The following is a 57,671-nucleotide window of genomic DNA, read 5'->3' as shown; positions in this document are numbered from 1 at the left end:
AATGTATGCAACTCATCGATGAAGAGAATGATGTTCCCCGCTTGACGAATCTCATCCATGACCTTTTTCAAACGATCTTCGAATTCACCACGGTATTTCGTACCAGCGACGAGTGTTCCCATGTCGAGTACCATGACACGTTTATTGCGTAACGTCTCCGGCACTTCGTTGTTGATGATTTGTTGAGCGAGACCTTCGACGACAGCCGTTTTACCGACCCCTGGTTCCCCGATCAAGACCGGGTTATTCTTCGTCCGGCGGCTTAAGACTTCGATGACGCGTTGAATTTCTTTCGCTCGACCGATAACTGGGTCAAGACGTGTTTCGCGCGCTTGTTGTGTCAAATCACGAGCAAGACCATCAAGTGTAGGTGTTGCGACACCTGAACCTGCTTGCGACGCGTTTGCTGTCGTTTCGCTGTTCCCGAGCAACTGGAGTACTTGCTGACGGGCTTTTGAAAGACTGATGCCTAAGTTATTCAAGACACGAGCAGCAACGCCCTCTCCTTCTCGAATCAATCCGAGCAAGAGGTGTTCTGTCCCAACGTAAGAGTGACCAAGTTTACGTGCCTCATCCATTGATAACTCGATGACCTTTTTCGCACGTGGTGTATAGTGAATCGTCGTTGCACCATCTTGTCCGCGACCGATCAATGCTTCGACTTCCATTTGAATTTTATCTGAACTGAGACCGAGTGCTGTTAAGGCTTTCGCAGCGATTCCGTCTCCTTCACGTACAAGTCCGAGTAAAATGTGTTCTGTTCCGATATTGTGGTGCCCCAACCGTACTGCCTCTTCTTGAGCAAGTGCCAATACACGTTGTGCACGTTCTGTGAATCGTCCAAACATCATTATGCAAAACCTCCTTGTGTGTGATCCCTGTTTGTCTGTTCGGTTAACATCGTCCGGATTCGTTTCGCCCGTTCGATGTCCCGTTCTCTAGATGTTAATTGTTTCCCGAAATGCTTTTGTAGAAAACCTGTTTGTAGTGATACGAGCAGTTGATGAAAAAGATTTGGAGGAAGATTGACCTCTAGTCCCAGACTATCTGCTAAGCGGACATCCGATAGTCGTTCCGTTGCTTCCCGCGCTGTAATCAGTCGAGCTGATGTCAGGATGCCATAGGAACGATATAGTCTGTCCTCTAGTTCTTCTTGATACATCTCCAATAATCCTTTTCGTGCTGCCTGTTCTGCTTCAATTAATGCTTCAACGGCAAATTGATAGTCCGTGATTAGCATATCCTCGCTTGCCCCAAGCGTCCGTTGGTTCGACAGTTGAAACATACGACCAGATGCATCGCTTCCCTCGCCGTAACGCCCACGAATCGCGAATCCAAGCTGTCGTAAGTGTTTGATATAGCCTTGAATCTGATTCGTCAGGACCAGTCCCGGTAAATGCAACATCACGGAAGCACGAAGACCTGTTCCGACGTTACTCGGACATGTCGTTAAATAACCAAGCGTGTCATCAAAAGCAATTTTAAATCGTTCACTGATCAAGCGATCGACTTGTTTTGCGATCCGAAACGCTTCTTCAAGTTGAAGTCCCGGTAATAACGTCTGAATCCGGAAATGATCCTCTTCATTGACCATGACACTGATCTGCTCATCTTCACTGATGAAGAGTCCTGTCCGTGGATGACTCGCTAACGCCGGACTGATTAGATGCTTTTCTACTAAAGCGGTTCGAGTCAGGACATCCGCCTGATCGACGCGACCAAACCGAAACCCTTTCATCCCGTTTAGTTGGCGTTCCGTCTCGTCAATGAGCGCATTGGCTTGTGCTTCTGACAACATCGTTGAGAACGGATAACGTGTCGTATTGCGCGCCAATCGGATCCGTGTCGAAACGACGATGTCGTCAAAGGGAGAAGATTGATTCATCGATTCGCTTAAAGGGTGTTGGAGCAACTCTTCAAACATGACGCAAATCCTCCTCGACACTTTCAATCTGTTGTTTTATGATTTCTGCTTCTTCATAGTCTTCTGCTAAGATTTTGCGATTGAGTTGTTCTTTCAGTCGACTGAGCTGCTGGTTCAATCGTTTTTCCACGGATTCCTCATCAGGTCGTGAGCCATAGTGTTGCGTATGACCGTGTTGGAACTGACGAACCATGCCGTCGACTTCGTCTTTAAAAAATGAATAACAAGTCGGGCAACCGACTTTACGAAGATGAAGCAATTGTTGACGGGTCATACCGCAAGACGGACACGCCGTCCCTTGATATTCACGTGCTAACTCCCGCACACAAACCGAGCATAAGAACTTCTCATCGGTTTCCGATTCTTGTGGAAGTTTGACACGGACGATTGCTTCTCGTTCGCCACATCGTTGACAACGCATCATGCATTCCTCCAATGTCCGACGACTAGAGTCGCTTCATGGTTTGAAGAAGCGTCCGCATCAAGTGGGCACGCATCCGGTGTTGATCTTCGACCGCCATTGGCAAACTCTCTTTTTGCAACAGCGATTGAATCAAAATAGCTTCCCGCCGCGTCAGTAATTGTTCGTTCATCAAACGAATCAAATAATCTTCTGCAGCTTGTTCCGTCAAATGATCATCGATCCATGAACTGACTTCATCTAATAGATCGTGACTATCGAGCACAACGATTTTTTGAATCCGAATGTATCCACCGCCACCCCGTTTACTTTCAACGAAATAACCCTTTTCGACCGTAAAACGAGTATTGATGACGTAGTTGATTTGTGATGGAACACAGTCAAAACGCTGTGCAATTTCTTGACGTTTGATTTCAATCGTCTTTTCGTCGTGTAAAATTTGCTTTAAATAGGCTTCGATGATATCTGTGATGTTTTGCATTGGCACCACCTCTCTGACCATCTTTGACTATTGTTTGATTTAATAGTAATCATCTAAAAAAAGAAATGCAACTGATAAGGCTTTTTATAAAACACAAAAAGACCGACCTGCAATCTGCAGATCGGTCAAGTGCCTGGCAACGTCCTATCCTCACAGGGGGAAGCCCTCAACTACTTTCGGCGTTCAAGTGCTTAACTTCCGTGTTCGGCATGGGAACGGGTGTGACCACTTGGCTATCGTCACCAGACGATCGGGCTCGCGCCCTCAAAACTGAAGTCATCAACAAGCATCTGCTAGAACAAGGCCTCGACCGATTAGTATCACTCAGCTCCACATGTCGCCATGCTTCCACCCGTGACCTATCTACCTCATCGTCTCTGAGGGGTCTTTCTTGATTACTCAAAGGGAAATCTCATCTTGGAGGGGGCTTCATGCTTAGATGCTTTCAGCATTTATCCCGTCCGCACGTAGCTACCCAGCGATGCTCCTGGCGGAACAACTGGTACACCAGCGGTGCGTCCATCCCGGTCCTCTCGTACTAAGGACAGCTCTCCTCAAATTTCCTGCGCCCACGACGGATAGGGACCGAACTGTCTCACGACGTTCTGAACCCAGCTCGCGTACCGCTTTAATGGGCGAACAGCCCAACCCTTGGGACCTACTCCAGCCCCAGGATGCGATGAGCCGACATCGAGGTGCCAAACCTCCCCGTCGATGTGGACTCTTGGGGGAGATCAGCCTGTTATCCCCAGGGTAGCTTTTATCCGTTGAGCGATGGCCCTTCCATGCGGAACCACCGGATCACTAAGCCCGACTTTCGTCCCTGCTCGACTTGTAGGTCTCGCAGTCAAGCTCCCTTCTGCCTTTGCGCTCTACGAATGATTTCCAACCATTCTGAGGGAACCTTTGGGCGCCTCCGTTACTGTTTAGGAGGCGACCGCCCCAGTCAAACTACCCGCCTGACACGGTCCTCCAGCCGGATGACGGCTGCGAGTTAGAGACTCTATGCATGAAGGGCGGTATCCCAAGGGTGACTCCTCCGAAGCTGGCGCTCCGGGCTCGACGTCTCCCGCCTATCCTGTACATCATGCACAAAGCCTCAATATCAGGCTGTAGTAAAGCTCCATGGGGTCTTTCCGTCCTGTCGCGGGTAACCTGCATCTTCACAGGTACTATGATTTCACCGGGTCTCTCGTTGAGACAGTGCCCAAATCGTTACGCCTTTCGTGCGGGTCGGAACTTACCCGACAAGGAATTTCGCTACCTTAGGACCGTTATAGTTACGGCCGCCGTTTACTGGGGCTTCGGTTCAAAGCTTCGCTTGCGCTAACCCATCCCCTTAACCTTCCAGCACCGGGCAGGCGTCAGCCCCTATACGTCATCTTGCGATTTAGCAGAGACCTGTGTTTTTGCTAAACAGTCGTTTGGGCCTATTCACTGCGGCTCTACTCATGTAGAGCGTCCCTTCTCCCGAAGTTACGGGACCATTTTGCCGAGTTCCTTAACGAGAGTTATCCCGCGCGTCTTAGAATTCTCATCTCGCCTACCTGTGTCGGTTTACGGTACTGGCGCCTTCCCCCTCACTAGAGGCTTTTCTTGGCAGTGTGAAATCGTGACCTACGTCCCTACGGGACTCCGCATCGTTCCTTGACTTTGGTGCCTGACGGATTTGCCAATCAGACGGTCTTGAAACTTGCACATGCACTTCCATCCGCATGCGTCACTATCCTCCTGCGTCCCCCCATTGTTCAAACGGTGGATCGGCGGTACAGGAATATCAACCTGTTATCCATCGCCTACGCCTTTCGGCCTCGGCTTAGGTCCAGACTAACCCTGAGCGGACGAGCCTTCCTCAGGAAACCTTGGGCTTTCGACGGAGGGGATTCTCACCCCTCTTTTCGCTACTCACACCGGCATTCTCACTTCCAAACGCTCCACTGCTCCTTCCGGTACAGCTTCACAGCGGTTTGGAACGCTCCCCTACCATTCCTTACGGAATCCGCAGCTTCGGTGGTATGTTTAGCCCCGTTACATTTTCGGCGCGGCGCCACTCGACTAGTGAGCTATTACGCACTCTTTGAATGGTGGCTGCTTCTAAGCCAACATCCTAGCTGTCTAGGCAGCGCCACATCCTTTTCCACTTAACATACACTTTGGGACCTTAGCTGGCGGTCTGGGCTGTTTCCCTCTTGACTACGGATCTTATCACTCGCAGTCTGACTCCCGAGTATAAGTTGCTGGCATTCGGAGTTTAACTGAATTCGGTAACCCTGTGGGGGCCCCTAGTCCAATCAGTGCTCTACCTCCAGAACTCTCAACCTCGAGGCTAGCCCTAAAGCTATTTCGGGGAGAACCAGCTATCTCCAGGTTCGATTGGCATTTCACCGCTACCCACACCTCATCCCCGCACTTTTCAACGTGCGTGGGTTCGGACCTCCAGTCAGTGTTACCTGACCTTCATCCTGGACATGGGTAGATCACCTGGTTTCGGGTCTACGACAACGCACTGAACGCCCTGTTCAGACTCGCTTTCGCTACGGCTCCGCCTCATCGGCTTAACCTCGCGCGTTATCGTAACTCGCCGGTTCATTCTACAAAAGGCACGCCATCACCCGTTAACGGGCTCTGACTACTTGTAGGCATACGGTTTCAGGATCTATTTCACTCCCCTTCCGGGGTGCTTTTCACCTTTCCCTCACGGTACTGGTTCACTATCGGTCACTAGGGAGTATTTAGCCTTGGGAGATGGTCCTCCCGGATTCCGACGGGGTTTCACGTGTCCCGCCGTACTCAGGATCCACTCTGGAGGGAAAACAGTTTCAGCTACAGGGCTGTCACCTTCTTCGGCCGACCTTTCCAGGTCCTTCACCTACTGTCTTCCTTTTTGACTCCGTATAGAGTGTCCTACAACCCCGAAGAGCATGCTCTTCGGTTTGGGCTGTTCCCGTTTCGCTCGCCGCTACTCAGGGAATCGCATTTGCTTTCTCTTCCTCCGGGTACTTAGATGTTTCAGTTCCCCGGGTCTGCCTCACGCTACACTATGTATTCATGTAACATGTCCCATCCCATTACAGATGGTGGGTTCCCCCATTCGGAAATCTTCGGATCAAAGCATACTTACTGCTCCCCGAAGCATATCGCTGTTCGTCGCGTCCTTCATCGGCTCCTAGTGCCAAGGCATCCACCGTACGCCCTTCATACCTTGATCTAGCGTTGGTATTCTAAGAACACACGTCTTAAATGACATGGTTAATTAAAAGTTTGATGTCTTGTTGATGTCTTCAGTTTTCAAGGTGCGAGTGTCTCTATCGAGACTGAGAGACGAGCTCTCAAAACTGAACGATGGGCATGTCCCGTAAGGGACGTTTTCCTTAGAAAGGAGGTGATCCAGCCGCACCTTCCGATACGGCTACCTTGTTACGACTTCACCCCAATCATCTACCCCACCTTCGACGGCTGGCTCCTTGCGGTTACCTCACCGGCTTCGGGTGTTGCAAACTCTCGTGGTGTGACGGGCGGTGTGTACAAGACCCGGGAACGTATTCACCGCAGTATGCTGACCTGCGATTACTAGCGATTCCGACTTCATGCAGGCGAGTTGCAGCCTGCAATCCGAACTGGGAACGGCTTTATGGGATTGGCTCCACCTCGCGGTCTCGCTGCCCTTTGTACCGTCCATTGTAGCACGTGTGTAGCCCAACTCATAAGGGGCATGATGATTTGACGTCATCCCCACCTTCCTCCGGTTTGTCACCGGCAGTCTCCCTAGAGTGCCCAACTAAATGCTGGCAACTAAGGATAGGGGTTGCGCTCGTTGCGGGACTTAACCCAACATCTCACGACACGAGCTGACGACAACCATGCACCACCTGTCACCATTGTCCCCGAAGGGAAAACTTGATCTCTCAAGCGGTCAATGGGATGTCAAGAGTTGGTAAGGTTCTTCGCGTTGCTTCGAATTAAACCACATGCTCCACCGCTTGTGCGGGTCCCCGTCAATTCCTTTGAGTTTCAGCCTTGCGGCCGTACTCCCCAGGCGGAGTGCTTAATGCGTTAGCTTCAGCACTGAGGGGCGGAAACCCCCCAACACCTAGCACTCATCGTTTACGGCGTGGACTACCAGGGTATCTAATCCTGTTTGCTCCCCACGCTTTCGCGCCTCAGCGTCAGTTACAGACCAAAGAGTCGCCTTCGCCACTGGTGTTCCTCCACATCTCTACGCATTTCACCGCTACACGTGGAATTCCACTCTTCTCTTCTGTACTCAAGCCTTCCAGTTTCCAATGGCCCTCCCCGGTTGAGCCGGGGGCTTTCACATCAGACTTAAAAGGCCGCCTGCGCGCGCTTTACGCCCAATAATTCCGGACAACGCTTGCCACCTACGTATTACCGCGGCTGCTGGCACGTAGTTAGCCGTGGCTTTCTCGTAAGGTACCGTCAAGGTACGAGCATTACCTCTCGTACGTGTTCTTCCCTTACAACAGAGTTTTACGATCCGAAAACCTTCATCACTCACGCGGCGTTGCTCCATCAGACTTTCGTCCATTGTGGAAGATTCCCTACTGCTGCCTCCCGTAGGAGTCTGGGCCGTGTCTCAGTCCCAGTGTGGCCGATCACCCTCTCAGGTCGGCTATGCATCGTCGCCTTGGTGGGCCGTTACCCCACCAACTAGCTAATGCACCGCAAGGCCATCTCAAGGTGACGCCGAAGCGCCTTTCATCAGCGGACCATGCGGTCCGTTGAACTATCCGGTATTAGCTCCGATTTCTCGGAGTTATCCCAATCCTTGAGGCAGGTTCCTTACGTGTTACTCACCCGTCCGCCGCTCATTCCACTGCCTTCCCTCCGAAGAGTTCCGTCAGTTTCCTGCGCTCGACTTGCATGTATTAGGCACGCCGCCAGCGTTCGTCCTGAGCCAGGATCAAACTCTCCATGAAGTGTTTGACTTGCTCGTTTTTGTGACCGAAGTCACGATTGACGAAGCTTGCGCTTCATTCATGTTTGTATTCCGTAGAATACGATTTTTGCCTCATCGTTCAGTTTTCAAAGTTCGTCATAAAAATGGTGGAGCCTAGCGGGATCGAACCGCTGACCTCCTGCGTGCAAGGCAGGCGCTCTCCCAGCTGAGCTAAGGCCCCATTAAAGGGATGAAATTGAAGATGGTCGGGAAGACAGGATTCGAACCTGCGACCCCTTGGTCCCAAACCAAGTGCTCTACCAAGCTGAGCTACTTCCCGAAAATGCACCCTGAGAGATTCGAACTCCCGACCCCTTGATTCGTAGTCAAGTACTCTATCCAGCTGAGCTAAGGGTGCGGAATATAAGGATCAAACAGCAAACATCAAAATGAAAATGGTACCGAGGGCCGGAATCGAACCGGCACGGGGAAACCCCCGCAGGATTTTAAGTCCTGTGCGTCTACCAGTTCCGCCACCCCGGCAGGGATATAAAAGGTAGAACCTTCATTCATAATTGAATTCTGGTGATCATTGAAGATAAAGATGGTGCCGGCAACAGGAGTCGAACCCGCGACCTACTGATTACAAGTCAGTTGCTCTACCAGCTGAGCTACACCGGCAAGTGTAATAAAAAATGGTGGAGGATGACGGGATCGAACCGCCGACCCCCTGCTTGTAAGGCAGGTGCTCTCCCAGCTGAGCTAATCCTCCATATGTATCGCCTGGCAGCGTCCTATCCTCACAGGGGGAAGCCCCCAACTACTTTCGGCGTTCAAGTGCTTAACTTCCGTGTTCGGCATGGGAACGGGTGTGACCACTTGGCTATCGCCACCAGACATTTATTATCTTAACATTATGTTCACATAACGTCAAGACTTTTTTTTCGTTTTTTTGAAAGGCTCGCGCCCTCAAAACTGAAGTCATCAACAAGCATCTGCTAGAACAAGGCCTCGACCGATTAGTATCACTCAGCTCCACATGTCGCCATGCTTCCACCCGTGACCTATCTACCTCATCGTCTCTGAGGGGTCTTTCTTGATTACTCAAAGGGAAATCTCATCTTGGAGGGGGCTTCATGCTTAGATGCTTTCAGCATTTATCCCGTCCGCACGTAGCTACCCAGCGATGCTCCTGGCGGAACAACTGGTACACCAGCGGTGCGTCCATCCCGGTCCTCTCGTACTAAGGACAGCTCTCCTCAAATTTCCTGCGCCCACGACGGATAGGGACCGAACTGTCTCACGACGTTCTGAACCCAGCTCGCGTACCGCTTTAATGGGCGAACAGCCCAACCCTTGGGACCTACTCCAGCCCCAGGATGCGATGAGCCGACATCGAGGTGCCAAACCTCCCCGTCGATGTGGACTCTTGGGGGAGATCAGCCTGTTATCCCCAGGGTAGCTTTTATCCGTTGAGCGATGGCCCTTCCATGCGGAACCACCGGATCACTAAGCCCGACTTTCGTCCCTGCTCGACTTGTAGGTCTCGCAGTCAAGCTCCCTTCTGCCTTTGCGCTCTACGAATGATTTCCAACCATTCTGAGGGAACCTTTGGGCGCCTCCGTTACTGTTTAGGAGGCGACCGCCCCAGTCAAACTACCCGCCTGACACGGTCCTCCAGCCGGATGACGGCTGCGAGTTAGAGACTCTATGCATGAAGGGCGGTATCCCAAGGGTGACTCCTCCGAAGCTGGCGCTCCGGGCTCGACGTCTCCCGCCTATCCTGTACATCATGCACAAAGCCTCAATATCAGGCTGTAGTAAAGCTCCATGGGGTCTTTCCGTCCTGTCGCGGGTAACCTGCATCTTCACAGGTACTATGATTTCACCGGGTCTCTCGTTGAGACAGTGCCCAAATCGTTACGCCTTTCGTGCGGGTCGGAACTTACCCGACAAGGAATTTCGCTACCTTAGGACCGTTATAGTTACGGCCGCCGTTTACTGGGGCTTCGGTTCAAAGCTTCGCTTGCGCTAACCCATCCCCTTAACCTTCCAGCACCGGGCAGGCGTCAGCCCCTATACGTCATCTTGCGATTTAGCAGAGACCTGTGTTTTTGCTAAACAGTCGTTTGGGCCTATTCACTGCGGCTCTACTCATGTAGAGCGTCCCTTCTCCCGAAGTTACGGGACCATTTTGCCGAGTTCCTTAACGAGAGTTATCCCGCGCGTCTTAGAATTCTCATCTCGCCTACCTGTGTCGGTTTACGGTACTGGCGCCTTCCCCCTCACTAGAGGCTTTTCTTGGCAGTGTGAAATCGTGACCTACGTCCCTACGGGACTCCGCATCGTTCCTTGACTTTGGTGCCTGACGGATTTGCCAATCAGACGGTCTTGAAACTTGCACATGCACTTCCATCCGCATGCGTCACTATCCTCCTGCGTCCCCCCATTGTTCAAACGGTGGATCGGCGGTACAGGAATATCAACCTGTTATCCATCGCCTACGCCTTTCGGCCTCGGCTTAGGTCCAGACTAACCCTGAGCGGACGAGCCTTCCTCAGGAAACCTTGGGCTTTCGACGGAGGGGATTCTCACCCCTCTTTTCGCTACTCACACCGGCATTCTCACTTCCAAACGCTCCACTGCTCCTTCCGGTACAGCTTCACAGCGGTTTGGAACGCTCCCCTACCATTCCTTACGGAATCCGCAGCTTCGGTGGTATGTTTAGCCCCGTTACATTTTCGGCGCGGCGCCACTCGACTAGTGAGCTATTACGCACTCTTTGAATGGTGGCTGCTTCTAAGCCAACATCCTAGCTGTCTAGGCAGCGCCACATCCTTTTCCACTTAACATACACTTTGGGACCTTAGCTGGCGGTCTGGGCTGTTTCCCTCTTGACTACGGATCTTATCACTCGCAGTCTGACTCCCGAGTATAAGTTGCTGGCATTCGGAGTTTAACTGAATTCGGTAACCCTGTGGGGGCCCCTAGTCCAATCAGTGCTCTACCTCCAGAACTCTCAACCTCGAGGCTAGCCCTAAAGCTATTTCGGGGAGAACCAGCTATCTCCAGGTTCGATTGGCATTTCACCGCTACCCACACCTCATCCCCGCACTTTTCAACGTGCGTGGGTTCGGACCTCCAGTCAGTGTTACCTGACCTTCATCCTGGACATGGGTAGATCACCTGGTTTCGGGTCTACGACAACGCACTGAACGCCCTGTTCAGACTCGCTTTCGCTACGGCTCCGCCTCATCGGCTTAACCTCGCGCGTTATCGTAACTCGCCGGTTCATTCTACAAAAGGCACGCCATCACCCGTTAACGGGCTCTGACTACTTGTAGGCATACGGTTTCAGGATCTATTTCACTCCCCTTCCGGGGTGCTTTTCACCTTTCCCTCACGGTACTGGTTCACTATCGGTCACTAGGGAGTATTTAGCCTTGGGAGATGGTCCTCCCGGATTCCGACGGGGTTTCACGTGTCCCGCCGTACTCAGGATCCACTCTGGAGGGAAAACAGTTTCAGCTACAGGGCTGTCACCTTCTTCGGCCGACCTTTCCAGGTCCTTCACCTACTGTCTTCCTTTTTGACTCCGTATAGAGTGTCCTACAACCCCGAAGAGCATGCTCTTCGGTTTGGGCTGTTCCCGTTTCGCTCGCCGCTACTCAGGGAATCGCATTTGCTTTCTCTTCCTCCGGGTACTTAGATGTTTCAGTTCCCCGGGTCTGCCTCACGCTACACTATGTATTCATGTAACATGTCCCATCCCATTACAGATGGTGGGTTCCCCCATTCGGAAATCTTCGGATCAAAGCATACTTACTGCTCCCCGAAGCATATCGCTGTTCGTCGCGTCCTTCATCGGCTCCTAGTGCCAAGGCATCCACCGTACGCCCTTCATACCTTGATCTAGCGTTGGTATTCTAAGAACACACGTCTTAAATGACATGGTTAATTAAAAGTTTGATGTCTTGTTGATGTCTTCAGTTTTCAAGGTGCGAGTGTCTCTATCGAGACTGAGAGACGAGCTCTCAAAACTGAACGATGGGCATGTCCCGTAAGGGACGTTTTCCTTAGAAAGGAGGTGATCCAGCCGCACCTTCCGATACGGCTACCTTGTTACGACTTCACCCCAATCATCTACCCCACCTTCGACGGCTGGCTCCTTGCGGTTACCTCACCGGCTTCGGGTGTTGCAAACTCTCGTGGTGTGACGGGCGGTGTGTACAAGACCCGGGAACGTATTCACCGCAGTATGCTGACCTGCGATTACTAGCGATTCCGACTTCATGCAGGCGAGTTGCAGCCTGCAATCCGAACTGGGAACGGCTTTATGGGATTGGCTCCACCTCGCGGTCTCGCTGCCCTTTGTACCGTCCATTGTAGCACGTGTGTAGCCCAACTCATAAGGGGCATGATGATTTGACGTCATCCCCACCTTCCTCCGGTTTGTCACCGGCAGTCTCCCTAGAGTGCCCAACTAAATGCTGGCAACTAAGGATAGGGGTTGCGCTCGTTGCGGGACTTAACCCAACATCTCACGACACGAGCTGACGACAACCATGCACCACCTGTCACCATTGTCCCCGAAGGGAAAACTTGATCTCTCAAGCGGTCAATGGGATGTCAAGAGTTGGTAAGGTTCTTCGCGTTGCTTCGAATTAAACCACATGCTCCACCGCTTGTGCGGGTCCCCGTCAATTCCTTTGAGTTTCAGCCTTGCGGCCGTACTCCCCAGGCGGAGTGCTTAATGCGTTAGCTTCAGCACTGAGGGGCGGAAACCCCCCAACACCTAGCACTCATCGTTTACGGCGTGGACTACCAGGGTATCTAATCCTGTTTGCTCCCCACGCTTTCGCGCCTCAGCGTCAGTTACAGACCAAAGAGTCGCCTTCGCCACTGGTGTTCCTCCACATCTCTACGCATTTCACCGCTACACGTGGAATTCCACTCTTCTCTTCTGTACTCAAGCCTTCCAGTTTCCAATGGCCCTCCCCGGTTGAGCCGGGGGCTTTCACATCAGACTTAAAAGGCCGCCTGCGCGCGCTTTACGCCCAATAATTCCGGACAACGCTTGCCACCTACGTATTACCGCGGCTGCTGGCACGTAGTTAGCCGTGGCTTTCTCGTAAGGTACCGTCAAGGTACGAGCATTACCTCTCGTACGTGTTCTTCCCTTACAACAGAGTTTTACGATCCGAAAACCTTCATCACTCACGCGGCGTTGCTCCATCAGACTTTCGTCCATTGTGGAAGATTCCCTACTGCTGCCTCCCGTAGGAGTCTGGGCCGTGTCTCAGTCCCAGTGTGGCCGATCACCCTCTCAGGTCGGCTATGCATCGTCGCCTTGGTGGGCCGTTACCCCACCAACTAGCTAATGCACCGCAAGGCCATCTCAAGGTGACGCCGAAGCGCCTTTCATCAGCGGACCATGCGGTCCGTTGAACTATCCGGTATTAGCTCCGATTTCTCGGAGTTATCCCAATCCTTGAGGCAGGTTCCTTACGTGTTACTCACCCGTCCGCCGCTCATTCCACTGCCTTCCCTCCGAAGAGTTCCGTCAGTTTCCTGCGCTCGACTTGCATGTATTAGGCACGCCGCCAGCGTTCGTCCTGAGCCAGGATCAAACTCTCCATGAAGTGTTTGACTTGCTCGTTTTTGTGACCGAAGTCACGATTGACGAAGCTTGCGCTTCATTCATGTTTGTATTCCGTAGAATACGATTTTTGCCTCATCGTTCAGTTTTCAAAGTTCGTCGTGTCGTTTTCAGCAACTTTAATATCTTAACAAGTTATCAACTCGATTGTCAACAACTTTTTTGATATTTATTTTTGTGTGTCACGACCATTCGCGGCACAAGAAGTAATATACCATGGCTTTTTGAATCGTACAAGCATTTTATTAGAAAAACATTTAAAAACTTTCATTTACCCGTTTTTTGACTCGTTTATCCCTACATTGACTTCAAAAAGAACGCTCCGTTCCTTCTATAAGGTATAGAAGGAACGGAGCTCTACTCATTAATTTTGTTGATGACGCATCGTCGGGAAGAGTAACACATCACGAATCGATGGCGCATTCGTCAACAGCATGACGAGACGATCGATCCCGATTCCAAGACCACCCGTTGGCGGCATACCGTACTCGAGTGCTTCAATGAAGTCTGTATCCATTTCATGTGCTTCGTCGTTTCCTGCTTCTTTTTCGACGAGTTGTGCTTCGAAACGTTCACGTTGATCGATTGGATCGTTCAATTCCGTGAAGGCATTCGCATGCTCACGACGGACGATGAACAATTCAAAGCGATCCGTAAAACGTGGATCCTCTGGATTTTTCTTCGCCAGCGGTGATACTTCAACAGGGTGACCATAGACGAATGTTGGTTGGACTAGTGTTTCTTCTACTTTTTGTTCGAAGAACTCATTCAAGATATGTCCCGTCGTCATGTGCGACTGGACTTCAACACCGTGTTCATGTGCCAGTTCAAGAGCACGTTCGTTTGAAATCTGTTCGAAGAAGTCGACACCTGTCGCTTCTTTAACGAGATCTACCATGTGTGCTCGTTTCCAACCGACAGATAGATCGATGACGTCTTCTCCGTAAGTGACTTGTGTCGTACCGAGTACTTCTTGTGCGACGTGAGCGATCAGATTCTCTGTTAAGTTCATGATGTCTTTATAATCCGCATACGCTTCATAGAGTTCGATCATCGTGAATTCTGGGTTATGGCGTGTTGAGATTCCTTCATTACGGAACACACGACCGATTTCGTAGACTTTCTCAAGTCCACCGACGATCAAACGTTTCAAATGGAGCTCGATCGCAATCCGCATGTAAAGCGTCATGTCGAGTGCATTATGATGCGTGATGAACGGACGAGCCGATGCTCCACCCGCAATCGTGTGCAACATTGGTGTTTCGACTTCCAAGTATCCGAGGTTATCGAGATATTGACGGATTCCACGAATGACTTTACTCCGTGCGATGAATGTCTCACGTGATTCTTGGTTCGTAATAAGGTCGAGGTAACGCTGACGGTAACGTTGTTCGATATCTTTTAATCCGTGATATTTATCCGGAAGTGGACGTAACGCTTTCGTTAATAACGTAAATGCTGTGACGTGAACAGAGAGTTCACCAACATTCGTCTTGAACACGTAACCTTGGATCCCGACGATGTCACCTAAGTCACATGTCTTATAGATCTCATAGGCATCTTCACCGACATCATCTTTACGGACATACAACTGAATTTGACCTTGTACATCCTGGACGTTCGTAAAGCTAACCTTTCCTTTACGACGTGTCGTCATGACACGACCCGCGATGGCAACTTCCGGTTTCAGTTCAGCCAACTCTTCTTTTGTATGTTCACCAAATGATGCACGAATGCTCGCAGTATCCGTCGAACGTTCAAAACGTGCGCCGAATGGATCGAGACCTTGTTCACGCATGGCGTTCATCTTACCGAGACGCACCTGCATTTGATCGTTCATTTCCATATCCTGACTCACTGTCTTCACTCCTTTTAATAATGGTTCACGACGATTCTCTCGAATAAAAAGCTGCCGGAATGACCGACAGCCCTTTAGAAAACCGATACGCTCATCTTCAATGCAACTAGCGTACCACAAAACGACTCTGTCCGACCATACTTTACCTGTTAGGCATATGCTACGTCTTCTTCGAGTGTCCGCAAGTACTGCTGTAAGAGTTCAACGAGTCCCGCGTGCGTATCGATATTAAACAACGCATTGCGAACGCGACCGTTCCCCTTCATTCCTTTCAAGTACCAAGCGACGTGTGTCCGCATTTCGCGTACGGCGAGTTCTTCTCCCTTTAGCGCGACCAGTCGCGTTGCGTGCAAAAGACAAATATCAATCTTCTCGCGCGCTGTCGGTTCTGCCGGAAGCGTTCCTGATTCGAGATACTGGATCGTCTGATACAACATCCATGGGTTCCCGAGAGCTGCCCGTCCGATCATGACACCGTCGACGCCGATCTCGTCAATCATCCGTTTTGCATCTTGCGGAGTCTGAACATCTCCATTTCCGATGATTGGAATGTTGACCGCTTTTTTGGCTTCCCCAATGATGTTCCAGTCTGCGACACCTTCGTACTTTTGAGAACGTGTTCGCCCGTGGACGGCAACGGCTTTCGCACCACCCGCTTCTGCCGCTTTGACATTATCGACACAATAGATGTGATGACTGTCCCAGCCGGTCCGCATCTTGACCGTCACCGGTTTATCGATCGCTTGCGTTACCGCATGGACCATCTCATACACCTTATCGGGATCAAGCAACCATTTCGCTCCAGCATCACTTTTCGTGACTTTCGGAACCGGACAGCCCATATTGATATCAATGATGTCGGCATTCGTGTTCGCTTCGACATATCGTGCTGCTTGAACGAGCGTCTCTTTTGAACCACCATAGATTTGAAGACTCAGCGGTTTTTCCCGCTCATCCACATAGAGCATCTGTAGCGTCCGTTCGTTCTCATACAAGATGCCTTTATCGCTGACCATCTCCGCACAGACGAGTCCTGCACCGAATTCTTTTGCGATTAATCGAAACGCCGGATTACAGACGCCTGCCATCGGCGCCAAGATGACTTGATTCTTCAGTTTGACATCGCCAATGTTAAATTCCATTATTGTTCCTCCGCTTCTAAAAGACCACCTAAGCGTCGCACACCGTTTCGTTCTGTCTCCGGTAACTGCTGATACAACCGCTCGACACTTTGCCCAAGACCAGGTACGACGAATGTTGCTGCGAGCTCACGTAATGGTGCGAGAACGAATGCCCGCTCTTGCATCCGCGGATGCGGAACGGTTAATCCTTCGAGGTCAATGCGTTCTTCCTCATACAGCAAAATATCTAAGTCAAGCGTCCGTGGTCCATTTTTGAACAGACGCTCGTGTCCTTCTAGCTGTTCAATTTCCTGCAGTCGTCCAAGTAAGACATCTGCCTCATCCGTCGTTCGAACTGCGACGACCATATTATAGAATAAATCCTGATCTAGATACCCGACAGGTACAGTCTCATAAATGGAAGAGGTCTTTACGTCATGAACGGACGGTAACGCTCTTAGGCGAGCAATCGCTGCTCTTAAGTGAGCCGCTTTATCACCGATGTTCGAACCGAGTGCAATATAAGCTTCCTTCATGCATAGTCCTCCCGAAGGCGATTGATCTCGACCGCCACATGTTCATAATGACCGGCAATCGGCGGATCCGGTTTGATGACCTTGATCGACGCTTCTTGAATTCGCTCATCTAACGCAAAGACTTCTTTTGCGATACGATCCGCCAAGGCTTCGACGAGTTGGAGCGGTTCTCCTTCGACGACACGTTTCGTCGCTTCATACAATTCGGCGTAATTGACACTTTTCGTCAAATCATCCGTCCGACCGGCTTCTGCCAATGCAAGTCCGATCGATAAGTCGACATTAAAGCGTTGACCGAGTTTCGTCTCTTCTGCGAATACACCGTGATACCCATAAAAACGCATTCCTGTTACGTGAATTCGATCCACCGTTATTCCCCCTTCGTCGCAGCCAACATGATGTCCATCATCCGCGCTGCCCGTTTGACTTCTTTGACATCATGCACACGCATCCAGTCGCATCCTTGTTGAATCCCGTAGCAAACCGTCGCAATCGTTCCTTCGATTCGTTCTTCCGTCGGTAATCCAAGCGCGAGACCGATCATCGATTTACGAGACGTTCCGAGTAAAACTGGATATCCGAAGTCCGTTACGATCGATAGATGACGCATTAGGTACAAGTTCTCTTCATGCGTCTTCATGAACCCAATCCCCGGGTCGAGCCAAATGTGCTCTTCCGCTACACCTGCCTGTTTCGCTAATCGGATTGATTCCTCAAGGTCAGCCCGAACTTCTGCAAGCATATCTTCCCCATGCGCCGTCTCCCGGTTATGCATCAAAATGATGGGGACACTGTATCGTGCTGCGACGTTGACCATCGAACGATCGCCCCACTTCGAGCCCCAAACATCGTTGATGATGTCCGCTCCTGCTTGAATAGCAGCTTCTGCGACGACCGGTTTGTACGTATCGATCGACACGAGGACGTTCAGTTCTCGTTTGATGCGCTTGATGATCGGTAAAACACGAGCGAGTTCTTCTTCGACTGATACGAACGCTGCACCCGGTCGTGTCGACTCTCCACCGACATCGATCGCATCCGCTCCGTCCGCGATGAGCTGACGCGCTTGCCGCATCGCTTGTTCGACATCGACATATTGTCCACCGTCCGAAAAGGAGTCCGGTGTCACATTCAAGATACCCATGATGTAGGTCATCGTTGTTCCCTCCTTGTCGTCACATGTTCGACGGATTGATCGAACAGCGTCATGATTTGTGCATATCCTGATCCGTTGATTCCGGGGAAAGGACGTCCGTCAAGTGACGAAATCGCGACCGCTTCCTGAACGGAATTCGTATAGATGATCTCGTCTGCTTCTTCGAGCTGTGGTAAATACGCCAGGCGTTCTTCGACCGGTACATGTTGCATGAGGAACTGACGAGTAATTCCGTTCAGTGCACCGGTCTCAAGCGGTGACGTATACCATGTACTTCCGTAACGCCAAAAAATATTTGACGTAATCCCTTCACAGACATGACCTTCCTTCGTCAAAAACAGCCCTTCTGCTTCCGGATTGAACAATTGGCGTTTCGCCACTAGATTGTTCATGTAATGATGCGACTTCAAGCGGTATGTCGTCTCCGGTGTACTACGCGGTAAACGAATCGTCTCGAGTGCCCGTTCCGCTCGTTTTCGCGGAGCGATCGGTTTCGCATAGATCAACACGGTCGGCGTATCGTAAGGATCGATCGATAACCCGATCTCGCGTGGACCGGCCGAGACATTCAACCGAATGTATAAATCGTTCGCCTCATATGCGTCATATAAATCTTGGATCGCTTGCCGTAAGGCTTCCCGGTCATATCCTAGCTGGATCCCGAGTGCGACACAACTCATCCGCAAGCGTTCGATATGATCATCGAACAAAAACGGATGTCCGTTATAGGTCCGAAACGTCTCGAATACTCCCATCCCGTAGACGAATCCGTGATCGAGTGGGGAAATTCTTATCTCTTCTTCTCGTTTAATGGTTCCGTCATGCCAGAGATACATAATGCGTCAACTCCAAGAAATTTTTTAACATCTGTTTCCCGTCTCGTGTCAAAATCGCTTCCGGATGGAACTGGACACCGAGAATCGGCAACGTCCGGTGACGGAGTGCCATGATTTCTCCGCCAGCTTCCGCTGTTACTTCAAGTACTTCCGGGAATGTCTCGCGTTCAACGACGAGCGAGTGGTAACGTGTCACCGGCGTCGCTTGTGGGATCCGTTCAAAGATGCCTTGTCCGTCATGCGTCAGTGGCGAGACTTTTCCGTGCATCAATTCCTTCGCGCGGACGACTTTACCCCCGAATACTTGACCGATCGCTTGATGACCCAAACAGACACCTAAAATCGGTACCTTTCCAGCAAAATAAGCAATCGCTTCTAGACTGATTCCCGCTTCATTCGGCGTACAGGGGCCCGGTGAGATGACAAGATGATCCGGTTGCAACGCTTCGATTTCCGCAAGCGTGATCGCGTCGTTGCGAAATACCCGGATGTCTTGCCCAAGTTCGCCGAAATACTGGACTAAGTTGTACGTAAAGGAATCATAGTTATCAATCAATACAATCATTGCGTTCCCTCCGCTGTTTCTTTTGTCACCCATAACGCTTTGGCTTTACTAAGTGACTCTTCGTATTCACGTGCTGCGTCCGAATCTGTGACGACTCCAGCACCTGCTTGAACATATGCCATCCCGTCTTTTGCGACGAGTGTCCGGATCAAGATATTGAAAATGACATCATCCGCCCAACTGATGAAGCCAAGTGATCCGGTATAGATACCACGCCGGACCGGTTCCAGTTCTTCAATGATTTCCATCGTCCGAATTTTTGGTGCGCCAGTGATCGTACCACCTGGGAACATCGCAGCAAGCACCTGACTCCCCGAGTGTTCCGGAGCTACTTCCCCTCTGACGTTTGAGACGATGTGCTGCACGTGCGAGTATTTCTCAATCACCATCAACTCATCGACATGAACCGTACCATAACGACTGACGCGTCCTAAATCATTCCGCTCTAAATCAACAAGCATCACATGTTCTGCCCGTTCTTTTTCGTTATCGAGTAAGGTTTTCGCAAGTCGTAAATCCTCTGCTTCATCCTTCCCGCGTGGCCGTGTTCCCGCAATCGGGCGTGTCGCTAACGCATCACCGATTTTTTCAACGAGCAACTCGGGTGAGGCGGACACGAGTGTTAAATCTTCATCCGCAAAGTAGCCCATGTACGGAGAAGGATTGACTTGTCGTAATACATCATACAAATGTTCCGCTGTCGTCCCAAGCGGTTCTTGTTGGCGGACGGACAAATTGACTTGAAAGACGTCACCGTCCCCAATATACGATTTAATCCGGTGCGCCGCTGTCATGAAGGCTTCCTGCCCAAAAGCCCGTTCCCGCTCACCGGACGAACCGGTCGCTGAAAATTGAGGTGCTTCCGTCTCGATACACCAACGCGCGACTTCTGTTTCAAGAACTCGCTCTGCTTCTTCTACTGTGTCTCGCGTTACGGCAATGAACAATTGCTTCGTTTCCTCATCAAACACGGCGACTTCATCGTACCAGTAAAATGACAGATCGGGTGTTTGCAAATCATCCATCGCTCGCTCCGGTAGCTTTTCTAAATAACGGACGGCATCATAACTGACGTAACCGGCAAATCCACCAAAGAAAGGTGGCATTCCATCCGGTCGGATCGATTCACGTTCGACGCGGAGCTGTTCGAGTACATCAAACGGATTCGCCGTCGACGTCTCGACTTTTCCATCTGTCTCAATCGTCGTCATCCCGTCCTTCGTTCGGACGTATCCGACAGGACGAGTCGCCGCCATCGTATACCGTCCGATTCGGCCGCTTTCGAGCCAGACGTGTCCCGCTGTTCCATTCGTCTGTTCAACATATCGATTGTAGAATTGTTCTTTCGTCCATGGTACTGCTTTGTATTTCGTCTGTCGCATACGCGTCCCCCACTTCACACTATTCTGCTCTCATTATACGCAAAAAAGTACACGGAAGCCGAATGACTTCCGTGTACGTCCAGTTGATTACTTCGATTGGTCTGCTTCTTCCTCGATTTGATACAGCGGTGTACTTAAGTACCGCTCCCCATTCGAAGGAATGATCGCGAGAACGTTTTTCCCTTTCCCGAGACGTTTCGCCGTCTTGAGCGCTGCTGCAATCGCAGCACCTGACGAGATACCGCCTAAGACACCGTTCGTCTTCGCTGCTCGCCGTGCGTGATCAAATGCTTCTTCCGTCGTGATCTGCTCAACACCATCATAAATCTCAGTATCAAGAATCGACGGCACGAATCCAGCACCGATTCCTTGCAGTTTGTGCGGTCCCGGTTTACCACCCGATAAGACAGGTGAATCCGTTGGTTCAACAGCAATGATTTCAATCCCTTGGAAGGCATCGCGTAACACTTTACCAGCACCGGTGATCGTTCCACCCGTTCCAATTCCCGCGATGAATGCATCGAGTTGCATGCCTTCGAACGCTTCGACGATTTCAGGACCTGTCGTTTTTTCATGGACGACTGGATTGGCGCCGTTATTGAATTGTTGTGGCATGAAGTAACCATGTTCTTCTGCTTCCGCTGTCGCGCGAGCGATCGCACCCTTCATTCCTTCAGGACCCGGTGTCAAAATCAATTCCGCACCATAGGCGCGAAGCAACGTCCGGCGCTCCATGCTCATCGTTTCCGGCATGACGAGAATGGCGCGGTATCCTTTCGCCGAAGCGACCATCGCTAGTCCGATGCCTGTGTTCCCACTCGTCGGCTCGATGATCGTGTCTCCTTCTTTGAGTTGACCCGCTTCTTCTGCCGCCTCGATCATCGCCAACGCAATCCGGTCTTTTACGCTTGATCCAGGGTTCATGTACTCCAATTTCAGATACACATCTGCATCCTCAGGACCCGTTAGATGATGTAACTTGACGATCGGGGTCCGACCGACTAAATCTAATACTGAATTCGCAATACGCATGACCATTCCTCCTCATTAGTGAACCGCTTGAATTCCAAGTAATCCGATAGACTAATTATCAGCGGACTGGATGAAATCTGTCAATCAAAGCGTTTGACTTCCGGCTTTTTTCCATCCTTCGTCTGGCGTTCGACCGCTTCTTGAATCAAACGATCAATCGTCTGTTTTTCCTGTTCCGTTCGCATCGTCTGATAGACCATCGCGCGCGTGATTTTCTCATCACCGACTTCGGCGACGACATCCTCGAGCGGACCACCGATGCTGTCTTGAACGATTTTAGGAGAATCGACCTTTGGGAGCTCACCCATGAAGGCGTAAGCACCGGTCATGAAATTCGTCAACATTAAGATGAAGATCAACATCCACAAGTACTTAGGTTGTACATTCCCCATATTAGATCCCTCTTATGCTCTTTCGAGTGATTTTTCACGAAGTTCCTCTAACTCTGGAACATCATAGTGATAATGCTCTGAACAGAAGTGACAAACCGCTTCCGCACCACCATCTTCATCAATCATCGCTTGGATCTCATCTGGTCCAAGAGCGATGATCGCTGTCGCTAATTTTTCACGGTCACACGTACATTCGAATGATACCGGGATCGTGTCGAGATGCTCATAGTCACCGAGAACGAGTTCTAACATTTCTTCTGGTGTTTTTTCCTCACCGACAAGAATCGAGATCGGTTTAAGGGCTCCAACACGTTTTTCAAGTGCTGAGATCGTCTCTTCCGACGCACCTGGCATCAATTGAACGATCAAACCACCTGCTGCAATGACTGATTCGTCTTCCGGATAGACGAGAACGCCAGCTCCAACGACCGATGGGCTTTGTTCCGATACAGCGAAGTAATACGTGAAGTCTTCGCTAATCTCACCTGTTTGAATCGGCGATTGACCACCGACGAAGTCACGCAACCCGAGGTCTTTGATGACAGAGATGTTTCCGCGACCGACCGCTTCACCCACTTTTAGTTTCGTCAGACCGTCTGCATTGACGTACGTATCCATTTCGACGCGGGGACGACTGACATATCCACGAACGACACCTTTTGCGTCGGCATCGACGATGATTTTCCCAATCGGTCCATCGCCTTCGACTTTTAATGTGACACGTGTATCGCCTTTTTGCATCGTACCCATCATTGCGCCGATCGTCAGTGTCCGACCGAGTGCTGCTGTAACGACCGGTGTTGTCTGATGGCGCAGTTGTGCTTCATAGACCGTTTTCGTCGAACGGATCGCAAACGCACGGACTTCTCCATTGAAGCCTAACGCCCGTACTAAATAGTCATCTTTTAATTGTGCTAATAATTCTTCACGTTTCATCTTGATTCCCTCACTTATTTCGTTCGTAGATAATCCGTAATCCATCTAACGTCAAGAATGGATCGACGACCTCAATCATCGTGGATTCCTCGCTGATTAATCGGGCTAAGCCACCGGTCGCAATGACCTTCGCTTCTCCCATTTCCTCTTTCATCCGGTGAACGAGTCCGTCCACCTGTGCCACATATCCGAAATAGGTCCCCGACTGCATCGCATGGATCGTATTTCGTCCAATCGCTGACTGCGGTTTCGCGATTTCGATTCGTGGCAATTTTGCTGCCTTATTATAGAGTGCCTCGGTTGCAACCATCACACCGGGTGAGATGATGCCACCGTAATACCGTTTTTGTGCATCGATGTAACAATACGTCGTCGCTGTTCCGAAATCGACGATGATCATCGGCCCCTCGTATTTCGCCGTCGCCGCTACTGCATTGACGATTCGATCGGCTCCCACTTCCCGTGGATTATCGACTTTTAAATCGAGTCCTGTCTTGATTCCTGGTCCAATCAAGAACGGACGACGTTTAAAGTAACGCACACACATATTTTCTAGTGGAAACACGACGGGGGGTACGACAGATGATAACACGATTCCCTCGATTTCTTCCACGTTTAGCTCTGCGTCACGGAACAACGCTTTGACGAGCATACCGTATTCGTCCGTCGTCCGTGTCCGGTCTGTCGCAATCCGCCAATGCTCAATCAACTCTTGTCCTTGATAGACACCTAAGACGATATTCGTATTTCCGACATCGATGACTAAAATCATTTGCTTATTTCCCCGCTTCTTCTCAATTTTCATGCTTCTATTGTATTCCGTTGTTTCACGATCGGAACTATATACGTTGTGATTATACCATGCTCGTATGGTCACACCTACCGATGTGTATTCGCTCGGTCTGCCACAAAAAAGAACGGATTCGATATCAATCGAATCCGTTCCATCCGTTTACACTTGATCGTCGCGACGCGGCGTATCTGGTGTATCCATATCTACATTTTTCCCTTCGTCAACGACTGAACCCATTTGCGTTGGAGACTCTGTCGGTTGATCAACAGTTGCATCTGTCGATTCCGGTGCTTTCTCTTCTGCTTTTGGAGTCGTTGCTTCTGGTTCATGTTTTTTGTATTCGCCCGTCTCTAGGAGATGGTGAATTTGTTTTTGATCGAGTGTTTCAACTTCAAGCAACGTTGTTGCAATCAAGTCGAGCTGATCGCGTTTCTCAGTCAGGATATCTTTCGCTTTTTGGTAACAGCGGTTGATGATCGCTTGGATTTCCGTATCGATCTCGTGTGCAATTGCATCCGAGTAATTCTGTTCGTTTTGGAAATCACGACCGAGGAAGACGTTACCGCTTTGACCTGATCCGAATTGAAGCGGTCCGAGTTTTTCACTCATCCCGAACTCCATGACCATTTTCCGTGCAAGACCTGTCGCACGTTGGAAGTCATTGCTTGCTCCAGTCGAGACTTCTCCGAAGACGATGTCCTCTGCGACGCGACCACCGAGCAATCCAGTAATCTTATCTTCGAGTTCCGGCTTCGTCATGAAGTAACGATCTTCTTTTGGCAACATGACGACATATCCGCCCGCGTTTCCGCGAGGAACGATCGTTACCTTGTGTACTTCATCCGCATCGTCGAGCGTGACACCAATGATCGTATGTCCTGCTTCGTGCCATGCGACAATCTTTTTCTCTTTCGGCGAGATGATCCGGCTCTTCTTCGCTGGTCCCGCGATGACACGGTCAATCGCTTCTTCGAGATCAACGATCGACACTTTATCACGGTCTGAACGTGCTGCAACAAGTGCTGCTTCATTCAGAAGGTTCTCAAGATCCGCACCTGAGAATCCAGGTGTCCGCTGTGCGATAGCTTTCAAATCAACCGTTGAATCGAGCGGTTTATTCCGTGCGTGAACTTTCAAGACTGCTTCACGACCGACGACATCTGGACGGTCAACCGTGATTTGACGGTCAAAACGACCTGGACGGAGTAATGCTGGGTCAAGAATATCAGCACGGTTCGTTGCTGCGATCATGATGATGCCTTCGTTTTCACTGAATCCATCCATCTCAACGAGAAGTTGGTTCAATGTCTGCTCACGCTCATCGTGTCCACCACCGAGACCTGCGCCCCGTTGACGACCGACAGCATCGATTTCATCGATGAAGATGATACATGGTGCATTTTTCTTCGCGTTTTCGAACAAGTCACGGACACGTGATGCCCCGACACCAACGAACATCTCAACGAAGTCAGAACCTGAAATCGAGAAGAATGGTACGCCGGCTTCACCAGCTGCGGCACGCGCAAGCAACGTCTTACCTGTACCTGGAGGACCTACGAGTAGGACCCCTTTCGGAATACGGGCACCGAGTTTCGCAAATTTACGCGGATCTTTCAAGAATTCGACGACTTCGACAAGTTCTTGTTTCTCTTCGTCTGCGCCGGCTACATCATCAAACGTGATCTTTTTCTTCTCTGTATCATAGAGGCGTGCCTTCGATTTCCCGAAGTTCATGACGCGACCGCCACCACCGCCACCTTGCGCTTGATTAATCAAGAAGAAGAAGAAGAGGATGAAGATGATGATGAATGGAACAATTGTCGTTAGTAACGCGATCCAACCACCATTCGTTTCTGCTGCCTTGAAGTCCAATTTGACTCCTTGGCTTCTGAGTTGCGTGTAGAGATCCGTTAGTTCCGTATCCACAGCCGGTACGACCGTTTCATACGTTGAATCTTTTTCACGCAAATCTCCTGTCACATTATACGTCTGCCCTTCATATTGGAAGGTAGCCGTCTTGATTTCACCTTTTTCAACAGACTCGACAAACTGTGTGTAATTGATTTCTTTGCTTTTGTTCACTGGACTCTGCAAGTATTGCAGAAACAAGATCAAAGCTAGAAAAATGACCCCAAACACGAGGGTATTCTTCACTGCTCGGTTCATCTTATGCCTCCTCTCCGCATCCATCTCGTTTTTCTAGTGGATGAATACGAATCCTGGCGCGACAGGGCGCGCTTTGTAATTGGTTTCATCTTATCATGGGACAGACGAGATTAAAAATAATTAGCCGCCGTAGACTGCAGGTTTCAAGACACCTACATACGGAAGGTTACGGTATTTCTCTTCGTAATCCAGACCATAACCGACGACGAATTCGTGTGGAATGACGAAGCCGCTGTAATCTGCGTGCAAGTCATTCTTCCGTCCTGTTGGTTTGTCGAGCAACGTCACGATTTTAACGGACTTCGCTTTCCGGTACTTGAAGAGGTCAACGAGGTAACCAAGCGTCAATCCGCTGTCGATGATATCTTCGACAATCAAGATGTCGCGTCCTTCTACCGATGTGTTCAAATCTTTTTCAATCTTGACTTCACCTGTTGATGTTGTCCCACCGTGATATGTTGAAACGTCCATGAAGTCCATTTCAAGGTGCATATCCATCTTTTTGACAAGATCAGACATGAACGGCATTGCGCCTTTTAAGACACACACAAGCAACGGAAAACGATCGTGATAATCCGCTGTCAATTCGCCGGCGAGTTCGCCCACTTTATTTTGGATCTCTTCTTCTGAAATCAGTACTTTTTCCATATCGTTCATCAAGGTCATGCTAGGTATTCCTCCTCCATAATAAACACTACATTACCATTCTATCATTAAATAAGATTTTGCGAGGAGTTCAAATGACCCGAATATTGCAATTCGATGTCCAATGACGGCTAAAATCACTCCATTTGCATCGACGACGATCGGAACCTGTTCCCGGAGATAACGCGGAACCTTAGCATCAATCAGAATTCGACTGACTTTTTTCGAACCCACAGCAAGCTGGATTCGATCTCCCGGACATGGCGGGCGCACCGTCAACGGGAACGCAATCGCGTCCAGCGGGATACCTTGGTTTCCGATTGAGAAGCGAACCATTTGTTCACCATAATGATACGTTCCCAAATTCTCCCCTACTTGAAACGGTAAATCGTCATTCATTGACCGTATCACACGATCCTGCATCAAAAAGCCATATGCACGTCGCATCCTCCAGTTTCCATAATACACTTCGTCCGAGCCCTTATCCACCCGAAGCCACGTGATGAAGTGACGAATCGTTTCTGAAGAAAACGTTTCTCCCGTTAGCGTCGGCAAGACAAGCCGCTGTAAATCCGTCGGTAATTCTAAAATACGTGCTACCGGAATTCCATTCGCTTCCTTACATCGGTCGAGATACGTCGCGACGAATGTCACCTGCTCACGCATGATTTGCTGTCGCGCATGTGCTGCAGCTGCTGTTGCTTGTTCAAACTCCGGACGAATTTCTCGGAGTGGCGGAACAATCATATGTCGGATTTGATTGCGCAAATAAGTAGTTTCTGCATTTGACGCATCTTCTCGCCACGGAACTTCATGTTGCAACGCATACTCGAGCAAAGCCTGCTTCGATTCATGTAGTAACGGGCGATGCAGCCAACCGTTACCAAACGGACGAACGACGGGAATACCATCAACTTGCGCTTCCCCACGAATGAGCTGAATGAGTAGCGTCTCGATTTGATCGTCTTGATGATGAGCGAGAATCAGACGTGAGCGTCCGGTCTCTTCCATGATTCGTTCAAAAAACGCATATCTCTCTTCACGACAAGCCGCTTGAGAGCTCGTACGTCGTGTCCATTCTAAACGCGTCATGAAAAAGGTTATCTTTCGGGACGTTGCCCATTCCTTAATAAAGCGCGCTTCTTCGTCGGATGCCTCTCGTAATCCATGATGCACATGTGCAATTGCAATGTCATAACCTTCTCGATACAACCGATCGACGAGTACCATCGAGTCACACCCTCCCGACACTCCGACTAGGAGCGGTTCGAACGGCACACCTTCCATGACGACTTCACCTCTTTCCGTTAAAACCTAAAAAAAGCTATCTCTATATAATAGAGATAGCTTTTGAGAATGACCCGTACGGGATTCGAACCCGTGTTACCGCCGTGAAAGGGCGGTGTCTTAACCGCTTGACCAACGGGCCAAAAAAATATGGTAGCGGCGGAGGGAGTCGAACCCACGACCTCACGGGTATGAACCGTACGCTCTAGCCAGCTGAGCTACACCGCCATATTTTTAACTCGTGCGTCTTAAGCACATTTTCTATAATACGGGCAGGTCAAATGAAAGTCAACGCTTTTTCTAAAAATAATTTCAAAAAAATAAAAGATGGAATGAACGGCGTCATTCCATCTCTATTCTTATAAAGAACAGGTCAGCAAGTTATTGACGTTTTGCGCCGCGTCCGCCACGTTTTGAATCCGTTTGACGTTTCAATGTAGCAAGACGATCTTCACTATCTTTCAGGAAACTAGACATCAGCGTATCGAACGATTGTTCTTTGCGCGGTGGTGGTGTACCACGGCCGCCTTTGTTGAAGCCTCCACGGTTACCGCCTCCACGTGGTCCTTTGTTATCGAACGAACGTGGTCCACGATCTTGTCCTGCTGGACGTGGTCCACGGTCGAACTGACGTGCAGGACGAGGACGTTCGCCTTCTGGACGATCGACGGCTTTTTTGATGGAAAGACCGATCTTACCATCGTTTTCAACACTTAAGACTTTGACGGTGATTTCTTGACCAACCGTCAACACATCATTGATGTCTTTAACGTAAGAATCTGCCACTTCACTGATGTGAACAAGACCAGTTTTCCCTGTTGGTAACTCAACGAACGCTCCGAAATTCGTGATGCCTGTTACTTTCCCTTGCACTTTGCTGCCTACTTCAATCGACATAAATTGTATTGCTCCTTTTTAGTTGATTCGTTTCTTATTATACGAGTGATTCATTCTTTTTTCAATCAATCGGCAACCTTCAATTAGTCTTCCGGTGAAAAGTAGAAGATCGTTTCCCCTTTTTTCGAATAGAGCAACTCGCTCCGAGCTAAGTTCGCTACATACTCTTTATCATTGAGACGATTGATTTCTTCCTTCAGACGGGCGGTCTCTTTTTTCGCTTTCGTCTGCTCTTGTTCAGCGACTTGAAACGACTGCTTTTGTTCAGCGATCAATTGCCGTTTTTCCATGTATGACCACCCCATGAGGGAAAAGATGAGCAAAAAGACGGTCAGACACAGGAAAAAGCGATTTTTGAGGCGTCGACGGTTTTCGATGGCATTCTGACTCAACTGCTTCTTACGGTCATTGAGCGGCTTGATCTTTGGCGCTGGACGCCCTGATTCGAGCGGTGTTGGCATATCATCCCTCCTCTTTCTGAGTGGTCATCCCTGACACTCTTTAGTATACTTCCTTTTTCCGGTAAATTACATCGATTCTTCGGAATTCACCTTTTCTTCACGGATGATCTCATACATATCAGACGCTTCTTCTTTTTTAGCATGTTCTTTAATGCTCGAAATCGCAACCGTGACAATCTTGTTTCCGAACCGGATCGTCATCTCGTCACCCGCTGCTACCGTGCTACTTGCTTTCGCCACATTACCATTGATCGTAATCCGACCTTGATCCGCTACTTCTTTTGCAAGCGTCCGTCGTTTGATCAGACGCGATACTTTTAAAAATTTATCAAGTCTCATGACTGTTCCTCCTGCTTCGCTTGATGCCAGAGTGAATCTTGCTCTTCAAGCGTCATCTCAACGAGCGGTCGGTCCGCTAGTTGTTCCATTCGCGTAAAGCGACGGATGAATTTATCATTCGTCTGTTGTAGCCCCTCTTCTGCCGAGAGACCGAGGTATTTCCCGACGAGCGTCATCGAAAACAGAACATCTCCGAATTCACCTAGTCGTTCTTCTGGTGCGGCTTCCTTCAATTCACGTAACTCTTCGATTACTTTTTCAAGTGCACCCTCGACGTCACTCCATTCAAAACCGACTTTCGCCACTTTCTTTTGAATGTCTTCTGCGCGCATCAAAGCGGGTGCTCCTTTTGTCACACCATCGAGCAAGGAAGTCCGCTCCGGCTTTTCTTGTGCTTTGATGTCTTGCCAGTTCGAAACGACGTCTGCTGAAGAATCGACTGTTGTTTCCCCAAAGACATGCGGATGGCGACGAATCATCTTATCACTGACGCTTCCGATGACGTCTCGAATATCAAAATACCCTTCATCTAGACCAATTTGTGCGTGGAGCATGACCTGTAAAAGGACGTCTCCTAGCTCTTCTATCATTAAGTTATCGTCCTGAAGGTCGATTGCTTCCAGTAATTCGTAAGATTCTTCGATTAAATGACGTTTTAAGGACTCATGCGTCTGCTCTTGATCCCATGGACAACCGCCTTCACCGCGTAATCGCGCGATGATCTCTTTTAGTGTCGCGAAGTCACGGTTCAACGTCTGCTCATCCGTGACAGGTGGCACGTAGACTGTCGTCAAGTTACTGAGCGTCGTCACATGATCGAGTTCATATAACGGTACGCTTTGGACGGACTGTTTGCTTGTACCCGCTGCCGTGACCAAAGTGACTAGATGTTCGTCCGGATAACGTTCCATCAACTGGACCTTTAAGTCGCCCGCGACGAGCGCATCATAAACTTGTCCAATTAGTAGATGCTGACGGATCTGTGCTTCATCGACGGCAAACGCTGTTGCATCAAGCAACTGGAATCCTTCAATTGGATCCACACCAAGCGCTGCGAACATCGGATCAAGAAAACTTTGTCCGCCTATGACGTCGACCGCGTCCGTCCGCTCTAATAACTGCTGGACGGTACTCTCCGCGACCAGTGGATGACCTGGGACGGCATAGATGATGTCCGTCGTCTTTGAGAGACGAAGCAATTCCTCAACGATTTCTGTGTATACGTCTTCAAACCGACTATGTCGTTCATAAACCGAGTCAAATGATGTAAAGTTCATTCCCTCTGCTGCGAGTTCTGAAACGACTGGATGATCCATTGTCCGTAAATAGACAGGCTGTGTCGTGTTTTTTAATAATCGATAGATGCCAAACGGCAATTGTTCGAGTTCGCCGACGCCAAGGCCGACGATCGTGATTCGGTGTGTCATATACTCCTCCTACGTTGGTACATCTGATATAACTTATCTCCTAAAGGCAATAGCGCCCACTCTTGTTCTGTTAATGCACGGACGCGTAATGCCATACTGCCATAAATGATGGCACCACCGATGACAAGGACGCCGACTTCGAGTGCCGCACCGATTCGTGTCTCAAGCTCAAACAGCTGGAAGAACGTTTCGATCAGATACAGAAACACACTCATGGCGAGCACAGGTAAGACCAGTCGTCGGTAGAACGCGTTTCCTGCCGATACGCGACCGAACTTAAGGTTCAATAAAATCCATTGTGCTGTCGCCATGACGGCAAAACCGCCAAATGTCGCCATACCCGCCCCGATCATACCATATCGGGGAATGAAATAGAGATTCAGAGCGAGCTTCGCCCCTAATCCGACAAGAACACCAACGAGCGCATACTTTTCAGCATCGACCGACTGGAGACAAGAGACGATCATCATCGCAATCGAAGCAGCAAATGCCGTCGCCGCGAGCCAAATCAGTCCTGCTGTTCCTTGGTCATCTTGATATAACGCAATATTGAGCGGACGCATCACACCCATTAGTCCGATCGTCGCTGCAGCGGCAATCAATAGACCGGAACGAAGTAATGTCTCCAGTTGTTGACGCATCATCTGCGGATCATGCTTTCGATATGCGGTTGATAGTGACGGAACACTCGCAAGACTCATCGATGTTGCAAAGAGAATCGCAAATTGCAGTAACGGATACCCACGGTCGAGCACCCCTTTTTCAATTTTCGTCTCCGTCGTATTGCCAAGTAGATTGACGAACGTCAATCCATCGATCAATTGCATCAGCAATAAAGCAAGTGAGGCGATACTGACCGCCACCCCGCTTGTCACGAGCACCTTTCCGACCCGCCGTACATGGATACCTGAAAACACAGGGCGACCGATTTTTCCTTTCGCAAAACGTAACAGGACGAATAACGAAACGATGCTACCGCCGATCGCTGTCAGATGGGCACTGGCACCAATCCAGTATGGGTCCGCCTGCATCGAGACACCGATATAGGTCACGAGCAACAATAGTCCGACACGAACGGCATTTTCAGAGACTTGGGATACAGCCGTCGGTCGCATCTCGAGATCCGCTTGAAACATACCTCTAAGAACGGCAATCACGGGTAGTAAATAAAACGTACATGTCACCGCACGCAAGGGCACGACCAGTTTCTCATCCCCGAACCACCCTGCGAGCGTCGGGGCGATCCACCAACCAAGTAATCCGAAGAAGACTGTCATCGCAAGCAAGACATAGAAAATCGACCACAAGACTTCTCTTTTCTCGTCTGGATGATGGAGCGTCAACTTCGCCACGATGACGGGCAGCGCATAAATGCCAAGCGCTGCCGCTATCGCGAATAAGGGATAGACCGTCTGATAGACGTACAATCCGAAATCGCCGGCGAGATTCTGATATGGAATCCGGTAAAAGAAGCTGAGCAATTTCGAGATATAGCTAGAGATCGCAAGTAGTGCTGCGCCTTGCGCAATCGTTCGTCTATTCATCGCGCGACGAGCCGACGATCAAGCTCTGCTAGCAACTGTTCTGCCTGCATCGTCATCTGTTGCGTCGACTGTTTATTCCGGTTCAGGGTCAAGACGAGTTTCTGTTCTTGTTGTCCCATGCCTAGACCACGTCCTAGCGGAACAGTCCATTTAACGAAATCCGCCACGTCAAGCTGCTGTGTAGATTGGAGCGACAAAACGATTTCGATTTTCGGATCGGTTTGTTTGACACGCTCGACACGCGCTCGTTCGGCAAAAATCCGCATCCGTGTCAATTGGATCAAACGAGCAACCTCATCTGGGAACTCACCGAATCGTTCGAGCATCTCTGTTTCGAGCTGTTCGAGGCTATCGACGGTATCGACATATTTTAAGCGTTTGTAAAACTCGATTTTCAGCTCGGAGTCCGTCATGTAGTGTGATGGAATATACGCATCAAGACTGAACGTGAACTCGGGCACGAATTTCTGGACGCGTTTTTTACCTTTCATTCGTTCTTTGCGTTCTTCAACTGCTTCTGCGAGCATCTGTGAATAAAGATCGAAACCGACCGAATCAATGAAGCCCGATTGTTGGGAACCAAGTAAGTTCCCGGCACCACGAATCGATAAGTCGCGCATCGCGATCTTAAAGCCGCTACCGAGCTCCGTGAATTCCTTGATCGCTTGTAGACGACTTTCTGCGACTTCCGTCAATCGTTTTTGCGGACGGTACGTAAAGTACGAATAGGCAACGCGACTTGATCGACCAACACGACCACGCAATTGATACAGTTGGGATAAGCCCATTTGATCCGCGTCATGAACGATCAACGTATTGACGTTCGGAATGTCGATTCCTGTCTCGATGATCGTTGTACTGACAAGAACATCCGCGTCCCCTTCGAAGAACGCGATCAACTGACTCTCGAGTTCGGTTTCCGTCATCCGACCGTGCGCCGTCACGATTCGCGCTTCCGGTACGAGCGCACGAATCTCTTCTGCCTTTCGCTCGATGCCTTCGACCCGGTTATAGAGGAAGAACGCTTGTCCCCCTCGACCGAGTTCCCGTTCGAGTGCTTCCCGCATGACGATTCCGTCGTATTCCATGACATATGTTTGGACCGGGTAACGGTTTTCCGGCGGTGTCTCAAGGACCGAGAGATCACGGATTCCGATCATCGACATGTGCAATGTCCTTGGAATCGGTGTCGCCGTCAACGTCAAGACGTCAACGTTCGTCTTCAACTGTTTCAGACGTTCTTTATGTTTCACGCCGAATCGTTGCTCTTCATCAATGATCAACAATCCGATATCAGCAAACTGGACGTCTTTCGACAGCACACGGTGTGTCCCGACGACGACATCGATCGTTCCCTCTTTTAGTCCTTGTTTCGTCGCCTTTAATTCTGCTGGCGAACGGAACCGGCTCATGACCGACACACGAATCGGCCATTCACTGAATCGCTCAAGCATCGTTTCGTAGTGTTGTTGTGCAAGGACGGTCGTCGGTACGAGCAACGCAACTTGTTTTCCAGACATGACCGCTTTGAACGCTGCCCGAATCGCCACTTCTGTTTTTCCGTATCCAACGTCGCCACATAATAGACGATCCATCGGACGCGGACGTTCCATATCTTTCTTGATCTCGGCAATCGATCGCAATTGATCGACCGTTTCCTCATACGGGAAGGAAGCCTCGAATGCTTGCATGTTATCGTCGTCCTCCGGGAACGCAAAACCGACCGCAGCTTCACGAGCCGCATAGAGCTTGATCAACTCATCAGCGATATCCTCGACCGATTTCTGGACCTTCGCTTTAACCTTTTTCCATTCCGTTCCACCGAGTTTATAGATCTTCGGCTCTTTTCCTTCAGCCCCGACATACTTTTGAATCAAGTCAATCTGATCGACAGGAACATACAACGAGTCCTCTCCCGCGTAAACGAGATGGAGATAGTCCTGATGGTTACCGGCTACATCAATCGTCTTGATGCCATGATACCGCCCAATCCCGTGATGAATATGGACGACGTAATCACCTGTCTTCAATTCTTGATAACTCTTGATTCGTTCAGCGTTCGTCAGCTTCGTCGTCTGCTTCCGGCGACGCGCCGGTTGCTTAAAGACTTCTTCTTCTGTGATGACGACGAGGCGCGCATTCGTCATCTCGAATCCACCATGAATTCCACCGATCAGAATCGCTGGTTGACCCCGAGTGATACCTTCTTTTGTGACGATCGACGCTTCCACCCCATAATCGGATAACGTCTGACGCATTCGCTCGGCACGTTCTCGGTTACTCGCTAAGAAGACCATCCACATGTCAGCACGACGATATCGCTCGACTTCTTGCTTCAAGCGTTCCATCTGACCATGGAACGGCGCAATCGGTTTGATGCTGAAATGGATGGCCGCACTTTCCGGTACACCACTCCGACGTGTCGGAAGGAGCGAGAGGTACAACAAGGGTTGTCCTTCAAAGACATGTGCCATCGGAACAGATAGGACGTAATCACTGACGCTTTGTCCGCGTTCAATGAGCGACGCCATCCATTCTGCTTCCTCTGCATCCTGAACTTCTGCCGCTTCTTCAACCCGTGCGACTTCATCAACGATCAAGACACTTCCCGTCACGTCTTGACGTAGCGTCGACGTGTAGAGAATCGGTGCATACTTCGCGAACTGTTTCGGTTGATCGCCGTTTTCTAGCAACTCGACGTCATAAGCAATTCCCTCTTCAAGTGCCGCGAGGACTTCCGTACTTTGGACGCGCTCTTTCGTCGCCTCATAAAGACGACGGACTTTTTCACCCGCGTCCTTTAACTGATCCTTCGTCGCGAAGTGTTCCGCTGCTGGCATCAAACATGCTTCTGCGACGACACCGAGCGAACGTTGGGTCTCCGCATCAAATGTATAGATCGAGTCGACTTCCTCGTCGAATAGATCGAGCCGGTACGGGCGTTCGACCGTGAGTGGATAAATATCGATAATACTTCCGCGAACAGCAAACTCACCAGGCGTCGTCACGGTCGCTGTCCGTTCGTACCCCGCATCGACTAAATCCTGGACGAAGTCCGGAATCGATAAGATGTCGCCCGGTTTGACTTGTTTGACATGCGACAAAAACGTCTGTGCATCCGGAACATATCGACGTAAACCGACGAGCGGAATGATTAGGATTCCGTCGTCCGTCGTCAGTAAACGATGACGGGTCTCGATCCGTGTTGCCCGCAATTCCGGACTTGCCCCGTAGGAGAGTTCCGCGGCTAACGTCTCATCGACCGGATAGAGCATGACGTCTTCTTCCGGTACGAGTTCAATCAAATCATCATATAGTTTTTGCGCTTGGAACATATTATGCGTCACAAGCACGAATCGACGTTTCGTCTCCTGATAAATCCCGGCGACGAACAGTGCCTTTCCGCTATTCATCAGACCGGTGATCAACTGCGCGTTGACACCATCCCGGAAGCGTTCCCGAACCGTCTTGATTTCAGGAATCGCTAGTAACAGTTCTTGTAATTGTTTCATCTTCTTCCTCCTAAAACACGACAGCAAAAACGCTTTGGAACCCCAAAGCGTTGCGTTCAGTTATACCGATTCATCAAAGCGAGAAACGGTGTGTCTATGAAGTCCGTCGCTACATCGACAGACGCATTGAGTACGTGTTGCAGACTTCCTTGTTCCGCCTTCGAAAAATTCATTAACACCCAGTCGATGACTTGGATGGGTGCCGGTGGTCGACCGACGCCGAGCTTAAGGCGCTTGATCTCCTGCGTCCCGAGGTGCTGGATCAACGACTTGACGCCATTATGACCGCCTGCACTTCCTTTTGAACGCAAGCGTAATTTCTCAAGCGGTAAATCCAGATCATCATAGATGACGAGCACATCCTCGACTGCGATCTTGTAGAAATCAAGCAATGGTCGTACTGCTTCGCCTGATAAGTTCATATACGTCAATGGCTTGACGAGCACAACACGCTCTCCGTTTATCATTCCCGTTCCGAAGAGGGCTTTAAACTTCGATTCTGAAAGCGCGATTCCGTGTTTCTCCGCTAAGGCATCAATCGCAAGAAAACCGATGTTATGGCGTGTATTGGCATACTTCGCTCCGGGATTCCCTAATCCGACGATACATTTCATATCGATTCCTCATTTCTGTTTAAAAAAGTAAACGAACAAGGGTCCGATTTCAATAAACCGGACCACGTCGTTCGTATGCATCAAGCAATCAGCTGAAGAGCGGGCTGATTGATTTCTGTTCGTGTACACGGATGATTGCTTCTGCAAGCAAGCGTGCCACAGAGATTTGTTTGATTTTGCTTGCACATTCGCGTTGCGTTAAGTCGATTGTGTTCAAGACGACGAGTTCTTCGATCGCTGAGTTCTCGATCCGTTCCATTGCTGGACCCGAAAGAACAGGGTGTGTACAACATGCATAGACTTGTTTCGCTCCGTTTTCGATCAAAGCGTTCGCTGCAAGTGTGATCGTACCCGCTGTATCGATGATATCATCGATGATGATGGCAATCTTGCCATCGACTTGACCAACGATGTTCATGACTTCTGCGACGTTCGGTTTCGGACGGCGTTTGTCGATGATCGCGATTGGTGCTTTTAATTGTTCTGCTAATTTACGTGCCCGTGTGACACCGCCATGGTCTGGAGAAACGATGACGAGTTCGTTTGGATCGATGTTCTTTTTCTCGAAGTATGAGGCGAGAAGCGGTACACCCATCAACTGATCTACTGGAATATCGAAGAACCCTTGGATTTGTGCTGCATGGAGATCCATCGTCACGACGCGTGTCGCCCCTGCTACTTCAAGCAAGTTTGCAACGAGCTTCGCCGTGATTGGCTCACGTGAACGTGCTTTGCGGTCTTGACGCGCATAACCGTAATACGGAATGACGACGTTGATTGTCCGTGCAGACGCCCGTTTCAGTGCATCGATCATGATGAGAAGTTCCATCAGGTTTTCGTTGACTGGTTGGCTTGTCGATTGAATGATGTAAATATCATCTCCTCGGACACTTTCTTCGATGTTCATCGAAATTTCGCCATCACTGAAGTGCTTGACTGAACTTTCGCTCACCGGGATTCCGATGACTTTAGCGATTTCCTCTGCCAGTGGTTTGTTCGAGTTGAGTGCGAAAATACGAATTTCATGTTCTAAGACAGTAGACATGTGTAGGTGGCCTCCATTTGTTTGGGTTTAGACGAGTAGAGCGACAAGTAATGAATTAACGATAATCAGGTTTCGTCGTTTGACGTTCCCGTGCGATCGCGAGACCGTTTTCCGGCACATCATCCGTGACGGTTGATCCGGCAGCAACAAGGGCGTTCTTGCCGACCGTGACCGGTGCAATCAAGTTGACGTTACAGCCGATAAAGGCATCGTCCTCAATGATCGTCTGGAATTTATTTTTTCCATCGTAGTTGACCGTGATTGATCCACAACCGAGATTGACGTTCTCTCCGATCGTCGCATCTCCGACATAGCTCAGGTGCGCTGATTTGCTACCTTCACCAAATGTTGATTTCTTGATCTCAACAAAGTTTCCAACGCGTGTATTCGCTCCGAGAACCGCTTGTTGACGTAAATGCGCGAATGGACCGACTTGTGCCGCTGGACCAATCTTGCTATCCGTGACGACGGATTGACGAACAATGGCACCATCTGCCACTTCACTATTGCGAATATCCGAGTTCGGACCAATCGTACATTCTGAACCAATGACCGTGCGACCGAGTAATTGCGTTCCCGGATAAAGAACAGTATCTGAACCAATCGTGACGTCCGGTCCGATATACGTCGAAGACGGGTCAACGAATGTGACACCCTGACGCATCCAGTACTCGCTCGTCCGCTTACGCATCGATGTTTCCGCTTGCGCAAGTGCGACGCGATCGTTGACACCGATTGTCTCTTCGAACGTAGGTGCCGCATACGCTGCGATCGTTTCGCCTGCTGCTTTAGCAATCTCAATCACGTCTGGTAAGTAATACTCACCTTGCGCGTTATCGTTCTTGACCTGCTTCAGCGTTGCGAACAACATCTCGTTATCAAATACATACGTACCTGTATTGATTTCCCGAAGTGCAAGTTCTTCTGCATTCGCATCCTTGTGCTCGACGATTTTCGAGACGTTTCCATCTTCGCCACGCACGATTCGTCCGTAACCTGTCGGATCGTCAGCGAGTGCCGTCAAGACAGTCACTTTTGCGTTCGTATCCGTATGATGTTGTAACAATGAAGACAGTGTCTCGCTCGTCAAGAGTGGTGTATCGCCACAGACGACGAGTGTTGCTCCCTGTTCGTTCCCGAGTACGGGTTCTGCCATTTGAACAGCATGACCTGTGCCAAGCTGCTCACTTTGAAGTGCGTATTCCACCGATGTGCCAAGCACTTCTTTGACGGATTCCGCACCGTGACCGACGATGACGACCTGTCGCTTGACGCCGAGCGTCGCTAATTGATCGACGACGTGCTGTACCATAGGTTTCCCAGCGACTGGGTGAAGTACTTTGTAAAGCTTCGATTTCATCCGAGTTCCTTTACCCGCTGCTAGAATTACCGCGAAATGATTCATCCTTGTCGCTCCTCCACGTAAATTAGTGTTGATTTCGTTCTGAAATAGTACACTCGTTCCAACTATAACGAAAATGGCATCGTTATTCAATGATGGGACGAAGCGGAATCGAGGAAAAAGCGAGAAAAAAGACAGGTTTTCCCAAGAAGAGAAAACCTGTCTTTTTCTTATGCTTGATCTGTCGTTTGGGCAGAAGAGACTTCGTAACCGACGCCATCTTCTTGATCCTCACGTGCCGCATAGGCTTCGAGTACTGAATCTTCGACCTTTTTTCGCATTAATGCATTGATTGGATGAGCGACATCCCGGAAGATACCTTCTTGCGTTCGTTTGCTTGGCATGGCGACGAAGAGACCACTGTTCCCTTCGATCACACGCAAATCATGTACCACGAATTCGTGGTCGAGCGTAATAGAGGCAAGTGCTTTCATTCGACCCTCTGCCACGACGCGACGAATTTTAACGTCCGTAACGTTCATTTTGTCCGCACCCCTTTAACCGTTGTCACAACTCTTCGTTGTCTACTTCTACTTACGGCTTAAAACAAACAAAGGTTTAGTCTTTCCCAATCTTTTTACGCATAATTTCCAAAAGTTTGATAATTACAGTATAGTTACAATCCATGCGGCTGTCAATTTCAGGTAGTCTCAGCTTCTGAGAAATAGTGGTCGACGTTTCCACGCTTGACTTGGATTTGACCAAGATCGACGTCGACGTCCGCTAATTTCATTAAGCTGACGTATTCATTGACCATCTTCTTCTCGGCACCCTCTGCCTCAATCAAGACACCAACGCCTGCGACCTTGGCTTCGAACTCGCTCAAGAGACTCATCATTCCGCGAATCGTTCCGCCGGCTTTCATGAAGTCATCAATCAATAAGACGTTCGCCCCACGTGGTAAGCTCCGACGCGCGAGTGCCATCGTCCGAATCGCTTTTGAAGAACCTGAGACATAATTGATACTGACCGTTGAACCTTCTGTCACGCGACTATCCGAACGCACGATGACGAACGGCACACCAAGTTGCTCAGCGACCGCATAAGCAAGTGGAATCCCTTTCGTCGCGATTGTCATGACGACATCGACTTTCTTTTGGCTAAAGACAGATGCAAACACTTGCCCCATTTGTTTGACCATCTTCGGATCCCCGAGTAAGTCCGTCAAATAGAGATATCCCCCAGGTAACAGTCGATCTGGACGTGCGACACGTTCACATAGATCGTCGATGAACGGTAACGCCTTCTTACTGCTCCACGTTGGGATGAACATGACGCCACCCGCAGCACCTGGTACCGTGACGAGACGACCTGTTCCCTCATGTTCTAACATCTCGCTGACGATATCTAAATCTTCACTGATCGACGATTTCGCCGATTTATAGCGTTCTGCAAAAATCGTCAATGAGACGAGATGATGGGGATGGTCAAGCAAGTATCGCGTCATGTCGACCAAGCGACCACTTCTCCGAATTTTCATTTGTTTTGTTCCACCTCTCCGTAATTCCGAATATTCAATAGTGAATATATCATTTTCATACGGATATTATCAATGGTTTTCGCCTAAAAGACGAACGACGTAGACTTCATTACAAAAGCCGCGTAATCCATTATAGAGACGTTGTGCCCGATTCTCGTGCTCCGTCAAAGCAAAGACGGTCGGACCACTTCCGCTCATTAAGACACCTTCTGCGCCACAACTCGCCATGAATTCCTTGATTTGCTCGACTTCTGGGTACATCGGCAACGTGACCGATTCGAGAACATTTCCGAGTGATTGGCAGATCGCTTGGAAATCTTGGTCTTTCACCGCATCGATCATCACTTCGACGTTCGGACGTTTTGCCGTGTTCAAGTCGAGGGCACCATAGACGTCAGCCGTCGAGACACCGATCGTCGGTTTAGCAAGAACGACCCAGCAGGGGGGTGGTGAGACAAGTTTTTCTAGCTTCTCTCCGCGACCCGTCGCAATCGCTGTTCCTCCCATGACACAAAACGGAACGTCGGATCCAACCGCTGCGCCGACTTCCGCCAACTCTTCCAGCGTCAAGCCAAGTTGCCATAACTCGTTCAAACCACGTAATGTCGCTGCCGCGTCACTAGAACCACCAGCGAGTCCCGCTGCGACCGGGATGTGCTTCTCTAAGAAGATTTCCACCCCTGTCTTGACGTCGTATTTTTCTTTTAAGATCGCTGCTGCTTTATAAGCAAGATTACGTTCGTCGTTTGGAACGTAAGCATGCTGGGCATTCATTCGAATTTCTCCTGACGGCAGCTCCGTCAATTCTAGACGGTCTGCCAAATCGACTGTCGTCATCACCATATGTACATCGTGATAGCCGTCCGGGCGCTTTGCCGTCGCATCCAGGACTAGGTTGATCTTGGCCGGAGCCTTTACAATAATCGTCATCGTGCCGTTCCTCCTCTAGTTCGTTTCCTGTAGGAATTGTATCAACCTTTCCACAAAAAAAGAAGCGAACATTTTGTCCGCTTCGGAAGGTAAGTTTACGAATTCGCAAATTCGATTTGTACGGAGTCTGTTAGCACGTCGGCGTAGCTATAAGAAACTCGCTCGACATTGTGGCGCTCTGCGTCTAGCTTGACTACAAACACCGAAGGATACGTCTCAACGAGCGTTCCGATTCGGGTTACGACCTTTTTACGACCGCCGCTTGCTTTTAGCGTCAGTCTTTCACCAACATGTGTTTCGAAAACATGTCTGATTTCGTTCAACGTCTTTGGCATACGCTTCACCTCACTAATATTTATTATAGCATATTAAATAAATATTAGAAAGGGGAAATATTATATCTGTTCTAATCGTATCCGTCAACGTTTTTTAATTGGCAAAAGTGCATCCGCTAACTGTGCGAATTCCTGCAGGCTGAGCGTTTCTCCGCGTCGACGTGGTTCGATTCCAGCTTCTAACAATGCCGCTTCGACCGCCGCCTTTTCCGTCTTCCCGAAGTGGGTCGTCAAGTTATTCAGAATCGTTTTCCGACGCTGTGCAAAACTTGCTCGGACGATTTCGAAGAAGAGTGCCTCATCCTGTGTCTGTACTGCTGGCTCTTTTCGAATGTTCAAACGGATGACAGCTGAATCAACATTTGGTGCCGGAATGAAGACTTGCTTTGGAACCGTAAAACAGACTTCAGCTTCCGCATAATATTGAATCGCAATCGACAAGGAACCGTACGCTTTTGTTCCTGGTTTCGCACCGATTCGTTCAGCGACTTCCTTTTGAATCATCATGACGAGCGTTCGAAACGGTGCTTTCGCTTCAAGGATCCGCATGATGATTGGCGTCGTGACATAATACGGAAGATTCGCGACGACGGCAACGTCAGTGATGCCTTCTTGCGTGAATTCTTCTGCGACGATCGTCGAAAGATCAAGTTCAAGGGCATCACCGTGAATGACCTTCGTATGGGGATATGGTGAAAGTGTATCATCAAGAATCGGTAGCAACCGCTGATCGATTTCAAGAGCGACGACTTTTTTCGCCTGTTTCGCCGATTGTTCCGTCAATGACCCGATTCCCGGTCCGATTTCGAGTACACCGCTCTCAGGCGTTAATCCAGCTGCCCCAACGATGTTTCCTAATACATTTAAATCGATTAAAAAGTTTTGTCCTAACGATTTTTTAAACGAAAAGCCATGTTTCGCTAAAATTTCTTTCGTCCGGTGCAATGTAGCAATGTCTTTCAAACTTCTTCCTCCTCTAGTTGTTTCAGAGCCGCTTCCCATTCTGCCCGCGTAATCCGGATCGAGGCGACACGTTTAACGAGTTGTTTTGCGTTCGGTTCACCGATTGCAAGAATCTGACCGAGACGACGACGACGGATCGAGGCTGCTGGTCCACCAATCAAATCGGCCGCTAGAATCATCTCACGTGTCACTTCGGCAACCGGTGCTTCTTCCGTCTCATAGACAGCAGCGAGCGCCTCTTCGATTGCGGCAGGTGAGGCATGTTCAACACCGATTTTGCCTCGTTTATCTTTTGCTTGAGCACGCGGAAGATAAGCATGTTTACAGCCTGGTACGCGTTCATTGATTCGGGCACGGATGCGGTCTCCCGGAAAATCAGGATCCGTAAAGATGATGACACCGCGTCGCTCGAGTGCTTTCTCGATCCGTTGCATCGTTTGTTCATTAACGGCTGAACCGTTCGTTTCAATTGTATCGACATCAAAGACTTCTTGTAATCGTGTCGTATCATCCCGTCCTTCGACGACGATGACTTCTTTTAAGCGTTTCCGCATGATCTCTCCACCTTCTTCAAACACTCTCGTAATTGTACCTGTTTCCACGAAAAAAACAAGGAAGCGTCACGTGTCCGCTTCCGTTGCACTAGGGATGACCCAGACTTGCAGTTGTTTTCGACCGAATGTCTTCGCTGTTTGTTCTCCATCGACTAAGACATCGATCTTATTGCCTTTGATGGCGCCACCGGTATCGAGGGCGATCGCAAGACCCACTCCTTCGACGTAGACTTTCGTTCCAAGCGGAATGACTTTCGGATCAACCGCGATAATCGGCATCCCTTGATAGGTGATCGTATCCGTCACGTCATACCCGGTCGCTGTCAAGGCACGTCCGTTATACAAACGACTGCCGTTCGAAGCTGGGTCGTTCGTATACGCCGTCGCTTCGACCATCAAACTCTTCGCACTCGAAAAATCAAGGTCTGCATCGGCTTTTGGTGTTTCCGTTAGTGGATTCGTCGCCTGTTCTTCGTTGAAGACGGGCGTTTCGGTAGGTGTCTCGACTGGTTTTGTACCGACTTTGACGACTTGTTTGACAGGTGTCTGGGTCACTTGATCACCAATCAGTTTTTTCTCTTTACTGAGACCGTCAGCTAACGTCAACTGATACTTTTTTGTTCGGACACCCGGACGACCAGATGCCGTTACGAGTTGCTCGCCTTCCGGCAAAGTCGGATCCTCGACTTCTTCGATCTCAAACGGAACGAGCTGTTCCTGCGTCAACGTCGCACGACGTGTCGTGTTGACCGTAATCAACGTCCCTTCCGTCACACGCGTATCAGGATCCGGAGCAACCCGGTCTTCCTTTTGCAAGCGGACTCCTTCTCGCGCTAACAATTCGCGGACTGACGTCTCATACGTGTAGATTTGTCGGGCTTTTCCACCGACGACGAGATCAACGGGAAAAGCTTCCCGGTACCGCACCGTCATGCCGTTCGTCAATACAGCATCAGAGGACGGATAGATATCATCGGTGTCTGCTTTCTTGATGCCGCGTTCTGCAAGCAAATCCTTCACTTGGCGTGCCTGCGTCCGAACCCGACGTGATTCACCATATCCCATGATCAGCGTGATTTCTTTTGCCCGCTGAATGACGATTAATCGTTTTTTCGGCAGGTCGGCACTGAGTGCCGGTTCAATCACATCATTGTCACGCGTCGTAATACCGGCTTCTTCAAGTGCTCCATAGACAGAGTCAGCTGTCGTTTCAATTTGCTGTTCTTGACCATCAATCAAGACAGTCACGGTTTGTGGATGATCCATCATCCCATAGACGAGCGCAGCCGCAAGTAGCAGGCTGCACCCGATCGTAATGAACGTCAACGAACGCATCATGGCAAACGGAAGACCCGTTTTGCATTTTCCGTCGTCGCTGCTTCGACGTCAGCATACATCATGCCACGGAGCTGCGCGATCTCTTCAGCGACGAATCGGACGTAAGCCGGTTCGTTGCGTTTACCGCGGTGCGGTGTTGGTGTCAGGTACGGACAATCCGTCTCAACGAGTAGACGATCGAGCGGGACTTCCTGCGCGACACGTTTCGGCATCTTCGCATTCTTGAACGTAACGGGACCTCCAAGTGAAATATAGAAGTTCATCGCCAGGCATCGTGGTAATAATTCAGCACTCATGCTGTAGCTATGCAGAATCCCTCCGACTTCTTTTGCATCCTCTTCTTCAAGGATCCGTAACGTATCTTCTGTCGCTTCCCGGTTATGGATGACGATCGGTTTTTTCTTCTGCTTCGCGAGCCGGATCTGTTTGCGGAAAGCTTCCTGCTGCACATCTTTCGGTGACGTATCCCAGTGATAGTCGAGCCCGATTTCTCCGAGCGCAACGACTTTTTCGTGATCCATCAACCGTTCGACCTTTTGGTACGCTTCCTCGTCAAAATCAATCGAGTCGACGGGATGCCAGCCGATGACCGCATAAAGATCATCGTACGCTTCGACGAGTTCCATCGCACGATCAATCGTCTTATGATCAAATCCGACGACGATCATCGGTGAGACACCGTTCGCGCGTGCCCGCTCGATCGTCTCGTGGACGTCGTCCGCAAATTGGTCTGCATTCAAGTGAGTGTGTGTATCGATTAACATAGCTGTTCGACTCCTTCTTTAAAAAAATGCCTGTGACATGAAGTCCACAGGCATCGGTTTTATTTTACGCTTGCGCCGTTCGCCATCGTTGACGGGACCGTCGCTAGTTCAAGTTTTCCTGCTTTTTCAGCAGCAAGGACCATTCCTTGTGAGAGTTCGCCACGTAACGTGACCGGTTTTAAGTTCGCCACGACAATGACTTTTCGTCCGACTAAATCTTCCGGCTCATACCACTGAGCAATACCAGAGACGATTTGGCGTGTTTCTTTGCCCATATCGACTTGTAGCTTCAATAGTTTTTTCGCCTTTTTGATCTTTTCAGCCGTCACGACTTCACCAACACGGAGTTCGATCTGGTCAAAGACATCGATTGTCGTTTCTGGACGAATATCTTCGTCTTCTTCTTCAACTTCCTCTTCCTCAACACGTGCTGCAGAAGCTTGACGCATCATGTCGACGATTGCTTCGACCTCTTCTTTGACGTCGAGACGTGGGAAGATTGGTGTCGCTGTACCGACTTTCGTTCCTGGTGTGATGTCTGCGAACTTCTCGAGCGCTGCCCAGTCCATCGCTTGTCCAGAGAGACCGAGTTGCGCAAAGATCTCTTTTGGTGAACGCGTCATGAACGGTTGCAACATGATCGCCACGTGACGCAAGACGCCGACGAGATGCACCATGACTGAACCGAGTTCGACTGTTTTCGTTTCGTCTTTTGCAAGCACCCACGGTTGTGTCTCATCGATGTACTTATTGGCACGGCTGATCAATTGCCAAATGTTCGACAGCACAACAGAGAATTCCATGTGTTCCATCGATGCTTCGACTTTCGTGACCGTTTCTTTTGCAAGATCCGACAATGTCGCATCAAACGGTGTCACGTTACCTGTATAGGCTGGGATCTCACCATCAAAGTATTTCGTGACCATCGCGATCGTCCGGTTGAGTAAGTTCCCGAGATCGTTCGCTAAATCATAGTTCATCCGCTCAACGAATGCTTCAGGTGTGAACATACCGTCCGAACCGAATGGCACTTCCCGTAAGAGGTAGTAACGAAGAGCGTCGAGACCGTAGCGATCCGTCAATGGAATCGGATCGACGACGTTCCCTTTTGATTTCGACATTTTTCCGTCTTTCATCAACAACCAACCATGTGCGAAGACTTTCTTCGGTAATGGGAGGTCAAGCGCCATCAAGAGTGCCGGCCAGATGATTGTGTGGAAACGAACGATTTCTTTTCCGACGAGATGTACATCTGCTGGCCAGTACTTATCGAAGTTACCATGATCATCTGTACCGTAACCGAGTGACGAGATATAGTTCGTCAACGCATCGATCCAGACGTAGACAACATGCTTCGGATTCGACGGGACTTGTACACCCCAGTTGAACGTCGTCCGTGAGACCGCTAAGTCTTGAAGACCTGGTTTAATGAAGTTATTGATCATTTCGTGTTTACGTGATTCCGGTAAGATGAATGACGGATTCGCTTCAAAGTACTCAAGCAGACGGTCCGCGTACTTGCTGATCCGGAAGAAGTAACATTCTTCGCGAACGAGTTCGACCGGGTGTCCGCTGTCAGGGCTCTTCCCATCGACGAGTTGTGATTCCGTATAGTACGTCTCATCCGGAATCGAATACCATCCTTCGTATTCGCCTAAATAGATATCGCCTGATTCAAGAAGTGTTTCGAACACTTTTTCGACGACTTTCTTGTGACGTGGTTCTGTCGTCCGAATATAATCATCGTACGAGATGTCGAGACGATCCCATAAGACTTTAATCTGTTCGACGACACCGTCAACGAATGCCTGTTCCGATATCCCTGCTTCTGCTGCTTTTTCCTGGATCTTTTGACCGTGCTCATCGCTACCAGTCAAATACCGGACGTCGAATCCTTGAAGCCGTTTGTACCGCGCCATCGCATCTCCAGCCACCGTCGTGTACGCGTGACCGATATGTAGTTTTGCACTTGGATAATAAATTGGGGTCGTGATATAAAATGTCTTTGCCATGTTATTCCTCCGTTCTCTGATTTCCATCTTCATTATAGGCTATTATACGCTGTTACGGGACTGATGTCGAAACTCACTTTTTGTCGAATCGAAACATTTTTTGACATCAGACATCAAATTACAAAAAAACACACTCTATAGTTTCATTTCCTTTAAAAAGGGAAAATGTATTAATAAATCGTTTCAAATATGGTGTTTTTGAGAAATAAATGACATTTTGATTTCAAGCTATTCAGATTGGTTGACTACTTTTGGAAAGTCTAGTATTCTACATTCTATAGAAACGATGTCGAATTTTGACGATTTTTCAAAAGAAAAAGAGATCCATGACATCAAAGGAGGAACAACAAAATGAAATCAACAGGTATTGTACGTAAAGTAGACGAGCTCGGTCGTGTCGTAATTCCAATCGAATTACGCCGTACACTTCAAATTGCAGAAAAGGATGCCCTCGAGATCTATGTCGACAACGAACAGATCATCCTTAAAAAATATAAACCAAACATGACTTGCCAAGTCACAGGAGAAGTATCAGAAGATAACTTCAAATTGGCTGATGGTAAATTGATTCTTTCACCAGATGGCGCACAACGCGTTCTCGTTGAATTAAAAGATTTCCTCGATCGTCACTACGCAAGCAACGAATAAACAAAAAAGGAAGCTCCTGACGGGGCTTCCTTTTTTTAATCTGCTTCGTGAAACGCAAGGTACAGTTCCTGACGATCGAGTCCCCGTTCCTTTGCGACACGCTTCAACGCTGCATTCGGCTTTTCGCCTTCTTCGATGTACCGACGAATTTGCTCGAGTGGATCACTGTCTTGAATGACCGCATCCGGTCGTTCTTCGTTTGATCCTTCGACAAGAACGACGAACTCACCCCGAACGTCTTCTGCTGCCCAAGCGCGTAATTCACTCACGCTACCCCGAATGTATTCTTCATACCGTTTCGTTAGTTCCCGGGCTAACGTCACCTGGCGATCACCAAGCACTTCCTCGATCCCTTGCAACATCTCTTTCAAACGATGCGGTGCTTCATAGAAGACGAGGGTTCCCGATTCGTATTTCAATTGCTCTAACGCTTCGCGGCGCTCTTTTTTCTTCCGTGGCAAAAAGCCATAATACAAAAAGCGTTCTGTCGACAGACCGGACGCGACAAGAGCTGTCAACGCAGCATTCGCACCCGGGAGAACGATGACAGGAATGTCTGCAACGATTGCTTGGCGAATCAAATCGCTTCCCGGATCCGAGATACCAGGCATACCGGCGTCGGAGACGAGGGCGACTTGCTTTCCTGCCTGCAAGTCGGCGAGGAGTCGTTCGCCGCTAGTTTGTTTATTGTGTTCATGGTAACTGACAAGCTTCGTCTCAATTGAAAAGTGCCGAAACAGTTTCATCGTCTGGCGCGTATCTTCTGCTGCGACGATATCGGATTCCTGTAAGATCCGGACGGCCCGATACGTCATGTCTTCTAAATTGCCGATTGGTGTCGGGACGATATAGAGACCGGCTCCTTGCTGTTGATAGCTACTCGTCGCTTTCATGAGGTTCCTCCTTGAATCAAACGTTCTTTTTGTGAACGTGTTAATTGTTTAATCGCATATTCCCGCTTCATTGCCTCTGACTTCGTTGCGAATATCTCCTGATGAACGAGGACGACCGGTAGACGGGCACGTGTATACTTCGCACCCTTACCTGCGTTATGTGTCGCGATGCGTTGCGTGACGTCTACCGCGTAACCCGTATAATACGTATCATCTTGGCAACGAACGATATAGACTGCATGCTCAGACATCGAACAGCTCCTTCATCTGAGCCGCATACGAGTTGTCCGCTTCATAGACGATGAATGGGGGAAGGACCTTTAGTCCAGGTTTTGCATCCTTGATCCCCTCGATCAAGAGCATGTTCGCTTCCTTCCCTGCTTTCGGATAAATCAGCTGCATCCGTTTCGGTTCCAAGCGATACGCCCGCATCAAGGTAACGATATCAAGCAGTCGTTCCGGTCGATGGACGAACGCTGCTTTCCCGCCTTGTTTCAACAAATCAGATGCACCTCGAATACAGTCTTCGAGTGTACAGAGGACTTCATGTCTTGCAATCGTATAATGTTCACTTTGGTTTTGGTTCGATGTCTCGTTTGCTAAAAAATAAGGAGGATTACAGGTGACAGCATCATAGATGCCGTATCCAAGACGCGTACCCGCCTCTTTGACGTCCCCTTCAATCATCTCAATCCGATTGTTCAGTTCATTCAAGTTGACGCTACGTCGTGCCATCTCCGCTAGTCGCGGTTGAATTTCAAGACCCGTGATCTGCCCTTTCGTCCGGTAGGATAAAAAGAGTGGAATCGCACCGTTTCCCGAACAGAGATCGGCAATCCGTCCCTGTTGAATCGGGACCCACGCAAATCGTGCGAGCAGTGCCGCGTCGAGTGAATACGAGAAGACGGATGGACTTTGAATGATTTTCCCTTCTTGTCCTAAGAGATAATCAAGTCGTTCGTCTGGTAATAGTTCAAACATGTCGTGCCTTCCTTTCCGAAAAAAAGACTGACTCATGTAGAAGTCAGCCTCTCAATGTTTCGTTAACATGGATAAGCAAAAGAGGCAATCGCCGTCTTTTCGTACTTGTCCATAATGCAAGTTACAGATGTGGAACCCTTCCTGGTACAATCGTCCGAGATTATCGTAGCCCGCACCGACGCCCGCTTCCGCTTCTTCCGCTTCCGTGACCGGCTGTTGTTCATCGCGTTCGACTTTTTCCCGAAGATGATGATTCTCCAGATACAGATGTTGGTTCTCTTCCATCATGTAAGCCAGCTGATCCTTTAACACGCTCAGATGCTCAGTCAGCAAATGAATCTGTTGCTCAATCGCATCGACACGCGTAATGATTTCTTTTTTATCGACTCTCTCCACGCGTATGCACCCCGTTATTCTTTTGGTCGTTTTGGTTTTACGGCACCAACGGATAATAGTTCTTCCATCGAATACGTCAAGACGCGGGAACGATCCTTCAGTTCGATTTGAACGACTTGATCGAGGATGTTCAAGCCAACGACGCGTCCTTCGCCTTCAGGTACCGTCAAACGTTTTCCGTAGTCCGGCAAATCACGGCGCATCTCTTCATACGTATCGTTCTCATATTTCAAGCAGCACATCAAACGACCACATACTCCTGAAATCTTCGTCGGATTCAACGACAGGTTTTGATCTTTTGCCATCTTGATCGAGACCGGTTCGAACTCACCAAGGAAAGATGAACAACATAAGACACGACCACACGGACCGATGCCTCCAAGTAACTTCGCTTCATCCCGAACACCGATTTGACGGAGTTCGATGCGTGTCCGGAAGACAGCCGCTAAATCTTTGACGAGCTCACGGAAATCGACACGTCCTTCTGCCGTGAAGTAGAAGATGACCTTATTGCGGTCAAACGTGTACTCGACATCGACCAATTTCATATCGAGTTTATGTTCACGGATTTTTTCGACACATACCGCATGCGCATCAAGCGCTGCGACTTTATTTTCGCGGACGATCATTGCATCCTTATCGTCAGCAATTCGAAGAATGGATTTCAGTGGCAACACCACATCTTCTTCGTCCATTTGTTTATCGGCGATGACCACTTCGCCATATTCAATGCCCCGTACCGTCTCAACGATGACTGCTTGTCCTCGTGATAATGACTCTTGTCCAGGTGCAAAATAATAAATTTTGCCCGCTTCTTTAAAGCGAACGCCTACTACTTCTAGCATGTCGCTCTACCCTTTCTGTAAGTCAAACATGAGACGCTCAACTGTTAATTGGGGATTAACATTCGCTTCGACCCGTCGGACTGCAGCAAGCACAGCTTGCAACCAGCGGGTGATCGTCGTCTGGCTCTTAGACCCCATCTGTTCAAGGTGGGGTTTACTATTCGTATAGGTCATACCTTCCCACGCCGGATTCAGTTTCAGACGTAAGACATCCTCGAAGAAACAGGTGACGAGTTCAAGACCGATTCGGACATCCTGACGGTTCTTGAATTGTCCCATCCATTTCTCTTGTACGAACAGCGGTAAATCAGCCGGACGATTCGCTAATTCCTCCATCAATTGTAACACTGACGCTCGCGCATTTACAAACCAGTCTTCGAGTAATGCTTCTTCCGCATCCTCGACTTTTGGATAGACACGCGCTGCCAGTTGCGTCAACTCGTGGTCCCGTCCCGTTTTTTCAGATAAAACCTCGCCAATCATTTGACGATCCGCTGGGCGAAAACTTAATAACTGTCCCCGCGATCGAATCGTCGGTAAAAGGAGTTGAGGTTGATTCGTCAACAATAAGGCTACTTTTCCTTCTCCTGGTTCCTCAAAGAACTTCAGCAAACTGTTCGCTGCCTGCGGAGTCATCTTATGGGACTGGGTAATGACATAAATCTGACGATCGCCTTCGAGTCCTCGGAGTGAGAGATCATGCATCAATTGTTGAATCTGTTCTTTTTTGATGGTCGCGCCATCTGGTTCGATTTCATAATAATCGACCAAGTTGCCACTTTCCATCCGCCGACAGCTACGACAGACACCACACGGTTCTACATCGACCGGTGCCTCACAAAAAAGGCTTTTCGCGAACAAGTGAGCCGCTTCAAGTAGAAGCGGCTCATAGTCTCCGGTGAAGATATAAGCGTGATTGATTCGATCGTTCCGTAACGAATTTTGAAGAATCGTCGAAATGACCGATTGTGTCTGTTCCAGTTCATGAAACGTCTGCATCAGAATTGATGAAACCCTTCGATTGGCAAGACGAAGACCGTTGCCCCGCCTACCTGGACTTCAACGGGATACGGGATATAAGAATCGGCATGACCACCCATTGGTGAGATTGGAGAGACCATCTGTTCGCGGCTCGAACAGTTCTTTTTGATCAATCGTAACAAATCATCGAGACGCTCACTCTGTACACCAATCATGAACGTCGTGTTCCCTTCTTTAAGAAAACCACCTGTCGTTGCCAGTTTCGTTGCTCGGAAATCATGCTCGACAAGTGCTTCCGCCAAACGTAAGCTATCTTTATCTTGAACGATCGTAATGACCATTTTCATGAGAATCTCTCCTTTTCTTCTAAATACGTAATGACATCTTCCACTAAGTCCTGATGAATCGCTTCAATCGACCGATTGGCTTGTACGATCTGTACCCGTTCTGGATCCGACGCCGCAATCTGCTGAAAACCATCATAGACGCGGGCACGAAACGCATCATCTCGTTGCTCGATTCGATCAAGTGCTCCCCGATCCATCATTCGTTTTTTAGAATCTTTTACCGTTAAATCAAACAAATACGTCCGGTCTGGCGCCAACCCACCTGTTGCAGAATCATTGATTTGACGCACGAGATCAATCGGATGTCCAAGACCATATCCTTGATACGCAAGTGACGCATCGACGAATCGGTCACATAAGACGATTGTGCCTGCCTCTAACGCCGGTCGAATCAATTCCTCGACATGCTGGGCACGAGACGCTGCATACAGCAGAATTTCCGTCATCTCTTTCATCTCTTCAAAATCAGGATTCAAAATCAACGAACGAATTTCGTTTCCAACGCGTGTGCCACCTGGCTCGCGGGTCGTCATGACGTTATAGCCCTTTTCTTTTAACACATCGCCAAGCAATTGTAGTTGTGTCGTTTTACCGGCACCATCCGGTCCTTCGACAGTAATGAACGTACCTTTCATTCTTCAAACCCTTCCTCTATGACGCGTAACGCTCCTCGTTGCAATTGTTCGCCTCCTTGCAAATGAACGGCTACGGTTTGATAATGTCGTAAACGTAATACCTGTTCCGCCGTAATACGTTCTCCTCTGACGATCAACGGAATGCCTGGCGGGTACGGAATAATCGTTTCGAGTGAAACATGACCGATACACTCATCCAGCTGACGGAACGTACCTGTTGCTTGTTCTAACTGTTCATAAGAACAAGATAAAGCAGATACCTGTATTTTACCCATAATTGGTTGCTCGATATACCTTTTCAAAGGAATTCCTTCTGATTTCATCATTTGAATGGCTCGTTCGACACGATGGACCCAGTCATTCTGCTCAGACTTTGCTAGCGGACGAAGTGGCAAAATACAGACGACGTGATCTCCTAGAGCAAATTCCGCATCGAGTTGAACAGCTCGTAACGCGTGCAGCAACGCATCTCCTGAATATCCCTCATACGTTAATGTCATCCGTGACCAATCATCGAAGCGAAGGACCGTCATATGATCGAACCGTTGAAGTGCTTCGATGAATGCATCATGACTAGCCTGAATATCTGACATACCTTTAACTGTCCATTGTTCACGATAGGAACGCGCATAGTCTAATGAAGCCAGAAGTAAATATGAAGGACTTGAGGTCTGAAACGCTTGAAGCGCTCGCTGTAACTTCCTTCTCGTCTTTTCTGAAAATCGCTCGTGCATCCATGCTCCCATCGTTAGTGCGGGAAGCGTTTTATGGGCAGATTGAACGACCGCGGTTGCTCCTAATTCAAATGCTGAGCGCACACCAAATGCTTCACCGAAGTGTGCACCGTGTGCTTCATCCACTAATAAAGGGAGTTCATGCGACGCTGTGAGCTGAACGAGTGACATGATATCAGCTGCTTCCCCGTAATAGGTCGGTGAAGTGATAAACACGCCAACTCCTCCTGGATATTTCGTAAACGCTTCCTTTAATGTTTCACGTGAAACATGGCCACTAATTCCCGTTTCCTCATGAATATCTGGTTCAAGAAAGATCGGTTCGATGCCTAGCCATTCTAACGCATTGAACACGGATTTATGCGAGTTACGCTGTACATAAACACGCTCTCCTCTTGTTGCTATAGCGGCAAGCATCGCCCAATTCCCAACAGTCGAACCATTCACAAGGAAATGACTCGCTTTTGCATCATAGACTTTTCGCAACAAAGCTATCGCGTCTGCAATGACCTCTTCCGGATGATGAAAATCATCTAGACCAGGTAATTCTGTGACGTCCCATTTAAAAAAGTCAGGAAGCGGTGTTAATGTCCCATTCTTATGTCCAGGAACATGCCATGAGATGGGCGTTCGATCTAAGTGACGTTGAAGTGCATGTACAATAGGAAGTTCGTGTTTCATGAAAAAACTCCTTTTCCTCTAAAATGATTACACAAAAAGACCGACCTGCAATCTGCAGATCGGTCAAGTGCCTGGCAACGTCCTATCCTCACAGGGGGAAGCCCCCAACTACTTTCGGCGTTCAAGTGCTTAACTTCCGTGTTCGGCATGGGAACGGGTGTGACCACTTGGCTATCGCCACCAGACATTTATTATCTTAACATTATGTTCACATAACGTCAAGACTTTTTTTCGTTTTTTTGAAAGGCTCGCGCCCTCAAAACTGAAGTCATCAACAAGCATCTGCTAGAACAAGGCCTCGACCGATTAGTATCACTCAGCTCCACATGTCGCCACGCTTCCACCCGTGACCTATCTACCTCATCGTCTCTGAGGGGTCTTTCTTGATTACTCAAAGGGAAATCTCATCTTGGAGGGGGCTTCATGCTTAGATGCTTTCAGCATTTATCCCGTCCGCACGTAGCTACCCAGCGATGCTCCTGGCGGAACAACTGGTACACCAGCGGTGCGTCCATCCCGGTCCTCTCGTACTAAGGACAGCTCTCCTCAAATTTCCTGCGCCCACGACGGATAGGGACCGAACTGTCTCACGACGTTCTGAACCCAGCTCGCGTACCGCTTTAATGGGCGAACAGCCCAACCCTTGGGACCTACTCCAGCCCCAGGATGCGATGAGCCGACATCGAGGTGCCAAACCTCCCCGTCGATGTGGACTCTTGGGGGAGATCAGCCTGTTATCCCCAGGGTAGCTTTTATCCGTTGAGCGATGGCCCTTCCATGCGGAACCACCGGATCACTAAGCCCGACTTTCGTCCCTGCTCGACTTGTAGGTCTCGCAGTCAAGCTCCCTTCTGCCTTTGCGCTCTACGAATGATTTCCAACCATTCTGAGGGAACCTTTGGGCGCCTCCGTTACTGTTTAGGAGGCGACCGCCCCAGTCAAACTACCCGCCTGACACGGTCCTCCAGCCGGATCACGGCTGCGAGTTAGAGACTCTATGCATGAAGGGCGGTATCCCAAGGGTGACTCCTCCGAAGCTGGCGCTCCGGGCTCGACGTCTCCCGCCTATCCTGTACATCATGCACAAAGCCTCAATATCAGGCTGTAGTAAAGCTCCATGGGGTCTTTCCGTCCTGTCGCGGGTAACCTGCATCTTCACAGGTACTATGATTTCACCGGGTCTCTCGTTGAGACAGTGCCCAAATCGTTACGCCTTTCGTGCGGGTCGGAACTTACCCGACAAGGAATTTCGCTACCTTAGGACCGTTATAGTTACGGCCGCCGTTTACTGGGGCTTCGGTTCAAAGCTTCGCTTGCGCTAACCCATCCCCTTAACCTTCCAGCACCGGGCAGGCGTCAGCCCCTATACGTCATCTTGCGATTTAGCAGAGACCTGTGTTTTTGCTAAACAGTCGTTTGGGCCTATTCACTGCGGCTCTACTCATGTAGAGCGTCCCTTCTCCCGAAGTTACGGGACCATTTTGCCGAGTTCCTTAACGAGAGTTATCCCGCGCGTCTTAGAATTCTCATCTCGCCTACCTGTGTCGGTTTACGGTACTGGCGCCTTCCCCCTCACTAGAGGCTTTTCTTGGCAGTGTGAAATCGTGACCTACGTCCCTACGGGACTCCGCATCGTTCCTTGACTTTGGTGCCTGACGGATTTGCCAATCAGACGGTCTTGAAACTTGCACATGCACTTCCATCCGCATGCGTCACTATCCTCCTGCGTCCCCCCATTGTTCAAACGGTGGATCGGCGGTACAGGAATATCAACCTGTTATCCATCGCCTACGCCTTTCGGCCTCGGCTTAGGTCCAGACTAACCCTGAGCGGACGAGCCTTCCTCAGGAAACCTTGGGCTTTCGACGGAGGGGATTCTCACCCCTCTTTTCGCTACTCACACCGGCATTCTCACTTCCAAACGCTCCACTGCTCCTTCCGGTACAGCTTCACAGCGGTTTGGAACGCTCCCCTACCATTCCTTACGGAATCCGCAGCTTCGGTGGTATGTTTAGCCCCGTTACATTTTCGGCGCGGCGCCACTCGACTAGTGAGCTATTACGCACTCTTTGAATGGTGGCTGCTTCTAAGCCAACATCCTAGCTGTCTAGGCAGCGCCACATCCTTTTCCACTTAACATACACTTTGGGACCTTAGCTGGCGGTCTGGGCTGTTTCCCTCTTGACTACGGATCTTATCACTCGCAGTCTGACTCCCGAGTATAAGTTGCTGGCATTCGGAGTTTAACTGAATTCGGTAACCCTGTGGGGGCCCCTAGTCCAATCAGTGCTCTACCTCCAGAACTCTCAACCTCGAGGCTAGCCCTAAAGCTATTTCGGGGAGAACCAGCTATCTCCAGGTTCGATTGGCATTTCACCGCTACCCACACCTCATCCCCGCACTTTTCAACGTGCGTGGGTTCGGACCTCCAGTCAGTGTTACCTGACCTTCATCCTGGACATGGGTAGATCACCTGGTTTCGGGTCTACGACAACGCACTGAACGCCCTGTTCAGACTCGCTTTCGCTACGGCTCCGCCTCATCGGCTTAACCTCGCGCGTTATCGTAACTCGCCGGTTCATTCTACAAAAGGCACGCCATCACCCGTTAACGGGCTCTGACTACTTGTAGGCATACGGTTTCAGGATCTATTTCACTCCCCTTCCGGGGTGCTTTTCACCTTTCCCTCACGGTACTGGTTCACTATCGGTCACTAGGGAGTATTTAGCCTTGGGAGATGGTCCTCCCGGATTCCGACGGGGTTTCACGTGTCCCGCCGTACTCAGGATCCACTCTGGAGGGAAAACAGTTTCAGCTACAGGGCTG

Annotated in this window: 47 protein-coding genes, 8 tRNA genes and 8 rRNA genes (2 of these 63 cut by a window edge); 1 reads left to right on the top strand and 62 read right to left on the bottom strand. The window is 49.5% G+C overall.

The window, feature by feature from the left end:
* The 51 genes from clpC to metG all read right to left on the bottom strand — a co-directional run.
* Nucleotides 1-851, bottom strand: partial view of an ATP-dependent protease ATP-binding subunit ClpC gene (gene clpC / locus P401_RS0114870; RefSeq protein ID WP_029343075.1) — the start only. It extends 1,597 nt beyond the left edge of the window; 851 of the gene's 2,448 nt are visible here — the first part of the coding sequence; the start codon lies at nucleotides 849-851; its stop codon lies beyond the left edge, outside the window.
* Nucleotides 851-1,924 (bottom strand): ATP--guanido phosphotransferase, encoded by a 1,074-nt coding sequence (locus P401_RS0114865; protein WP_029343074.1) that lies wholly within the window; start codon nucleotides 1,922-1,924, stop codon nucleotides 851-853. The genes clpC and P401_RS0114865 overlap by 1 nt, the downstream gene beginning before the upstream one ends.
* Nucleotides 1,917-2,345 (bottom strand): hypothetical protein, encoded by a 429-nt coding sequence (locus P401_RS0114860; protein ID WP_029343073.1) that lies wholly within the window; start codon nucleotides 2,343-2,345, stop codon nucleotides 1,917-1,919. Before P401_RS0114860 ends, P401_RS0114865 begins: the two co-directional genes overlap by 8 nt.
* A gap of 25 nt (nucleotides 2,346-2,370) precedes the next feature.
* On the bottom strand, nucleotides 2,371-2,826 hold the full coding sequence (locus P401_RS0114855; RefSeq protein ID WP_029343072.1) for a CtsR family transcriptional regulator: 456 nt from the start codon (nucleotides 2,824-2,826) through the stop codon (nucleotides 2,371-2,373).
* Between the two features lie 131 nt (nucleotides 2,827-2,957).
* Nucleotides 2,958-3,073 (bottom strand): 5S ribosomal RNA (gene rrf / locus P401_RS0114850).
* A gap of 47 nt (nucleotides 3,074-3,120) precedes the next feature.
* Nucleotides 3,121-6,034 (bottom strand): 23S ribosomal RNA (locus P401_RS0114845).
* Nucleotides 6,035-6,201: 167 nt separating this feature from the next.
* Nucleotides 6,202-7,763 (bottom strand): 16S ribosomal RNA (locus tag P401_RS0114840).
* Between the two features lie 125 nt (nucleotides 7,764-7,888).
* Nucleotides 7,889-7,964 (bottom strand) — tRNA-Ala (locus tag P401_RS0114835).
* A gap of 22 nt (nucleotides 7,965-7,986) precedes the next feature.
* Nucleotides 7,987-8,063 (bottom strand) — tRNA-Pro (locus P401_RS0114830).
* A gap of 4 nt (nucleotides 8,064-8,067) precedes the next feature.
* Nucleotides 8,068-8,141, bottom strand: a tRNA-Arg gene (locus tag P401_RS0114825).
* A 38-nt stretch (nucleotides 8,142-8,179) separates the two neighbouring features.
* Nucleotides 8,180-8,266 (bottom strand) — tRNA-Leu (locus tag P401_RS0114820).
* 62 nt (nucleotides 8,267-8,328) lie between these two features.
* Nucleotides 8,329-8,404: transfer RNA gene (locus P401_RS0114815), tRNA-Thr, on the bottom strand.
* A 15-nt stretch (nucleotides 8,405-8,419) separates the two neighbouring features.
* Nucleotides 8,420-8,495 (bottom strand) — tRNA-Val (locus P401_RS0114810).
* Between the two features lie 9 nt (nucleotides 8,496-8,504).
* Nucleotides 8,505-8,620 (bottom strand): 5S ribosomal RNA (rrf, locus tag P401_RS0114805).
* 102 nt (nucleotides 8,621-8,722) lie between these two features.
* Nucleotides 8,723-11,636 (bottom strand): 23S ribosomal RNA (locus P401_RS0114800).
* Between the two features lie 167 nt (nucleotides 11,637-11,803).
* A 16S ribosomal RNA gene (locus P401_RS0114795) occupies nucleotides 11,804-13,365 on the bottom strand.
* The 16S, 23S and 5S rRNA genes sit together here with 6 tRNA genes alongside, the layout of an rRNA operon.
* 381 nt (nucleotides 13,366-13,746) lie before the next feature.
* Nucleotides 13,747-15,228, bottom strand: coding sequence for a lysine--tRNA ligase (gene lysS, locus P401_RS0114790; RefSeq protein WP_152548215.1), 1,482 nt, complete (start codon nucleotides 15,226-15,228; stop codon nucleotides 13,747-13,749).
* A gap of 161 nt (nucleotides 15,229-15,389) precedes the next feature.
* Complete coding sequence (dusB, locus tag P401_RS0114785; protein ID WP_029343070.1) at nucleotides 15,390-16,382, bottom strand: tRNA dihydrouridine synthase DusB; 993 nt, start codon at nucleotides 16,380-16,382, stop codon at nucleotides 15,390-15,392.
* The gene (folK, locus tag P401_RS0114780; RefSeq protein WP_029343069.1) at nucleotides 16,382-16,897 is read right to left on the bottom strand and encodes a 2-amino-4-hydroxy-6-hydroxymethyldihydropteridine diphosphokinase; all 516 of its coding nucleotides are present in this window, start codon (nucleotides 16,895-16,897) and stop codon (nucleotides 16,382-16,384) included. The genes dusB and folK overlap by 1 nt, the downstream gene beginning before the upstream one ends.
* Nucleotides 16,894-17,265 carry a dihydroneopterin aldolase gene (folB, locus tag P401_RS0114775; RefSeq protein WP_029343068.1) on the bottom strand — a complete coding sequence of 124 codons (372 nt, stop codon included), beginning with the start codon at nucleotides 17,263-17,265 and terminating at the stop codon, nucleotides 16,894-16,896. The genes folK and folB overlap by 4 nt, the downstream gene beginning before the upstream one ends.
* A 2-nt stretch (nucleotides 17,266-17,267) precedes the next feature.
* On the bottom strand, nucleotides 17,268-18,053 hold the full coding sequence (gene folP / locus P401_RS0114770) for a dihydropteroate synthase (protein WP_029343067.1): 786 nt from the start codon (nucleotides 18,051-18,053) through the stop codon (nucleotides 17,268-17,270).
* Nucleotides 18,050-18,889 carry an aminotransferase class IV gene (locus P401_RS0114765; protein WP_029343066.1) on the bottom strand — a complete coding sequence of 280 codons (840 nt, stop codon included), beginning with the start codon at nucleotides 18,887-18,889 and terminating at the stop codon, nucleotides 18,050-18,052. Before P401_RS0114765 ends, folP begins: the two co-directional genes overlap by 4 nt.
* Nucleotides 18,873-19,454, bottom strand: a complete 582-nt coding sequence (locus P401_RS0114760; protein ID WP_029343065.1) for an anthranilate synthase component II — start codon at nucleotides 19,452-19,454, stop codon at nucleotides 18,873-18,875. Before P401_RS0114760 ends, P401_RS0114765 begins: the two co-directional genes overlap by 17 nt.
* Nucleotides 19,451-20,836: an anthranilate synthase component I family protein gene (locus P401_RS0114755; protein WP_029343064.1), complete on the bottom strand. Its 1,386-nt coding sequence runs from the start codon at nucleotides 20,834-20,836 to the stop codon at nucleotides 19,451-19,453. Before P401_RS0114755 ends, P401_RS0114760 begins: the two co-directional genes overlap by 4 nt.
* A gap of 87 nt (nucleotides 20,837-20,923) precedes the next feature.
* Nucleotides 20,924-21,868 carry a cysteine synthase A gene (cysK, locus tag P401_RS0114750; RefSeq protein ID WP_029343063.1) on the bottom strand — a complete coding sequence of 315 codons (945 nt, stop codon included), beginning with the start codon at nucleotides 21,866-21,868 and terminating at the stop codon, nucleotides 20,924-20,926.
* Between the two features lie 80 nt (nucleotides 21,869-21,948).
* Nucleotides 21,949-22,260, bottom strand: a complete 312-nt coding sequence (locus P401_RS0114745) for a SurA N-terminal domain-containing protein (RefSeq protein ID WP_023466564.1) — start codon at nucleotides 22,258-22,260, stop codon at nucleotides 21,949-21,951.
* A gap of 12 nt (nucleotides 22,261-22,272) precedes the next feature.
* Nucleotides 22,273-23,196, bottom strand: coding sequence for an Hsp33 family molecular chaperone HslO (hslO, locus tag P401_RS0114740; RefSeq protein ID WP_029343062.1), 924 nt, complete (start codon nucleotides 23,194-23,196; stop codon nucleotides 22,273-22,275).
* A gap of 10 nt (nucleotides 23,197-23,206) precedes the next feature.
* Entirely contained in the window at nucleotides 23,207-23,968 is a 762-nt protein-coding gene (locus P401_RS0114735; protein ID WP_029343061.1) for a type III pantothenate kinase, read from the bottom strand.
* A gap of 180 nt (nucleotides 23,969-24,148) precedes the next feature.
* Complete coding sequence (gene ftsH, locus P401_RS0114730) at nucleotides 24,149-26,155, bottom strand: ATP-dependent zinc metalloprotease FtsH (RefSeq protein ID WP_029343060.1); 2,007 nt, start codon at nucleotides 26,153-26,155, stop codon at nucleotides 24,149-24,151.
* A gap of 120 nt (nucleotides 26,156-26,275) precedes the next feature.
* On the bottom strand, nucleotides 26,276-26,821 hold the full coding sequence (gene hpt / locus P401_RS0114725) for a hypoxanthine phosphoribosyltransferase (RefSeq protein WP_023466560.1): 546 nt from the start codon (nucleotides 26,819-26,821) through the stop codon (nucleotides 26,276-26,278).
* Nucleotides 26,822-26,854: 33 nt separating this feature from the next.
* Entirely contained in the window at nucleotides 26,855-28,087 is a 1,233-nt protein-coding gene (gene tilS, locus P401_RS0114720) for a tRNA lysidine(34) synthetase TilS (RefSeq protein WP_029343059.1), read from the bottom strand.
* Nucleotides 28,088-28,157: 70 nt separating this feature from the next.
* Nucleotides 28,158-28,229, bottom strand: a tRNA-Glu gene (locus tag P401_RS0114715).
* A 9-nt stretch (nucleotides 28,230-28,238) separates the two neighbouring features.
* Nucleotides 28,239-28,315: transfer RNA gene (locus P401_RS0114710), tRNA-Met, on the bottom strand.
* 153 nt (nucleotides 28,316-28,468) lie between these two features.
* Entirely contained in the window at nucleotides 28,469-28,984 is a 516-nt protein-coding gene (locus P401_RS0114705) for a S1 domain-containing RNA-binding protein (protein ID WP_023466558.1), read from the bottom strand.
* An 83-nt stretch (nucleotides 28,985-29,067) separates the two neighbouring features.
* A complete protein-coding gene (locus tag P401_RS0114700; RefSeq protein WP_023466557.1) occupies nucleotides 29,068-29,445 on the bottom strand; it encodes an FtsB family cell division protein in 378 nt (125 codons plus the stop codon).
* 66 nt (nucleotides 29,446-29,511) lie between these two features.
* Nucleotides 29,512-29,784 (bottom strand): RNA-binding S4 domain-containing protein, encoded by a 273-nt coding sequence (locus P401_RS0114695; protein ID WP_023466556.1) that lies wholly within the window; start codon nucleotides 29,782-29,784, stop codon nucleotides 29,512-29,514.
* Nucleotides 29,781-31,211: a bifunctional methyltransferase/pyrophosphohydrolase YabN gene (gene yabN, locus P401_RS0114690; RefSeq protein WP_029343058.1), complete on the bottom strand. Its 1,431-nt coding sequence runs from the start codon at nucleotides 31,209-31,211 to the stop codon at nucleotides 29,781-29,783. Before yabN ends, P401_RS0114695 begins: the two co-directional genes overlap by 4 nt.
* Nucleotides 31,208-32,755, bottom strand: a complete 1,548-nt coding sequence (locus P401_RS0114685) for a putative polysaccharide biosynthesis protein (RefSeq protein ID WP_029343057.1) — start codon at nucleotides 32,753-32,755, stop codon at nucleotides 31,208-31,210. Before P401_RS0114685 ends, yabN begins: the two co-directional genes overlap by 4 nt.
* Nucleotides 32,752-36,267: a transcription-repair coupling factor gene (gene mfd / locus P401_RS0114680; RefSeq protein ID WP_029343056.1), complete on the bottom strand. Its 3,516-nt coding sequence runs from the start codon at nucleotides 36,265-36,267 to the stop codon at nucleotides 32,752-32,754. Before mfd ends, P401_RS0114685 begins: the two co-directional genes overlap by 4 nt.
* Before the next feature lie 56 nt (nucleotides 36,268-36,323).
* Entirely contained in the window at nucleotides 36,324-36,881 is a 558-nt protein-coding gene (gene pth, locus P401_RS0114675; RefSeq protein ID WP_029343055.1) for an aminoacyl-tRNA hydrolase, read from the bottom strand.
* 88 nt (nucleotides 36,882-36,969) lie between these two features.
* Nucleotides 36,970-37,926 carry a ribose-phosphate diphosphokinase gene (locus tag P401_RS0114670; protein ID WP_012368955.1) on the bottom strand — a complete coding sequence of 319 codons (957 nt, stop codon included), beginning with the start codon at nucleotides 37,924-37,926 and terminating at the stop codon, nucleotides 36,970-36,972.
* A gap of 55 nt (nucleotides 37,927-37,981) precedes the next feature.
* Nucleotides 37,982-39,331 (bottom strand): bifunctional UDP-N-acetylglucosamine diphosphorylase/glucosamine-1-phosphate N-acetyltransferase GlmU, encoded by a 1,350-nt coding sequence (gene glmU, locus P401_RS0114665; RefSeq protein ID WP_029343054.1) that lies wholly within the window; start codon nucleotides 39,329-39,331, stop codon nucleotides 37,982-37,984.
* A 167-nt stretch (nucleotides 39,332-39,498) separates the two neighbouring features.
* Nucleotides 39,499-39,810: a septation regulator SpoVG gene (gene spoVG / locus P401_RS0114660; protein WP_029343053.1), complete on the bottom strand. Its 312-nt coding sequence runs from the start codon at nucleotides 39,808-39,810 to the stop codon at nucleotides 39,499-39,501.
* Nucleotides 39,811-39,968: 158 nt separating this feature from the next.
* On the bottom strand, nucleotides 39,969-40,808 hold the full coding sequence (purR, locus tag P401_RS0114655) for a pur operon repressor (protein WP_023466544.1): 840 nt from the start codon (nucleotides 40,806-40,808) through the stop codon (nucleotides 39,969-39,971).
* Between the two features lie 69 nt (nucleotides 40,809-40,877).
* Nucleotides 40,878-41,738 carry a 4-(cytidine 5'-diphospho)-2-C-methyl-D-erythritol kinase gene (gene ispE / locus P401_RS0114650; RefSeq protein ID WP_029343052.1) on the bottom strand — a complete coding sequence of 287 codons (861 nt, stop codon included), beginning with the start codon at nucleotides 41,736-41,738 and terminating at the stop codon, nucleotides 40,878-40,880.
* Nucleotides 41,739-41,833: 95 nt separating this feature from the next.
* Nucleotides 41,834-42,073 (bottom strand): Veg family protein, encoded by a 240-nt coding sequence (locus tag P401_RS0114645; RefSeq protein ID WP_012368950.1) that lies wholly within the window; start codon nucleotides 42,071-42,073, stop codon nucleotides 41,834-41,836.
* An 84-nt stretch (nucleotides 42,074-42,157) separates the two neighbouring features.
* Nucleotides 42,158-43,036, bottom strand: a complete 879-nt coding sequence (gene rsmA / locus P401_RS0114640) for a 16S rRNA (adenine(1518)-N(6)/adenine(1519)-N(6))-dimethyltransferase RsmA (protein WP_029343051.1) — start codon at nucleotides 43,034-43,036, stop codon at nucleotides 42,158-42,160.
* Nucleotides 43,033-43,590, bottom strand: coding sequence for a ribonuclease M5 (gene rnmV, locus P401_RS0114635; protein WP_023466539.1), 558 nt, complete (start codon nucleotides 43,588-43,590; stop codon nucleotides 43,033-43,035). Before rnmV ends, rsmA begins: the two co-directional genes overlap by 4 nt.
* A 66-nt stretch (nucleotides 43,591-43,656) precedes the next feature.
* Nucleotides 43,657-44,928, bottom strand: a complete 1,272-nt coding sequence (locus tag P401_RS19115; protein WP_029343050.1) for a 3D domain-containing protein — start codon at nucleotides 44,926-44,928, stop codon at nucleotides 43,657-43,659.
* Complete coding sequence (locus P401_RS0114625; protein WP_023466535.1) at nucleotides 44,925-45,692, bottom strand: TatD family hydrolase; 768 nt, start codon at nucleotides 45,690-45,692, stop codon at nucleotides 44,925-44,927. Before P401_RS0114625 ends, P401_RS19115 begins: the two co-directional genes overlap by 4 nt.
* A gap of 59 nt (nucleotides 45,693-45,751) precedes the next feature.
* A complete protein-coding gene (metG, locus tag P401_RS0114620; RefSeq protein WP_268871250.1) occupies nucleotides 45,752-47,731 on the bottom strand; it encodes a methionine--tRNA ligase in 1,980 nt (659 codons plus the stop codon).
* 324 nt (nucleotides 47,732-48,055) lie between these two features.
* Between metG and P401_RS0114615 the strand changes: the two genes are divergently transcribed.
* Nucleotides 48,056-48,352, top strand: coding sequence for an AbrB/MazE/SpoVT family DNA-binding domain-containing protein (locus P401_RS0114615; protein WP_023466531.1), 297 nt, complete (start codon nucleotides 48,056-48,058; stop codon nucleotides 48,350-48,352).
* A gap of 35 nt (nucleotides 48,353-48,387) precedes the next feature.
* On the opposite strand, the gene rsmI is transcribed toward P401_RS0114615, so the two are convergent.
* From rsmI to P401_RS0114560, 11 genes are all read right to left on the bottom strand, one after another.
* Nucleotides 48,388-49,245, bottom strand: a complete 858-nt coding sequence (rsmI, locus tag P401_RS0114610) for a 16S rRNA (cytidine(1402)-2'-O)-methyltransferase (RefSeq protein WP_029343048.1) — start codon at nucleotides 49,243-49,245, stop codon at nucleotides 48,388-48,390.
* Nucleotides 49,242-49,496 carry a GIY-YIG nuclease family protein gene (locus P401_RS0114605; protein WP_029343047.1) on the bottom strand — a complete coding sequence of 85 codons (255 nt, stop codon included), beginning with the start codon at nucleotides 49,494-49,496 and terminating at the stop codon, nucleotides 49,242-49,244. The genes rsmI and P401_RS0114605 overlap by 4 nt, the downstream gene beginning before the upstream one ends.
* The gene (locus P401_RS0114600; protein ID WP_029343046.1) at nucleotides 49,489-50,226 is read right to left on the bottom strand and encodes a tRNA1(Val) (adenine(37)-N6)-methyltransferase; all 738 of its coding nucleotides are present in this window, start codon (nucleotides 50,224-50,226) and stop codon (nucleotides 49,489-49,491) included. The genes P401_RS0114605 and P401_RS0114600 overlap by 8 nt, the downstream gene beginning before the upstream one ends.
* Before the next feature lie 51 nt (nucleotides 50,227-50,277).
* Complete coding sequence (gene yabA / locus P401_RS0114595; protein WP_119182633.1) at nucleotides 50,278-50,628, bottom strand: DNA replication initiation control protein YabA; 351 nt, start codon at nucleotides 50,626-50,628, stop codon at nucleotides 50,278-50,280.
* 8 nt (nucleotides 50,629-50,636) lie between these two features.
* Nucleotides 50,637-51,467, bottom strand: a complete 831-nt coding sequence (locus P401_RS0114590; protein WP_029343044.1) for a PSP1 domain-containing protein — start codon at nucleotides 51,465-51,467, stop codon at nucleotides 50,637-50,639.
* 6 nt (nucleotides 51,468-51,473) lie between these two features.
* Nucleotides 51,474-52,466 carry a DNA polymerase gene (locus tag P401_RS0114585; protein ID WP_029343043.1) on the bottom strand — a complete coding sequence of 331 codons (993 nt, stop codon included), beginning with the start codon at nucleotides 52,464-52,466 and terminating at the stop codon, nucleotides 51,474-51,476.
* Entirely contained in the window at nucleotides 52,466-52,795 is a 330-nt protein-coding gene (locus P401_RS0114580; protein WP_023466519.1) for a cyclic-di-AMP receptor, read from the bottom strand. The genes P401_RS0114585 and P401_RS0114580 overlap by 1 nt, the downstream gene beginning before the upstream one ends.
* Nucleotides 52,792-53,430 (bottom strand): dTMP kinase, encoded by a 639-nt coding sequence (gene tmk, locus P401_RS0114575; protein WP_029343042.1) that lies wholly within the window; start codon nucleotides 53,428-53,430, stop codon nucleotides 52,792-52,794. The genes P401_RS0114580 and tmk overlap by 4 nt, the downstream gene beginning before the upstream one ends.
* On the bottom strand, nucleotides 53,427-54,845 hold the full coding sequence (locus tag P401_RS0114570) for an aminotransferase class I/II-fold pyridoxal phosphate-dependent enzyme (RefSeq protein ID WP_029343041.1): 1,419 nt from the start codon (nucleotides 54,843-54,845) through the stop codon (nucleotides 53,427-53,429). The genes tmk and P401_RS0114570 overlap by 4 nt, the downstream gene beginning before the upstream one ends.
* A 69-nt stretch (nucleotides 54,846-54,914) precedes the next feature.
* Nucleotides 54,915-55,030 (bottom strand): 5S ribosomal RNA (rrf, locus tag P401_RS0114565).
* Between the two features lie 101 nt (nucleotides 55,031-55,131).
* A 23S ribosomal RNA gene (locus P401_RS0114560) occupies nucleotides 55,132-57,671 on the bottom strand (it continues 374 nt past the right edge of the window).

It is taken from the genome of Exiguobacterium acetylicum DSM 20416 (genome assembly GCF_000702605.1).
GTDB lineage: Bacteria > Bacillota > Bacilli > Exiguobacteriales > Exiguobacteriaceae > Exiguobacterium_A > Exiguobacterium_A acetylicum.
Note: the sequence above shows the minus strand (reverse complement) of the source record. Positions and strands in the feature narration are given on the sequence as shown.

Excerpts from the sequence above, each read along its gene's own strand:
- ftsH (WP_029343060.1), bottom strand. The coding sequence starts at position 26,155 with ATGAACCGAGCAGTGAAGAATACCCTCGTGTTTGGGGTCATTTTTCTA.
- P401_RS0114765 (WP_029343066.1), bottom strand. The coding sequence starts at position 18,889 with ATGTATCTCTGGCATGACGGAACCATTAAACGAGAAGAAGAGATAAGA.
- folP (WP_029343067.1), bottom strand. The coding sequence starts at position 18,053 with ATGACCTACATCATGGGTATCTTGAATGTGACACCGGACTCCTTTTCG.
- tmk (WP_029343042.1), bottom strand. The coding sequence starts at position 53,430 with ATGAAAGGTACGTTCATTACTGTCGAAGGACCGGATGGTGCCGGTAAA.
- P401_RS0114580 (WP_023466519.1), bottom strand. The coding sequence starts at position 52,795 with ATGAAAATGGTCATTACGATCGTTCAAGATAAAGATAGCTTACGTTTG.
- pth (WP_029343055.1), bottom strand. The coding sequence starts at position 36,881 with ATGAAATGTATCGTCGGATTAGGGAATCCCGGAGCGAAGTATGCCAAT.
- P401_RS0114615 (WP_023466531.1), top strand. The coding sequence starts at position 48,056 with ATGAAATCAACAGGTATTGTACGTAAAGTAGACGAGCTCGGTCGTGTC.
- P401_RS0114625 (WP_023466535.1), bottom strand. The coding sequence starts at position 45,692 with ATGTTAATCGATACACACACTCACTTGAATGCAGACCAATTTGCGGAC.
- P401_RS0114705 (WP_023466558.1), bottom strand. The coding sequence starts at position 28,984 with ATGTCGATTGAAGTAGGCAGCAAAGTGCAAGGGAAAGTAACAGGCATC.
- hpt (WP_023466560.1), bottom strand. The coding sequence starts at position 26,821 with ATGACCTTGATGAACGATATGGAAAAAGTACTGATTTCAGAAGAAGAG.
- P401_RS0114670 (WP_012368955.1), bottom strand. The coding sequence starts at position 37,926 with ATGTCTACTGTCTTAGAACATGAAATTCGTATTTTCGCACTCAACTCG.
- dusB (WP_029343070.1), bottom strand. The coding sequence starts at position 16,382 with ATGGAATTTAACATTGGCGATGTCAAACTGAAGAATCAAGTCATCTTG.
- P401_RS0114755 (WP_029343064.1), bottom strand. The coding sequence starts at position 20,836 with ATGCGACAGACGAAATACAAAGCAGTACCATGGACGAAAGAACAATTC.
- hslO (WP_029343062.1), bottom strand. The coding sequence starts at position 23,196 with ATGAAACGTGAAGAATTATTAGCACAATTAAAAGATGACTATTTAGTA.
- yabN (WP_029343058.1), bottom strand. The coding sequence starts at position 31,211 with ATGACACACCGAATCACGATCGTCGGCCTTGGCGTCGGCGAACTCGAA.
- lysS (WP_152548215.1), bottom strand. The coding sequence starts at position 15,228 with ATGGAAATGAACGATCAAATGCAGGTGCGTCTCGGTAAGATGAACGCC.
- P401_RS0114695 (WP_023466556.1), bottom strand. The coding sequence starts at position 29,784 with ATGAGACTTGATAAATTTTTAAAAGTATCGCGTCTGATCAAACGACGG.
- P401_RS0114600 (WP_029343046.1), bottom strand. The coding sequence starts at position 50,226 with ATGTTTGAACTATTACCAGACGAACGACTTGATTATCTCTTAGGACAA.
- P401_RS0114865 (WP_029343074.1), bottom strand. The coding sequence starts at position 1,924 with ATGTTTGAAGAGTTGCTCCAACACCCTTTAAGCGAATCGATGAATCAA.
- P401_RS0114745 (WP_023466564.1), bottom strand. The coding sequence starts at position 22,260 with ATGGGGAATGTACAACCTAAGTACTTGTGGATGTTGATCTTCATCTTA.
- purR (WP_023466544.1), bottom strand. The coding sequence starts at position 40,808 with ATGAAAATTCGGAGAAGTGGTCGCTTGGTCGACATGACGCGATACTTG.
- P401_RS0114700 (WP_023466557.1), bottom strand. The coding sequence starts at position 29,445 with ATGCCAACACCGCTCGAATCAGGGCGTCCAGCGCCAAAGATCAAGCCG.
- cysK (WP_029343063.1), bottom strand. The coding sequence starts at position 21,868 with ATGCGTATTGCGAATTCAGTATTAGATTTAGTCGGTCGGACCCCGATC.
- mfd (WP_029343056.1), bottom strand. The coding sequence starts at position 36,267 with ATGAAACAATTACAAGAACTGTTACTAGCGATTCCTGAAATCAAGACG.
- P401_RS0114855 (WP_029343072.1), bottom strand. The coding sequence starts at position 2,826 with ATGCAAAACATCACAGATATCATCGAAGCCTATTTAAAGCAAATTTTA.
- P401_RS0114760 (WP_029343065.1), bottom strand. The coding sequence starts at position 19,454 with ATGATTGTATTGATTGATAACTATGATTCCTTTACGTACAACTTAGTC.
- metG (WP_268871250.1), bottom strand. The coding sequence starts at position 47,731 with ATGGAAATCAGAGAACGGAGGAATAACATGGCAAAGACATTTTATATC.
- glmU (WP_029343054.1), bottom strand. The coding sequence starts at position 39,331 with ATGAATCATTTCGCGGTAATTCTAGCAGCGGGTAAAGGAACTCGGATG.
- P401_RS0114645 (WP_012368950.1), bottom strand. The coding sequence starts at position 42,073 with ATGCCAAAGACGTTGAACGAAATCAGACATGTTTTCGAAACACATGTT.
- rnmV (WP_023466539.1), bottom strand. The coding sequence starts at position 43,590 with ATGCGGAAACGCTTAAAAGAAGTCATCGTCGTCGAAGGACGGGATGAT.
- folK (WP_029343069.1), bottom strand. The coding sequence starts at position 16,897 with ATGAAGGAAGCTTATATTGCACTCGGTTCGAACATCGGTGATAAAGCG.
- P401_RS0114735 (WP_029343061.1), bottom strand. The coding sequence starts at position 23,968 with ATGATTTTAGTCATCGATGTCGGAAATACGAATATCGTCTTAGGTGTC.
- P401_RS0114590 (WP_029343044.1), bottom strand. The coding sequence starts at position 51,467 with ATGCTAGAAGTAGTAGGCGTTCGCTTTAAAGAAGCGGGCAAAATTTAT.
- P401_RS0114685 (WP_029343057.1), bottom strand. The coding sequence starts at position 32,755 with ATGAATAGACGAACGATTGCGCAAGGCGCAGCACTACTTGCGATCTCT.
- P401_RS0114860 (WP_029343073.1), bottom strand. The coding sequence starts at position 2,345 with ATGCGTTGTCAACGATGTGGCGAACGAGAAGCAATCGTCCGTGTCAAA.
- rsmI (WP_029343048.1), bottom strand. The coding sequence starts at position 49,245 with ATGAAAGCGACGAGTAGCTATCAACAGCAAGGAGCCGGTCTCTATATC.
- P401_RS19115 (WP_029343050.1), bottom strand. The coding sequence starts at position 44,928 with ATGATGCGTTCGTTGACGTTCATTACGATCGGGTGCAGCCTGCTACTT.
- ispE (WP_029343052.1), bottom strand. The coding sequence starts at position 41,738 with ATGACGATTATTGTAAAGGCTCCGGCCAAGATCAACCTAGTCCTGGAT.
- P401_RS0114585 (WP_029343043.1), bottom strand. The coding sequence starts at position 52,466 with ATGCAGACGTTTCATGAACTGGAACAGACACAATCGGTCATTTCGACG.
- tilS (WP_029343059.1), bottom strand. The coding sequence starts at position 28,087 with ATGGAAGGTGTGCCGTTCGAACCGCTCCTAGTCGGAGTGTCGGGAGGG.
- spoVG (WP_029343053.1), bottom strand. The coding sequence starts at position 39,810 with ATGAACGTTACGGACGTTAAAATTCGTCGCGTCGTGGCAGAGGGTCGA.
- P401_RS0114570 (WP_029343041.1), bottom strand. The coding sequence starts at position 54,845 with ATGAAACACGAACTTCCTATTGTACATGCACTTCAACGTCACTTAGAT.
- P401_RS0114605 (WP_029343047.1), bottom strand. The coding sequence starts at position 49,496 with ATGTCTGAGCATGCAGTCTATATCGTTCGTTGCCAAGATGATACGTAT.